47 protein-coding genes (2 of these 47 only partly in view) are annotated in these 57,671 nt (G+C 41.3%); 19 read left to right on the top strand and 28 right to left on the bottom strand.

The features are described from left to right. From FD725_RS07930 to FD725_RS07890, 9 genes are all read right to left on the bottom strand, one after another. Positions 1-307, bottom strand: the 5' end (the start) of a protein-coding gene (locus tag FD725_RS07930; protein ID WP_179047620.1) for a hypothetical protein. The gene continues 830 nt to the left of window position 1, outside the view; only the first 307 of its 1,137 coding nucleotides appear in the window; it begins with the start codon at positions 305-307; the stop codon falls past the left edge of the window. Between the two features lie 74 nt (positions 308-381). Next, positions 382-1,353 carry a hypothetical protein gene (locus tag FD725_RS07925; RefSeq protein ID WP_179047619.1) on the bottom strand — a complete coding sequence of 324 codons (972 nt, stop codon included), beginning with the start codon at positions 1,351-1,353 and terminating at the stop codon, positions 382-384. A 72-nt stretch (positions 1,354-1,425) separates the two neighbouring features. After that, entirely contained in the window at positions 1,426-2,586 is a 1,161-nt protein-coding gene (locus FD725_RS07920) for a hypothetical protein (protein WP_179047618.1), read from the bottom strand. Positions 2,587-2,626: 40 nt separating this feature from the next. Further along, the gene (locus tag FD725_RS07915; RefSeq protein WP_179047617.1) at positions 2,627-4,072 is read right to left on the bottom strand and encodes a hypothetical protein; all 1,446 of its coding nucleotides are present in this window, start codon (positions 4,070-4,072) and stop codon (positions 2,627-2,629) included. Between the two features lie 98 nt (positions 4,073-4,170). Further along, complete coding sequence (locus FD725_RS07910) at positions 4,171-4,833, bottom strand: hypothetical protein (protein ID WP_179047616.1); 663 nt, start codon at positions 4,831-4,833, stop codon at positions 4,171-4,173. Positions 4,834-4,837: 4 nt separating this feature from the next. Next, a complete protein-coding gene (locus tag FD725_RS07905; RefSeq protein ID WP_179047615.1) occupies positions 4,838-6,190 on the bottom strand; it encodes a hypothetical protein in 1,353 nt (450 codons plus the stop codon). Positions 6,191-6,212: 22 nt separating this feature from the next. Next, positions 6,213-7,379: a hypothetical protein gene (locus FD725_RS07900; protein WP_179047614.1), complete on the bottom strand. Its 1,167-nt coding sequence runs from the start codon at positions 7,377-7,379 to the stop codon at positions 6,213-6,215. Between the two features lie 88 nt (positions 7,380-7,467). Next, positions 7,468-8,406: a hypothetical protein gene (locus FD725_RS07895; protein ID WP_179047613.1), complete on the bottom strand. Its 939-nt coding sequence runs from the start codon at positions 8,404-8,406 to the stop codon at positions 7,468-7,470. Positions 8,407-8,458: 52 nt separating this feature from the next. Continuing rightward, positions 8,459-9,241 carry a hypothetical protein gene (locus FD725_RS07890; RefSeq protein WP_179047612.1) on the bottom strand — a complete coding sequence of 261 codons (783 nt, stop codon included), beginning with the start codon at positions 9,239-9,241 and terminating at the stop codon, positions 8,459-8,461. 439 nt (positions 9,242-9,680) lie between these two features. On the opposite strand from FD725_RS07890, the gene FD725_RS07885 reads away from it, so the two are divergent. After that, complete coding sequence (locus tag FD725_RS07885; protein WP_179047611.1) at positions 9,681-10,550, top strand: hypothetical protein; 870 nt, start codon at positions 9,681-9,683, stop codon at positions 10,548-10,550. Positions 10,551-10,577: 27 nt separating this feature from the next. On the opposite strand, the gene FD725_RS07880 is transcribed toward FD725_RS07885, so the two are convergent. Then, positions 10,578-12,089, bottom strand: coding sequence for an FAD-dependent oxidoreductase (locus tag FD725_RS07880; protein WP_179047610.1), 1,512 nt, complete (start codon positions 12,087-12,089; stop codon positions 10,578-10,580). Positions 12,090-12,292: 203 nt separating this feature from the next. Next, entirely contained in the window at positions 12,293-13,381 is a 1,089-nt protein-coding gene (locus FD725_RS07875) for a hypothetical protein (protein WP_179047609.1), read from the bottom strand. A gap of 193 nt (positions 13,382-13,574) precedes the next feature. Here FD725_RS07875 and FD725_RS07870 point away from each other — a divergent pair, with 193 nt between their 5' ends. The 6 genes from FD725_RS07870 (at position 13,575) to FD725_RS07845 (ending at position 19,895) form a co-directional block, all read left to right on the top strand. Continuing rightward, on the top strand, positions 13,575-14,189 hold the full coding sequence (locus FD725_RS07870) for an alpha/beta hydrolase (protein WP_179047608.1): 615 nt from the start codon (positions 13,575-13,577) through the stop codon (positions 14,187-14,189). A gap of 154 nt (positions 14,190-14,343) precedes the next feature. Then, positions 14,344-14,556: a DUF2555 domain-containing protein gene (locus tag FD725_RS07865; RefSeq protein ID WP_179047607.1), complete on the top strand. Its 213-nt coding sequence runs from the start codon at positions 14,344-14,346 to the stop codon at positions 14,554-14,556. Between the two features lie 71 nt (positions 14,557-14,627). Continuing rightward, positions 14,628-15,851 (top strand): bifunctional phosphopantothenoylcysteine decarboxylase/phosphopantothenate--cysteine ligase CoaBC, encoded by a 1,224-nt coding sequence (coaBC, locus tag FD725_RS07860; RefSeq protein WP_179047606.1) that lies wholly within the window; start codon positions 14,628-14,630, stop codon positions 15,849-15,851. Between the two features lie 141 nt (positions 15,852-15,992). Beyond that, positions 15,993-18,323 carry a type I secretion C-terminal target domain-containing protein gene (locus FD725_RS07855; RefSeq protein ID WP_179047605.1) on the top strand — a complete coding sequence of 777 codons (2,331 nt, stop codon included), beginning with the start codon at positions 15,993-15,995 and terminating at the stop codon, positions 18,321-18,323. A gap of 19 nt (positions 18,324-18,342) precedes the next feature. Continuing rightward, a complete protein-coding gene (locus FD725_RS07850; protein ID WP_179047604.1) occupies positions 18,343-18,864 on the top strand; it encodes a PEP-CTERM sorting domain-containing protein in 522 nt (173 codons plus the stop codon). A 344-nt stretch (positions 18,865-19,208) separates the two neighbouring features. Next, on the top strand, positions 19,209-19,895 hold the full coding sequence (locus FD725_RS07845) for a M15 family metallopeptidase (protein WP_179047603.1): 687 nt from the start codon (positions 19,209-19,211) through the stop codon (positions 19,893-19,895). Positions 19,896-19,916: 21 nt separating this feature from the next. Here FD725_RS07845 and FD725_RS07840 read toward each other — a convergent pair whose 3' ends face one another. Continuing rightward, positions 19,917-20,732, bottom strand: coding sequence for a hypothetical protein (locus FD725_RS07840; RefSeq protein ID WP_179047602.1), 816 nt, complete (start codon positions 20,730-20,732; stop codon positions 19,917-19,919). A gap of 281 nt (positions 20,733-21,013) precedes the next feature. Next, positions 21,014-22,495, bottom strand: coding sequence for a hypothetical protein (locus FD725_RS07835; protein ID WP_179047601.1), 1,482 nt, complete (start codon positions 22,493-22,495; stop codon positions 21,014-21,016). A 53-nt stretch (positions 22,496-22,548) separates the two neighbouring features. On the opposite strand from FD725_RS07835, the gene FD725_RS32375 reads away from it, so the two are divergent. After that, a complete protein-coding gene (locus tag FD725_RS32375) occupies positions 22,549-22,671 on the top strand; it encodes a hypothetical protein (RefSeq protein ID WP_256871872.1) in 123 nt (40 codons plus the stop codon). Here the strand turns inward: FD725_RS32375 and FD725_RS07830 are convergent. Continuing rightward, positions 22,664-24,823, bottom strand: coding sequence for a hypothetical protein (locus FD725_RS07830; RefSeq protein ID WP_179047600.1), 2,160 nt, complete (start codon positions 24,821-24,823; stop codon positions 22,664-22,666). The two genes, FD725_RS32375 and FD725_RS07830, sit on opposite strands and share 8 nt — an antisense overlap. A 1,071-nt stretch (positions 24,824-25,894) precedes the next feature. Here FD725_RS07830 and FD725_RS07825 point away from each other — a divergent pair. Then, positions 25,895-26,488 (top strand): DUF3611 family protein, encoded by a 594-nt coding sequence (locus FD725_RS07825; RefSeq protein ID WP_179051470.1) that lies wholly within the window; start codon positions 25,895-25,897, stop codon positions 26,486-26,488. A 52-nt stretch (positions 26,489-26,540) separates the two neighbouring features. On the opposite strand, the gene murD is transcribed toward FD725_RS07825, so the two are convergent. Further along, positions 26,541-27,911: a UDP-N-acetylmuramoyl-L-alanine--D-glutamate ligase gene (murD, locus tag FD725_RS07820; protein ID WP_179047599.1), complete on the bottom strand. Its 1,371-nt coding sequence runs from the start codon at positions 27,909-27,911 to the stop codon at positions 26,541-26,543. Between the two features lie 83 nt (positions 27,912-27,994). Next, positions 27,995-30,145 carry a glycine--tRNA ligase subunit beta gene (glyS, locus tag FD725_RS07815; protein WP_179047598.1) on the bottom strand — a complete coding sequence of 717 codons (2,151 nt, stop codon included), beginning with the start codon at positions 30,143-30,145 and terminating at the stop codon, positions 27,995-27,997. 977 nt (positions 30,146-31,122) lie between these two features. Here glyS and FD725_RS07810 point away from each other — a divergent pair. Together FD725_RS07810 and FD725_RS07805 are read left to right on the top strand one after the other, a co-directional pair. Continuing rightward, the gene (locus tag FD725_RS07810; protein WP_179047597.1) at positions 31,123-32,406 is read left to right on the top strand and encodes a glycosyltransferase family 4 protein; all 1,284 of its coding nucleotides are present in this window, start codon (positions 31,123-31,125) and stop codon (positions 32,404-32,406) included. A 437-nt stretch (positions 32,407-32,843) separates the two neighbouring features. After that, positions 32,844-33,512, top strand: coding sequence for a polysaccharide deacetylase family protein (locus FD725_RS07805; RefSeq protein WP_179047596.1), 669 nt, complete (start codon positions 32,844-32,846; stop codon positions 33,510-33,512). Between the two features lie 47 nt (positions 33,513-33,559). On the opposite strand, the gene FD725_RS07800 is transcribed toward FD725_RS07805, so the two are convergent. From FD725_RS07800 to FD725_RS07790, 3 genes are all read right to left on the bottom strand, one after another. After that, a complete protein-coding gene (locus FD725_RS07800; protein WP_179047595.1) occupies positions 33,560-33,901 on the bottom strand; it encodes a helix-turn-helix transcriptional regulator in 342 nt (113 codons plus the stop codon). Between the two features lie 393 nt (positions 33,902-34,294). Further along, complete coding sequence (locus FD725_RS07795) at positions 34,295-34,744, bottom strand: hypothetical protein (RefSeq protein ID WP_179047594.1); 450 nt, start codon at positions 34,742-34,744, stop codon at positions 34,295-34,297. A gap of 377 nt (positions 34,745-35,121) precedes the next feature. Then, positions 35,122-36,525 (bottom strand): proton extrusion protein PcxA, encoded by a 1,404-nt coding sequence (locus tag FD725_RS07790; protein ID WP_179047593.1) that lies wholly within the window; start codon positions 36,523-36,525, stop codon positions 35,122-35,124. A gap of 85 nt (positions 36,526-36,610) precedes the next feature. Here FD725_RS07790 and FD725_RS07785 point away from each other — a divergent pair, with 85 nt between their 5' ends. The 4 genes from FD725_RS07785 to FD725_RS07775 all read left to right on the top strand — a co-directional run bounded on the left by FD725_RS07785 (position 36,611) and on the right by FD725_RS07775 (position 41,551). Next, complete coding sequence (locus FD725_RS07785) at positions 36,611-38,809, top strand: recombinase family protein (protein ID WP_179047592.1); 2,199 nt, start codon at positions 36,611-36,613, stop codon at positions 38,807-38,809. Positions 38,810-39,044: 235 nt separating this feature from the next. After that, positions 39,045-39,431, top strand: a complete 387-nt coding sequence (locus FD725_RS32370) for an Rpn family recombination-promoting nuclease/putative transposase (RefSeq protein ID WP_256871871.1) — start codon at positions 39,045-39,047, stop codon at positions 39,429-39,431. A gap of 2 nt (positions 39,432-39,433) precedes the next feature. Beyond that, positions 39,434-39,910, top strand: a complete 477-nt coding sequence (locus tag FD725_RS32365; RefSeq protein ID WP_256871870.1) for a hypothetical protein — start codon at positions 39,434-39,436, stop codon at positions 39,908-39,910. Between the two features lie 126 nt (positions 39,911-40,036). Next, positions 40,037-41,551, top strand: a complete 1,515-nt coding sequence (locus tag FD725_RS07775) for a hypothetical protein (RefSeq protein WP_179047591.1) — start codon at positions 40,037-40,039, stop codon at positions 41,549-41,551. Between the two features lie 204 nt (positions 41,552-41,755). Here the strand turns inward: FD725_RS07775 and FD725_RS07770 are convergent, their stop codons facing one another. Both FD725_RS07770 and FD725_RS07765 read right to left on the bottom strand, forming a co-directional pair. Continuing rightward, the gene (locus FD725_RS07770) at positions 41,756-41,947 is read right to left on the bottom strand and encodes a hypothetical protein (RefSeq protein WP_179047590.1); all 192 of its coding nucleotides are present in this window, start codon (positions 41,945-41,947) and stop codon (positions 41,756-41,758) included. Positions 41,948-42,542: 595 nt separating this feature from the next. Continuing rightward, entirely contained in the window at positions 42,543-42,761 is a 219-nt protein-coding gene (locus FD725_RS07765; RefSeq protein ID WP_010995434.1) for a hypothetical protein, read from the bottom strand. 458 nt (positions 42,762-43,219) lie between these two features. Here FD725_RS07765 and uvsE point away from each other — a divergent pair, with 458 nt between their 5' ends. Together uvsE and FD725_RS07755 are read left to right on the top strand one after the other, a co-directional pair. Then, positions 43,220-44,167 carry a UV DNA damage repair endonuclease UvsE gene (uvsE, locus tag FD725_RS07760; protein WP_179047589.1) on the top strand — a complete coding sequence of 316 codons (948 nt, stop codon included), beginning with the start codon at positions 43,220-43,222 and terminating at the stop codon, positions 44,165-44,167. 141 nt (positions 44,168-44,308) lie between these two features. Beyond that, complete coding sequence (locus FD725_RS07755; protein ID WP_179047588.1) at positions 44,309-45,907, top strand: Hsp70 family protein; 1,599 nt, start codon at positions 44,309-44,311, stop codon at positions 45,905-45,907. 10 nt (positions 45,908-45,917) lie between these two features. On the opposite strand, the gene FD725_RS07750 is transcribed toward FD725_RS07755, so the two are convergent. After that, entirely contained in the window at positions 45,918-46,184 is a 267-nt protein-coding gene (locus FD725_RS07750; RefSeq protein ID WP_179047587.1) for a type II toxin-antitoxin system ParD family antitoxin, read from the bottom strand. Between the two features lie 124 nt (positions 46,185-46,308). Beyond that, a complete protein-coding gene (locus FD725_RS07745) occupies positions 46,309-47,004 on the bottom strand; it encodes a TrkA family potassium uptake protein (protein ID WP_179047586.1) in 696 nt (231 codons plus the stop codon). A 432-nt stretch (positions 47,005-47,436) separates the two neighbouring features. On the opposite strand from FD725_RS07745, the gene FD725_RS07740 reads away from it, so the two are divergent. Further along, positions 47,437-47,604, top strand: coding sequence for a hypothetical protein (locus tag FD725_RS07740; RefSeq protein WP_179047585.1), 168 nt, complete (start codon positions 47,437-47,439; stop codon positions 47,602-47,604). Between the two features lie 397 nt (positions 47,605-48,001). Here FD725_RS07740 and FD725_RS07735 read toward each other — a convergent pair whose 3' ends face one another. Then, positions 48,002-48,496: a host attachment protein gene (locus tag FD725_RS07735; RefSeq protein WP_179047584.1), complete on the bottom strand. Its 495-nt coding sequence runs from the start codon at positions 48,494-48,496 to the stop codon at positions 48,002-48,004. Positions 48,497-48,979: 483 nt separating this feature from the next. On the opposite strand from FD725_RS07735, the gene FD725_RS07730 reads away from it, so the two are divergent. Then, positions 48,980-49,240 (top strand): MoaD/ThiS family protein, encoded by a 261-nt coding sequence (locus tag FD725_RS07730; protein ID WP_179047583.1) that lies wholly within the window; start codon positions 48,980-48,982, stop codon positions 49,238-49,240. A gap of 158 nt (positions 49,241-49,398) precedes the next feature. On the opposite strand, the gene FD725_RS07725 is transcribed toward FD725_RS07730, so the two are convergent. From FD725_RS07725 to FD725_RS07710, 4 genes are all read right to left on the bottom strand, one after another. Next, positions 49,399-52,290 (bottom strand): DUF11 domain-containing protein, encoded by a 2,892-nt coding sequence (locus FD725_RS07725; protein WP_179047582.1) that lies wholly within the window; start codon positions 52,288-52,290, stop codon positions 49,399-49,401. Positions 52,291-52,302: 12 nt separating this feature from the next. Further along, positions 52,303-55,887, bottom strand: a complete 3,585-nt coding sequence (locus FD725_RS07720; protein ID WP_179047581.1) for a TonB-dependent receptor — start codon at positions 55,885-55,887, stop codon at positions 52,303-52,305. Then, positions 55,884-57,290: a hypothetical protein gene (locus tag FD725_RS07715; RefSeq protein WP_372726729.1), complete on the bottom strand. Its 1,407-nt coding sequence runs from the start codon at positions 57,288-57,290 to the stop codon at positions 55,884-55,886. The genes FD725_RS07720 and FD725_RS07715 overlap by 4 nt, the downstream gene beginning before the upstream one ends. Positions 57,291-57,610: 320 nt before the next feature. Next, a protein-coding gene (locus tag FD725_RS07710; protein WP_179047579.1) for a DUF11 domain-containing protein crosses the window boundary here: on the bottom strand, positions 57,611-57,671 show its end. It continues 482 nt past the right edge of the window; the window shows 61 of its 543 coding nt (coding positions 483-543); its start codon lies beyond the right edge, outside the window — the gene reads right to left on this strand; it ends in the stop codon at positions 57,611-57,613.

Raw genomic sequence — 57,671 nt, 5'->3', positions numbered from 1 at the left:
TGCGAGCATAGTCAATTCGCGGCATATTCACCATCGACATAAATGACAGTCGGTTTGCCCATAGCAAATCCAGTCTACCTGATGGCAAATCATCAAGCGCACGCAGCATCTCATACATATTTAGACCGTTCAAATTCAGATAAGCACTTCTCCAATCGCTAATCTTTACAGCATTTTCAAAAGCGCGACGAACTGAACTGGGAATATATTCATATTCTGGAAATTCCCATTCCACCTCTAATTTGGGATGGATAGAATTTTCCGAAAAAGTTAATGGTGCTTCAAAAAGCCACTGTTGCCTATTCATAGGACATTCGTTCAATGTAACAGGAATAAATCACTTGCTGAAATTGAGAAGAGTTCATGCAAGATACTGGAAATTCATGGTGGGTTTTTCTCTTCACCAGTAGGTCCAATTTGCATATGAATATGATTTTGATGTGCGCGGCGTAATCCAGGATTTGGATAATCAGGGTGAATGATAAATTTACTGGTTCTCCCAAGTGTCGTTTGAGCAACAGTATTACCATTACGAACAGTACTTGTGTCCGCAGCCTCGCGCGTTCCCAATGTATAAACCTCCCAGAAGATCCAGTAGGCGAGAAAGTTGTTAGTCGGATTTAGGCGATAAGTTGTCTGAGTGAAGTTGGCTGGCCAATTAGGCTGAGTCGTTCCGTCAGGCATTGTGACAGGCTGTTTCCCCCAGTCTTTTAGGACATCAATGGTATAGGGTTGACCGTCGTAATTGCCGACCACCCCAGCAAAGTCAAGAGCGCGGCCAGTATTGTGGCAATCTTTTGCATTCCCGCTACCTTGACCAATACCCATGTGATGAATCTCTGTTACTCCCCATTTTGTCCGGAGTAAATTCGCCAAACGATAGAGCAAGACAATCATCCTAACATCAAGGTTAAAAAGCAAGTTAGATTTCCTGTTGATGCGGTTAACAAAACGAACTCCGTCAATGATTGCTGGCTCAATTGCTATTTTAGTGTCTGGTTTAGGTTGAAGGATCTTACAGTTACTGCCAAACTGCAAAGGACTCCATTTTTGTTTGAGAGCAAAGCTCCCTTGGCTAAGTAGATAAACAACAATATCTCTAGCTTCTTGTCGCCTCAAATCTCTTGCTGGAGTTGATAAAGCTACTGGTATTGATAGGGATGTTAAACAAGAGTTTCCAGAAGTTTCCCATTCTTCCTCTCTCAAATCGAGATGATATTGATTGGCTCCAATTACTTCCCACTCCTTTGTTCTAGTGGAAGACCTACACCTGCTACAATTACAACCACTAATTGGATCACAGAATTGCTTAGTCAGAGGGGCTTCAAATAACCATTGGGTTTGCTTGTTCATACTCAAGTCTCTACTATGCAAAATCAGGAATTAGCCTCCAGTGCAAATAGGAGGCAGAGAATTGATCACCCTCTACTGCATCAGCTTGGCAGCAGGCATCAAGCCATGAGAACGGGAGAACACTGGATCTCTTCTGGCTCCATTGGGAGGAGGCCCCGGTTGGTAGACGTTGCGTGGTGGCGGTGTCGGACGGCTGATGCGCATACCTTCTTCGCTGGAAATCCACTCTTCCGCAGCTTCGGCAATCCGATATAGTAGCGCCTCGAAATCGGTGCGGTTCTTTTTCAAGACGAAGGGTTCCGCTAACCAGCGCAGAATTTCCCGTCCGGTGACAGCCATGCGATTCATCGTGCTGGCGTGGACTGATTCGCGGAAGTATTGCCATAACACCAATTCAATGAGTTCCCAAGCGTTATCAGCCCCAAATTGGGCGCGCACATCGGGGGCTTCCAGGACTTTAAAGGCTTCGGCTAAGGCCTGGGAAGTTTCTACGCGCAGGACGTTGATATAGCCGTAAGAAGAGTTTTTCAGGTTGTTACGTAAGTCTAATCCTGAGCGCCGGACGATCGCAATTGAACCAAAAGTAGGGTCAGTGGCTCGTTCTCGAATCACCTCGCTGATGCGTTTGTCGCGCCAGTATTTAGCTGTCTCGGCAATGAAATGAGTTAGCAAACCGTGAAACTGGGGATTGGGGCGAGCGTTGGGGCCTGGGTTGACTTTGGTGTAACCGAAAACTCGCCGATAAGCTTGTAAGCGATCGCGTTGTTGGTAGCGGAGAATATTTCGCCGATCAAAACGATATAATCCATAAGCACCTTCACCGTTAGAAATTCGTAAGGTTCCTGCCCGGAATAGTTCTTGCAGCTTGTCCATGACGCGGAACACGCCCAGAAATTCGTGGATGCAGATATAGTAAAGGTCGGCAGAGGCGAGGATGCGATCGCTCTTGACTGTATCATCGTAGTCAACCACCCCTCTCGAAATTTGGGTATCACCTAAATTATTGGGGGCATCATTTCCCAGTCCAATTAAGTCTGCTAGTCCCCCGTCAGCAGGGGTTCCCTTACCGTTTTGGCTAGTATAATATTCATTGAGTTGATCGTCAATCTTCCGATTGAGAATTTCTGCTAATTGGGGATTAGCAATTAATTCTGGCCCCAAATTTTTAATTGCTTCTTCTAGTAATTTAGCCGCTTGATCATTGCGACCGTCATAATCATTAGTTTTTACCATTGGAAACTCCCTATTCTCTTGGAATCAAAAATTGCGATCGTCACACAGCTAGATCGGCTAGATCCGCTAGAGCATTAAGTTGACTCAAAATATTATCTAAAGACCAAATTACTCGTTCGTTGGAAAGGATTTGTTTGAGTGTATATTGACTGGATGGATTCGCAGCAACTACAGTTTTCAGATTGGTAACAATAGGAGCGATCGTCCAGAATAATCGATTGGCTTGATCAGTGACAAAATCGATCCCATATGTACTATCCAAAGCGCTAGGAGCTTCGATATTAGAATAACGATCTAACCAGTCAATCAAATCGCTGACAGTAATATTAGGTAGCCAAGTCGCTAAATTCTCTGGATTGGGAATCCTATTTGGAGAACTGGCAGATGGCGAGCGATCGCCTAAAAAAACATTCACATTATTGCCTAATATGATATTAATAAATCTTCTATTGGTAGAATTTCTCTCAATATCACTAGAGTTAATATTTTGCGTTTCTGGAGAATCTCCATCTGGATATTCCACAATTGTCGGTGAATCCAATTCGGTAAACAAACTAGCACGAGAACGACGTTCGTTTTCACTTAAACCAACTGATTCTAAAGCATTGCTAAAATCTAGATTTGCTTGAGAAACTATAGGTAAGAGAACCCTAGCACGATCAACTTTCAAGCTCAAAGAATCAGAACGTCCTTGACCTTGGGCATTATAGTATCTTGCCCAAGCATCGCGTAGTGTATTGAGATAAGATTTGAACAATTGAAAGTTAGTTACTTGTTCTTCATCTTCAATCACTGTTAATCTCGAACTGTCTAAGTATGCTTGCTTCCCAAATTCGGTTGTATATTCATCAAGGGAGCGTAAATAAGATTCGACTAAATCTGCTCTTGGTTCATCAGCACGACGAAATTCTTCAACTAAAAAAGTAATGCGTCCGCGAATTAATTCTCTTAAAGCTTCAACACTTTCTTTATCTGCTTGGGGTGAGAAATATTGAATTCCTGCTAGTACCTTCAGGGCATCAGCCATATTGATATTCACCTGACGATACAAAATTGCTTGCTCTGTAGATACCTCAGCTAACAATCCCTTAGTGCTATAGTTCTCAGCACCAATCATCGGCATAGCCATAGTTGATTGACTATAACCTGTTCGAGAAAAAGCGTTATCGAGAGCATTAACAAAATTATTTGCCCCTTTACCTGGAGATTTGCCTAACGCTTGATTAATTGCGCGATCTACTACTCTTTCCCATTGATTAGATGTATTAGTCGGGCTAGATTGTACTGAGCCACTATCGTAAGCAGTTTGTTGATTCCCGGCATAACGTTTAAAACTACCTAAAAGGTCACTCAATAGTAAGCCATTTTGTTCTTCAGGACTGCCAAAGGGATTAATTGGTTTGGTGGCATAAAGTTGAGCCATCAATCCTTTTCGTAATACCTTAGCTTGACGAGAAAAGTAACGACTAAAATTGTCTACTGGCATAAGTCAATGCTTCCTCTTGTGAAAATCATCGAAGCTAGCAAAAATACTTAACAATCAATCACTGAGTCAGGATTATTGTTGTGATTTTGATAATTGATTTAGCGAAAACTCTGAGCATTACTGCTGTCAGCTAATCGACCGTAGAGAATTTCTAATTCTTTCTGAATCCGAAAGAAATGTGCGAAAGTTTCTGGCTGAAGAGGTGTTACCTTACCATCTTTACCATCTTTTTTCTCATTCCTTGTTCTGGCATCCTCAACAAATGAACTGACTGCTGTACCCCAAGCTTGAATTAATTGATTGATCTGTTCTTCTGTTATATTGAGCTGGCGATTTTCAATCAGTATTTTTGTCCATGTTTGGGGATTGGGAACGTTAGGAGGTATATTTTTTATAAAATTGAGAAACAAACTATCAGGTTGAAATTTTTCTATCTCGCTTGTGAGATCGACTTTATCGGCTTCAACTATTTGAAGTAAACGCTTGAGGTATGCAATTGCATCTGAGAATTGTTGTTCAAACTTTTTCTCTTGTTCTTGACTTTCCGTAAATTCTATTGACTTGCCAAAAGCAGATAAAAATTTCCAGTAAGAGTCTAATGGGACAATTACTTTACTTAGTTGTTCTGTATTTTCAACTACTGATTTGGCTACAAGTTCTTTGATGTCAGTCAGGCTTTTATCTTGATTTGCTTTTATCTTTCCTACTGCCTCTTTTAACTTGGCATAGTTTTTTTGATCGTGTTCAGTTAATACTGTCATATCTCTACCTCCTTCCTAAAATCCGGTAAAAATTATCAGTAATTGTTTGCGGACTAGCTAACTGTTTATCCAACGCAAACCTAGCCGCACTAATGGTAAATCTCAGGGGAATTGTCCCTACATCTTGCCCTGCTGCTAAACGCTGTCCGGCTAACTTAATCATCTCCATCTCAGGAATACCAAACTTAACTACTTGAGCTAAGGATTTATTGGCAAACTGGCGATAGGGCTGGAATACCATTGTATCTACCACCATTTCCGCCGCCGGATAGAAGGTTTTCATGAAAGCCGGGGGAATATCTTCACTAGTGAGGCGGGGATAAAGACGCTGCCAAACTCGTGTTAAATCGCCTGCCATTTTGTCGAATCCCAAGCGCCGCAGTAAAATCAGGTTGATGAATACCCGCAGATACGGGGTAGGATGGACAGAAAAAGCACTAAAGCGGACTGTGTTAGTGGGCGATCGCCCCACCACATCCATCAGGGATTCTACCGCCGCCGGGCCGCCCAAAACTAAAGCAAACATATCTGCCATCGTCTCTTTGTGCCATTGCGCCCAAACCCTAGCAACCTCCGGGGTAAATCTCCCTTCCGTTGTCAGTCTTTGGTAGACACGAGCCGGAATTTCCTCCCACAAACCCAAATCTGCTTGCAGGTTGTGGGATACTTCATGCAGCACGCTGGATAATGCCCAAACGTTATCTAGGCGATGTTGCGGTAGCACAATCAACGGAAACAGGTTGGGGTTATGGCGTAGTCGGCGCATGGGAACGCCCCGCCGGAATGTCATGGGACTGAAGCCACTATTGGCATAGCTAAAGGGTAGTAGATTGGGGGTGGGTTGAGCCGTTCCTAAACCCACATACAAGTCTTCATAACAGTTAGCCGCAATTCGATCTACGGAACGCAACCTTTCAGCAAAACCAGATAAGCGTTGAACGAACAGGTCAAAATAAAAGTCCCAAATGCCTTCTACATACAGGACGTGATTACCTACCTGCTGTTTACGCTCTAACAGCACTTGTAACCGTTCTGTACTTGGTTCTCTGCGAGCAGCCTGAGCAGCTGCTTCTACCCAACGTCCCATTTCCACAACTTTACTGCGGAATTTGTCGATAAAACGGTTGACTGCTTCAATATGTGCCTCACTGGGAGCCATGAGACTCGTGCCAAATTCATCTTTAGTGAAGGGGCGCAAGGATTTAGCATGGCGGATCAAGTTGATGGCTTGGATATTCAGCCAGTTGTCCAACAAGCGTTGTTCGCCAGAGGTTGTTGACCCCTTCAATTCTGATGCAGAGGCTGAGGTGGCTCCTTCTGGAGTTTTTTTAATAGTAGAGACAGGAGGCGTTACCATAATCAGAGCCTGACTCTAAGGGTCAGCGAGTGGGACGAGAGCAAGTAGGACATTGATGAGCCATAGTTCGGCGAGCATTTGGGGGTGGTGCAGTGCGTTGACGTAAGACGGCGTTGCGAACGATCGCTTTTTGCACTCGTTGAGGATTACTTAACACCCGATTGGTAGCACTGGCCATAGCTTTGATAGCTGTGGCACTGTTGATTGGTTGACCGGAACGAGCCACGGCTTTGAGGGTAGCGGCTGTTTGGCGTTGAATGGTGGGGATGGTGCGGAGGAGTTGTTGTCCAGCTGGCCCTTGTTGGCGCATCATCCGGGTTAGTCTGCCAGTCGCCTGTACCATTGCTGGCATTATCGGGAGTGTTGCCTTTCGTACACCGACAATCCTAATAGTTAAAGGTAGAGTTGCGGCGATCGCTGCTTCGGCTTCAGCTTCGGTGGTGGCTTCGGCGGCTTGGGCTGCCAAAAATTCTGTCAGGGCTGCTTCATGGGCAGTTTCATTACTGGCAACCTCGGCTTCGGCTTCATTTGTACCAAAGAATTCTGCTTCCATTTGCACTGCTTCCATTTCTCCTTCTCGCACCAATTGACTAGTCAGCCTGGCAGCTAAGGGGCCAGCAATCATTCCCACACCGGGAATCATACTAGCCAGTTTCCCAGCTAGAATCGGCGCAAATCGCTTCGCCAGAGGAGCAGCCGCTTTTGCCGCCGCTTTAATCCCCCGTCCTAGAGTCCGAAAGGCTTGTTTAAAGAAGTATTCCCCTTCATCTTCGTATTCTGGATGGGAGTAGGGATTGCTGTAGTGTGCTTCCTGAGTTTCCCACTCATTCTCAGGTTGGGAATAGGGATGAGAGTAGTGAGATTCTGGATTGCCTTCCCATTCGTGTTCGGGGTGGGAGTAGGGATTGCTATATAGGGATTCCGGATTGCCTTCCCACTCGTGTTCGGGGTGGGAGTAGGGATTACTATATAGAGATTCCGGATTGCTTTCCCATTCGTCCTCAAATTCAGGTTGGGAATAGGGATTGCTGTAATTAGTTGCTTCCCACTCATTTTCAGGGTGAGAGTAGGGATTGCTGTAATGAGACTCTGGATTAGTTTCCCATTCATCTTCAAATTCAGGGTGGGAGTAGGGATTGCCATAGTTCATTTCTGGGGCGGGTGCTTCAAAAAGTCTGTCTTGTGTCATGATTAAAACCTCATTTTTTTAGTAATGGGGGCTGGAAAATGTGGTTAAAGAAGGGAAGTAAGAAAAGACAAGCTGATTGCGAATCACTTTAAATCAACGCCTTGACAGGAATGGATGTTGATCTCCGGATGGCAAAATTTCGGATCAATGCCCTGCCTAAAATGCTCGGTGTCCCTAAAACCCTCTCTGTATGGGCTGCCATCAACTGAGATACGAGTTCGGGGGTAATTTGTCCGCCGCTAGCTCGAATTACTCGCAGACTGGCAATTGTGCGGCGATGGATGGCTGAACCAACTCGCAGAAATTGACGACCTTCCTGTCCCTGTCGGTGTAAACTTCTGACTAAGTGTCTATTGGCTTGCATTAGGGATGGAGTTGCTTGGCGTAACATTTTTCCCCCACTCATAATGCGGATGGTGATCGGTAAAGCCTTACTCAAAAGAACTTCCGCTTCTCCTGCGTTTTCTGTACGAGCTGCTTCAGTTGCTAGTAATTCCGTTAGAGCGATTTCATGTGCTGCTGTATGATTGGCAAGTTCTCCTTCAAACTCGTTACTACCAAAAAATTCCGCTTCCAAAGCCTCTGCTTCGCTTTCTCCTGTTCTCAACACATTGCCAAGTGGCCTCACCAAACGACTTGCGCGTTGTAACCAAGGTGGGGCTTGGCTTTGTGGTGGCGATCGCCTGACAGAGTTTTGTTGTGGGAGATTGCTTCTAACTTGTTCAATCTTGTTTCTCACTTGTTGGATCTTCTTTAAAACCTTGGGAGCGCGAGAAATCATTTTTTTTGCGCCTTTGAGAGCCAGTTTTTTCGCTCCTTTTAAGGCTAATTTTCCGGCAATCTTTGCACCAATCTTTAGTGCTAGTGGGGCAAGAAAGAAAAATTGGTCTGCTTCTAGCTCTGGATTGGTGTAGGGATGACTATATTGAGTTGCTTCTGGCATTTCCCACTCATCAACAAATCCTGGATTGATGTAAAGATGGCTGTATTGAGTTTCGTGAGCAGCTGGGGCTTCAAAAAGTGCCATAATGCAAATTCTCCTTGGGAATTGAGTCAAAAACTTATCTTCAGCAGGCAGTTCAAAAGAATCTCTTGTTTTTGCGAACACCTGGGAAACTAGGAACAGCAGCAACGGTGGTGACACGAATCAGGATGTTGCGAGTCATAGCGCGATTTACCAATGAGGCATTCGCTAAAACTCGTCTTGTTTGGGCAGCGATGATACAACCAACTAGAGCAGATGTCATCAGACAACCCCACTGTTGAGCCACTAAGAGACTGGCTATCGTCCGACGGAAGATAGTCGGGACGAGTCGGAGCAAACGACGACTCTGACGACTGTGGCGATGCAACCAGCGAACAAGGCGAGCCGTAGCTACCAACAATAGGGGCAGGACAGGACGGAGTAATTGCTGTGCTGCCATCACCCGGAATGTCATCGGGAGTGCTGTACTAATTAAGGCTACTGCTTCGCTTTCGCTGTCTGTGTGAGAAGCTTCTGCTGCTAGCACTTCCATCAAAGCCGCATCCTCAGCGATGCTTGTATGTGCCAGTTCAATCTCTGCCTCGTAAGTACCAAAAAATTCTGCTTCCTTTTGCCTCGTATAGCGATCGCCTTTCGCCAGTAATGGCTGTAAGAGTTGCGCTGTCAAGGGGTTGATGTTTGCGTGGGTTGTCGGTGTGCCATTGACTAAAACTTTGCTAGCTATGGGAGCTAAGTATTGCGCCACAGGTACAACTTGATCAACTACTTTGTCAATCCCCCTCCAAATCCTTTGCCAGTCAAATTCCGGTTCAGATTCATCGGCATCAGTCTCAAACTCTAGTGCCGTCCTACCTCTGCCATTGGCATAGATATTCATGGTTTGCTCTCCCAGTTTCCAGTGTTAGCCGACTTGCTAATTCCCAGTGGTATCAGCAGTTGCTATTTGCTATAGGACTAATCGCTGTATCTAATGAGGCTAGCACTGCCATAGAGATGCTTAATAGTCACATATTCTTGTGAAACATATTTGAGGTAGCACAAATGAGTGACACATAAATGTGTGACTACCAAAATCCCAGCACAAAGTTAAATATAGGAATTGACTAGTGACTGGGGAATAGGGACTGGGGACTGGTGACTGGGGACTGGTGACTGGGGAATAGGGACTGGTGACTGGGACTAGGAAAAATAATTTAATACCCAATACCCAATACCCAATACCCAATCCCCAATACCCAATACCCAATACCCAATCCCCAATCCCCAATCCTCAATCCCCAATCCCCAATCCCCAATCCCCAATCCCCTATTCCCTAATGAGCGCTTTATCTACACTGTCTGTCAAGTTTAGCCAAGGGCGTTGTACCTGTGTCTTAGATCCGGCTCTGGCTTTATCTGCATATGGAGTATTTTTAGTCAAGCAATTAGCAGTAGTCATGGATGTTTGGTTAGGCAGGGAGTTTTGGCATATTATTGACAACACCCACTTCTACTTGCAGCATCCAGAGTTGTTGTTACATCAAGCTACCTTTGCCAAAATCCCAGAGCAATATGCAACCGCCTTACAAGATACAATCCAAGCCTTAAAAGATTGGCAGCAAGTCCAACAACAGACAGATTTCGGGAGACTCCAACTATACCGCATTGGCGATCGCCCTGGAGAATGTATTCTTCCTCACGACATAGAACCAAAAATTATTTGGCAGTATGAGTTCTTTGCTCGTTCATTAGAAGAACATATTAGTCCAAATATTGACCTGAGCGAAACTCTCTCATCAGCTTTTCAAGACACAATTGCTTTGGCTGCTACTTTGGGTTCGTCTTTTATCTTGACTTATCAATTATCGCAACAAACTTCAATCGGAGATATTCTGTTGCCAGAAATTTGTACGGCTTTAGAAAATTGGCAAATTTCTTGTCAAGCTATGGATGCAAAAGATGAAATAGTTACTATTGAGCGTAACTATTTGCGGCAGATCATTATTCAAGCCGGTCTTGCTAAAATTCTCTGGTCTAAGTTGCAATTAACTATACTGCATCTGCTTGTGCCAACAAATTCTCCAGCCCATATTTGTCTGAATCATGCAGAAGAAAAACGAGATGATATTGAAAGTTTTGTCCCTAGGCTAAATACAAAAAAAACAAACCTTTGGGATAAAAGTCAAAGTTTTTGGTATCAGTTGTAAAAAGGAGTCTTTGAATTGGCATAGAGTCTAAGGCAACCAAAAATTAGGTAAAATAGACTGACCTAATTGTCGCACTGTTTGGTTGAGCGATCGCCCTACTTGGATATGTACTTCGTCTGCCTCCACGGGTAAAATCTTGGCAGGTGTACCCCTTCCCAAATAAGCTACTGCCAAATTAGCCGCCTCTAAACCTGTGACATAAGCTTTTTCTTGTGACCAGGAACCGTGATGGTTGACAATCCAATCTCCACTCATGAATACATTAGAAAAACTTGTCTTGGCTGGCAACATATGCTTATAGCTACCAGGGGCAAAATGAGTTACTGCTTGGGGTAATCGAATCACACTACTATCAATTACTTCAGCTTCCCGAAATCCTGGCACACAAGTTTTTAAATAACGGTGAACTTTAGCTACAATTTCTTCATCACTCCAATTGAGAAACTGGTTAGCGTGATAAAAATCCGCTTCAATTACTGTCCCTGGCTCATGTTTATATTCATCATGTAAAGCATTTAAATCAAAAAATGTCCATCCTGTCGTGGCATCAAATCCAAAACAAGCATTAGAAGGACGAGGAATATCTATCTTTCTGTCAAACCACAATCTTGTAGCTAAAACATCAATTGCCCCTAAATTATTTAAATTGCGAAACTCCTCTCGACTTTGTAAGCTAGGGCTAGTAGCAACAATTTTCTTCATCCCCGTGATACCCACAGCAAAAATCACTGCGTCGGCAGCAAATACTTCATCACCACAAACAACCCCTGTTGCCCGATTATTACTATCAACAATTAAGTCAGTAACACGATGTTTAGGTAATATTTTTGCCCCGGATTTTTCCATCTTTTCCACCCAAGGGCGAAAGATTTTTTCTCCCACCGTTCCCCGACACCAAACTACATCAAAATCAGCTTGGTGCGCCAAAATAAAAAAGTACAACATTCCCAATGTGGCAGCAGCAGAACATTGTTCACCAGGAGCAAATAAACCCACTAATAACATCGGTTCAAAAGCTTCTTTATAGAGTCGTGCGGAAATACCAAAATCTTTAAACAATTCACGAGCCGTGACAAAATCATAACGTTGCCAAGCTGCATCAGAATTGTCAAAATCAACCAGAGCATACAGCAAGGGTAAAGCGCTGAGACGATCAATTAAAGGTAAGCGTTGAAATTGAGTGTAAACAAAAGTGCCGAGTGGTGTGGGTAGTCTTGGTAAATCTTGGAAAATGGGTGATTCTACTTCCAACCCCGCAGGTGAATATTGAGCAGAACGAGTCCAAGTAGTAAACGGGTTAATTTCTAATTCGTGGATCAGGGCAAAGATATTTCTGTAAGGATACCAAAAGCCGTGAATCCCAGCTTCTACAGATTTACCAGCAGTAGTTTGCCAACCAGCCACTAATCCCCCAGGATAAGGCCCAGCTTCTAGAAGTGTCACATCATAACCTTGCTTTGCTAAATGGTAGGTTGCACCCAAACCAGCCCAACCCGCACCCACAACCACGACTCGCTTTTGCTGTGACGCTGCTGTCATTCTGCTCTCCGATAGTTATCGTTCCTCAACTAATGTACCAAGATTAGGACTGATGCAGTGTCAGAGATTCGCACACTTTTTGTCAATGGTCACTAGTGGCGTGGCAAGGCTAAAATGTTGCCAAAAAATTGTAGGCGTAGGGCAAGGTTTTAGCTATTTAATTGTCTGCTTATTTCCGCCGACCTGTAATAGTAATTTAGTCTTCAATACCGCAAAACCAATGCAATTCGCTGATGAATGGATAGTGCTTCATCGTCCACAATGGCAATGTTTCCTCCCCTAGCCAAGACAACTTCTATAATTTCATCGACGGCATCATCCATCACCTCTGTACCACCCGGTTGATCCACTAACACAAACTTACCATCTTCAGTCAAGATAGCTGGTACATGGTAGTTTTTTTCAACCAAAAGTAATTTACCTCGACCTTCATGTGCTAATCGCCACGTTTCCCCAATCGTAGAAACGACACTTTGAGTACCTATCGCATTATCCAATGCCTGCAGTGCGTCAGCTTGTTGCGCCTTCCGCACAGTCTGCATGATTAACCACACATGAGGAGTCAATTCATGAATCGTCGCTTTGTCAAAATTGCCGCTCAGGCTGCCGGCGTAGGTAGACATCGCTTGAGTATCTTGCGAAACTTCCTGGAAGAAAGATACTTGCCGAGCAACACCTCCCACAACCAATGGTAGTGACTCATTTGGATTCTGATAGAGCTTTAATGCACTATCTACCTGCTGAAAAAATCTGCGATGCCTGTCGTCTCGATAGCTAGAATCAGTGTCATAGGGAAGCGGCTCTGTCGCTCCAGGCCCTGTCATTTGCATTGGGAAGTTTTCATCATGAACTTCCTCAAGGGTTTCTCCTGTTCCAGCTAATAAGCGCGTGGATGCCTGACTTAACAACAAAACCCAATAGCGATGCGCCCGATGCGTTCCATATACCAAATCTCGTGTTGCGAAGGTCTGATCAATCACAACCCGCGCGGGTACAGGAAAAGGCAGGTAATAAAGTTTAGCAAAGTCATGGCTAATGTATAGCGCCAACCCATCCAGCGTGTGGCGGTAGTCAATTTCGCTCACGAGAGTTTCGAGCCGCTTCAATAATGGTTCCAACTCGCGGCTAGTAAATTCTGTGGCAAGCCGCTTTGTTGCCTCATCTACCAGATTTTTCACCCGAATCGGATCTTGTTTGTTATCGGGTGATGTCCGATGAGTTGGTAACAGGATGGAAAGCGCTGGAACATTGCTCAAAGACTGCAACTGCTTAAGATCCTGACGAGTAATCATGAATATCTCCTCTCAATTTTGAGTGGCAACTAAACTGCTTTAAATGTTAAAGACAGAACCACTCGTAATTCCTCTACCCAAAAAAGGAGAGCGATTTTTTTCAGTATAGATAAGCGGCAATTAAGCAAAGTAAGTTTAAAAATCAAAGCAGATTACTATAAGAAGAGTAGATTTTAGGAGTAAGCCTCTGTCTTTGCAATTTACTACGGTTCCTCCAGCAAATTCTCAAACACCCGCCGGCTTGATTGTGACTTTACATGGTTGGGGTGCTAATGCTGATGATGTGGCATCTTTAATGCCTTATTTCAATTTACCTGATTACCAGTTTGTCTTTCCTAACGCACCTTATCCTTATCCATACAGTCCTTTAGGAAGGGCGTGGTATGACTTGAGGGTAGAAAATATGTATGAGGGATTGGCAGAAAGTCGAGAACAACTGAAAAATTTTGTGCTTTCTTTAGAGAGTAGTACGGGTGTGCCTTTGTCGCGTACTGTTTTGAGTGGATTTTCTCAAGGTGGCGCGATGACTTTTGATGTCGGTTCCAAATTACCCTTAGCTGGTTTAGTAGTGATGAGTGGGTATTTACATCCGGAAGCGATCGCTCCAGATAATACTAACATCCCGCCAACTTTAATTTTGCATGGTAGGCGTGACGAAGTTGTCCCACTGCAAGCCGCAATCAAGGCACGGCAAACTGTAGAATCTCTAGGTGTGCCGGTTCAGTATCATGAATTTGATACCGGACATGAAATCAATTTGCAAATGTTAGATGTATCTCGAAACTTTATTTTGCAGGCAATTACTTAGTCCGGGTGGCAATCTTTTGACAAATTGTGGTATAAATCCTGAAAAATTTTAGAAAATTCATGCCATCTAATGAGTAATATAGATTGAGTGGTACTTCACAGCGCCACTCAACCCATGCTGGGTGAAAATGCTGCATAAGGGAGGGGCAAGCATTATGAAAACTCTAAGCATTTCCCAAAAAGAGATTGCTGTCATGACCGCAGCAGAGGTAGAGGAACTAGCTACCCGCCTGGAAATGGACAATTACAGCAATGCTTTTGAGGGCTTAAATGACTGGCATATACTGAGGGCGATCGCTTTTCAGCGTCCAGAGCTAGTAGAACCCTACATCCATCTGTTAGACTTAGAACCCTACGACGAAGCATAAGTATTTAATTATCAGGAGTTAGGGTTAATTACGAATTATTATCCCTGGCTCCTTACTCTTCAGTTTTTATCATGGCTGATTTACAACCCCAAACTAGCGATCGCAAAAGTAGGGTTATTATTGCAGTGGGTGGTGGTATCGCCGCTTACAAGGTTTGTGAGGTGGTTTCGAGTCTATTTAAATCGGGGGTGGAGGTTCGAGTCATCCTCACCCGTTCCGCCCAAGAATTTATTACGCCTCTGACTTTAGCTACCCTCTCTCGTCATCGTGCTTATACAGATGATGATTTTTGGCAACCAACTTATTCCCGTCCCTTACATATAGAATTGGGAGAATGGGCAGATTTATTAGTAATTGCTCCCCTGACAGCGAATACTTTAGCTAAACTCACTTATGGGATGGCAGATAATTTACTAACCAATACCGTGTTAGCTTCTAAGTGTCCCGTACTGTTAGCGCCGGCGATGAATACGGATATGTGGGAACAGCTAACGGTGCAACGGAATTGGCAGCAGTTATTAACAGATCAGAGATATCATGGAATTGGTACAGCATCAGGATTATTAGCGTGCGATCGCATCGGTGCTGGGAGAATGGCTGAACCTCCAGAAATTTTCACTTATATTCAATCTCTATTACACACCCAAGGCCAGCGAGATTTAGCCGGGAAGCAAGTCTTAATTAGTGCGGGGGGAACTAGAGAATATCTCGACCCAGTGCGGTTTATTGGTAATCCTGCTACGGGTAAAATGGGACTGGCTTTAGCACAAGCAGCTTTACACCGGGGGGCAAAGGTGACATTAGTACATGGTATTGCTAATTGGGATGTGCCGTTGGGAGTGCAAGCGATCCCCGTTATCAGCGCCGAGGAAATGCAGCAGGTGATGGTAGAGTATTTACCCAACGCAGATATGATTATTATGTCGGCGGCGGTGGCTGATGTTAAGCCCAGAGATTATAGTACAGAAAAATTACCCAAGCGATCGCTGCCTCAATCCTTACCTCTAGAACCAGTACCAGATATCGTTGCTCAATTAGCACAACTCAAACAACCGCACCAGTATTTAATTGGCTTTGCAGCTCAGACAGGAGATATTATTACACCTGCTCAGGAAAAATTGTATAGTAAAAAATTGGATGCGATCGTTGCTAACCCCATAGATCAACCCGATAGTGGTTTTGCTAGTGACAATAACCAAGCCATTTTTTTAGATAACAAAGGGCAACAAGTAAAAATTCCACCTTGTTCTAAATTAAAAATGGCACATTATTTATTTGATTTTCTGGCAAAGTAATTTCACATCCAAACGTTCATAAGTTGCACCGATATTATTACTTGCGGAAATATTAAACATATCTAACTAAAGAGTATTATTTTTTCATCTTCAGTTTGGTAGAAACATAGAGATTCATGCTGATGAAAAAAGGAAACTCCGATGGCGATTATTGAAAAAACCCTTGCTACGCCGGAAGAACAGCAAAATTTTACTGATGTCAGCGATAACTTATCAGTGACGGAATTTACAACCATTACAAGTGAATTAGAATTTAATCAATCTATCTCAGGGACGATTGACGAACCTGACGAACAAGACATCTACACTTTTACCGGCAGTGTAGGACAGGTATTGTACTACGATGCTCTGAAAATCGACCCATCTGATGATATCCGCGTTCGCTTGGTTGATCCTCTAGGAAATACAGTTTTCCTCAACCAAGACGCAGATAGTGATTATCCCTTATTTCCTCCTTCTGAAGATCCTGCACTGTTGACGTTAACAGAAGCAGGTACATACCAACTAATTCTGGAAAATAGCTCTTTTGACTCCCTTGACACTGGTAGTTACGAATTTCGATTAGTGGATGTAGCTAGCGCTCCTATTTTAAGCGTTAACGAAGTCGTCACCTTATCGCCTCAACAAGCTGGTGTTTATCGCATAAGTGCAGGAGAAAGTTTACGTTTTGATAGTCTCACAGATGAAGTTCCATCAACAAATGTAAGACTTTACGATCTAAATGGTCAACTTGTGTCGGCTCCTCCCACTGACATTAACTTTCCTATTTCTGTATCTGAAGATAGGATATTAGTCTTAGATGTTTCTGGTTTTACAGATACAGAATACAGCTTTCAACTAGTTCCTTTTGCTGTTCCTATCGAACTCAATACACCCATCACCGAGGAATTTACACCGGGAGAGATATTCGCTTATACCTTTACTGGTATTAAAGGACAGCGATTGTACTACGATGCTCTCAGTGAAGGATTTTCCGGTGATCTATCTGTTACTGTCAGAGATGGTGAGCAGCTTTACGTTTCCACAAGTGTAAATTCTGATTTCTTCTTTGCTTCGCCTTTTCCAGAAACGGGTACTTACTCACTAGTGGTGCAAAGTTCAGGTTTTGGTGAAGGTGAAACTGTGGATGGGTTTAGCTTCCAGCTATTAGATGTTGGAGCTAACACTTTGAGCTTTAATACACCTTATACAGGCACTCTTACAGGTGAAGCGAAATCATATAGCTTCCCAGGTACAGTAGGACAAAGATTATTATTTGATAGCCTCACTGATGGTTCATCTTCAGTTAGCTGGAAAGTTTACTTTGATGATCCTTTTATACCTGTTGCATCTGGTGACGTGAATTCTGATGTTGAATTTACATTAAACTTTCCTTTTGATGACACTTATACATTAGTTATTGATGGATTTGGCGACTACAATTTCCAAGTAGTTAATCTCGGCACAACTGAATCTTTAAATTTCGACACACCCGTTGCAGGGACAATTGATAGTCCAAATGAACAAGATGTCTACTTTTTTACTGGCAGTGTTGGACAGCGTTTATATTATGATGCTCTCAAGAACGACTTGTCAGATAATGTCCGTGTTCGCCTGTTTACTCCATCAGGGCAAACTTTCCTTAGCCAAGATGCAGACTTTGACAGTATCATAGCTCCACTCACTGAAGATGGTACTTACAGACTATTTTTAGAGATAGATGATAGTAATTTTGGTGGATCTTTTACACCGGGAGATTATCAATTTCAGCTATTGGATGCAACCACATCAACTGCTAGCTTTGATACACTCATCAGTGGGACTCTTTCTCCTGGTTTAGAAACAGATGTATATAGCTTTATTGGCACAGCAGGACAGGATTTAATTTTCGATAGCCTGACGGATGCTGCGCCTTCAGCTAGCTGGACACTTTATGCTGATGATCCGTTTATACCTGTTGCGTTTGGTGGCAATATTAGTTCTGATTTTAGAGTGACTTTGGCTGTTGATGAGACTTACGTGTTAGTTATTGATGGGTCTAGTGAAACTGAGGTTAACTACAGTTTTCAGATTACTAATATTAGTGCTAGACAGGTTATTGATGGTACTCCCGGTAGAGATACTTTAACTGGAACTGATGCGAACGAGACTATTACTGGTTTCCAAGGCATTGATGTTCTCACAGGTGGCTTGGGTAAAGATATCTTCCGCTATACCAGTATTGTCGATGGGGGCGATCGCATTACTGATTTTACCCCAGGTAGCGATCAAATTGACTTGAGTGGCGTGCTAACAAGCCTTGGTTATGGCGGCACAAATCCCATTGCTGATGGATATGTGCAGTTTGGTTCTAGAGGACAAAATAGCAGTTTCGTCAAAATTGATCCCGATGGTTTTGATGGTTCTGGAAAAGCTAGAAACTTCATCTTAGTAGAAGATATTGATGTTGCTACTTTGAGCAATTCTGATAATTTTCTTTTATCTGTTGCGTAAACTTTTTGAGGACAAATCTATGAAAAAAATCTTCCGTTCATTTACCTTGGTTAGTGCTAGTTTTGCTTTGAGTTTTGCTAGTACTGGCTTTAACTTAGCTCAAGCTGCAACTGTTAATTACACCTTTCAAACCTCCATTGATTCTGGCTCTCTATTAGGCAATACCTATTCTGGCTCTTTGAGTTATGACGACTCTAGCCTAGTTGGTTCTGGCTCAGAGTTCATCGATGTCTCTGCGGTTTCTTTTGACTTTCAAGGAGTGAACTATACAACAGCTAACAACCCAACAGTAGCTTTTATTGACGGGAATTTTTTAGGGTTAAATTTTTCTCCTGTTCCTCTGTTCTCTTTTATTGCTAATCCTGATTTTGCAGAAGCTTACTTTACCTATGATCTTGGTAACGGCAATGCTGGGACAGGTAATGTTGTTTATACTCTAGAATCAACTTCCATACCTGAGTCTACCAATGTTTTAGGATTATTAGGTTTAGGCGTTTGGGGTATGGGTTATTGGTTGAAGCGGGGAGTTAGAGCAATGTAAAATGCTGCAATAGATGAGATACAATTAACCGCAGATGTACGCAGATAGACGCGGATGATTATGCAATATTTTAGCCTAGTCACGCCAGTAGCCAGTAGCTTGGGTTAAGCGCAGCGCAACCCAACATGGATCTTAAAAACCCAACATAGATTAAGGTGTTGGGTTTCTCTATGTACCCTTCTCCTGTCGGAGACGCTACCGCGAACGGGATCTTGCTACAACCCAACCTACTTTTAATGCAGCATTTTAGCCTTGCCACGCCACTAGTTACTATTAAGTCTCAAAAATAGACTAATACTAATTAAACTATTAATCAGCCTGCCTACTGAAAATTAATCATATAGATGAGAGATTATCACAAGATAGAAATTTTAGAATGCGGTGAACCACTTGTGGAGATTCCTTTAGAAATGTTTGCCGTGGAATCTCCCCATCCTTATCAAAAATTGGGTGCGACTTATGGCAAATATTCTCCTTATCATCTACGTCAAAGTGTAGTTAACAATTTAATCACGGCACAAAATTACTTACAGTTATTAAGTCCCAGCTGGCGTATCCAAATTTTTGACGCATATCGCCCGGTAGAAGTACAGCAGTTTATGGTAGATTACAGCTTCGCTGCGGAGGTGCGAGAACGGGGGTTAATTGTAGGTAGTTTGTCTCCCCAGCAACGCCAAGAAATTTGGCAAGCCGTTTATGAAATTTGGGCTATACCTAGTCTGGATGAAAAAACTCCGCCTCCTCACAGTACAGGTGCAGCCGTCGATGTGACTTTGGTGGATGATGGTGGACAAGTTGTGAATATGGGTTCGCTGATTGATGAATTGTCAAAGCGATCACATCCCGACTATTATGTAAATCATCCACATTCAGACGCTCCACAATATCATGCTCATCGGCAATTGTTGTATGATGTGATGTCAAAAGCTGGTTTTCAACGTAACCCTAAAGAATGGTGGCATTTTTGTTTCGGTGATCAAATGTGGGCTTGGCTAAGTCATGAAACTACAGCTCGTTATGGTCGATGGTAAAATTAGCTATGTCAGCAGTTGCTAATCGTTAACACTCACGAGTTGGGGTAGATGAGCAACGGGAACATCTAAAAAGTAAGCAAGTACTTGCCGTCGCCAAGCATCATACAGTACTGGCAAATCATCGATTTCCACACCAATAGCTTTTTGACTCAGCAACCAATGATCTCTAAGATAAGGATTGCGACGACGTTGTCCTTCTTCATCTGCTTCTAGGAGTTGGGCAATTAAATCCTCTTTCTCTGCTGGCGAGGCTTGAGCAAATTTACGTTGCCACCAATCCACAATTCCCAACCGATGAACGGCTTCATCTGGCACAATTCTTTCTGCCGCAAACTTAGCTGAATCTGGGTCATTAATTTTGCTAGTACGGCTATTGAGAAACAGCGTAGCCACAATATGCAGTTCGTAGTGCAACTCAAACGCTAAAAAGCCTTGCCAATTACGAATGGGTAAATCACCCATATAATCCCAATGCTTTTGCACTTGCTTTTGAATATCGGGAATGGGGTTACGTCCAGAGATAGCTTGCGCTCTTAAACGAGTATTTTCAGCGTGTGCGCCATCATCCCCGATTTGTCTACTTAAAAATAGCTGTAGTTCCGCGTCGGGAAGCATACCGATAACTTTAGCACAGACTTGCACAATAAATAAGTCATGCGCTGCACCAGCAACCCGAAAGTGGTAGAAATTCTCTCGTTCTTCTAAAGTTGCGGGGGGTCTAGATGCAAGCGATCGCGCTTTGGGCAAGTGAGGAGCGTACTGATCAAGCAATTTATCAAAAATTTCCACTTCTAAGTCAGTAGTCCAAGCTGGACGAGTCAATATTGCCGTCATAAAATTTCCTATGAATGTGGGATATAGTATTTTTTGCCCCGTTGAGTAATCTCTTCGCCGCTAAGTTTAGGGTAAACCATAACCATTCTTTGCATTCCGGTGCTAATTATTTGTTATCGATATTCTAAACTAGAATACCAATTCAGGCGATCGCCCAACTACGGTTTATCTGTCTGCTCAATTCAGTCTATGGGAGATGGGTAATCACACTTTTGCCCAAACCATGTTGCAGGATGATCGCATTAATCCTGATAATTTTGATGTGTCAACGCCCCCCAATCTCATTGATTACTTCGATAACCCATCCAATCGATTAATTTATCAAGTACGAATTCCATCGATTTGGAAAGATATGTACAACTGAACCAGAACACGCCAATTTGAGCAACGAAGATGATAATTGTGGCGACAGTACCAAGATTTTTCGTATGCATGATATTGGCGATGATACTAAACAGAATAAATCCAGAAAATATAGATATACCAACACTCACAAGTAAGATGCTCAACTGCAATACCAAGACTGAAAAATCTCGCAATTTACTGATAATTCCAGGAGCCACTTCTTTTAAGATATTAGTGAGCGGACTTTTTTTGCCAATGGTTTCTATGCCATTGGTGATATCCGACCCTGTGATTATTAAGATAAAAAAACAACCAAGGAGTATCAGATACCAACTGTGCATAGGAAATGGGGAAACAAATGATGAAAGAGCTACTAACACAAATACCCATTCACCAACAATATAAAAATCATTAATAAAAGGTAGTAGTATTTTACCTGTTTTGTTTAATCTTTCGGCTATATTGTTATATGACTCAACTCTTTGATTCATAATATGATCAGGAGATGGCGTATTATGAGGATATATTCGCGCTCCTCTAGCTACTGCCTGTGGAAAAGTTGCAAAAAAGGAGATTAATGAGATGGTCCAGAGTAAATAATCAGGATTTGTTCTAGAAATCGTATTTATATCTGCTCTATCACCACTGATGGTAAAGGGAAATGCTGAAAATAATCCTTGTTTTTGCAATTGATCTAAATGTGACTCTAGGTTATAAGCACTGCCATAAATGAGTAGAAAGGCAAAAAATGTGATAAATAAATAGTAGAGAAGAGTCGCCCGTACAAATTTCCAATTACGGTGATAACACTTACGGATGAATACGAAAATTATAAATAGAGAGTAGATGTAATAGCAGAGAACTCTTAAATCTAATGGATTTGATTTTCTTGTCCAAGTAAATTGTTCTCTAGTTGTTGCTATTCCCTTGGAAGTTTTACACAAGGCTTTGCTGATCACTGTATTACCATCAGCACTAATAGTTCCTACGGCCTCATGTACACCTCCTGTGCTTGTCGTGTAAACAAACTTGATTTTTTGTCCATCTATGCTTCCCTTGAGAGTAACCCCATTTCCTAACATTTCAGGGGCAAATTGGAATTGTTTACCTTTCTGAGTAACTTTAAATTCATCAGTAAAATCCCCCAAAACACCAGGAGGATTTTGAGCGATACAACCTCTTGAATCAACTTTTGTCCAAGGTTTTCTAATAATCCATGTGCCTGTTAAATCTATCTGATTTGCTGTTGCTGTTGTCGCATTAGCAACTTCATATTGACCCAAAAAACTATAACAACTGGTCAAATTAAAGCTCAGAAAACTACAGAGCAAAATAGCGATCGCCCTGCGCCAAAAAACATTATTGTTAACCAATAAAAATGTATTTATAAAAGTAATAATAAAACGCAATTTCCCCATGATAACAACCAGAGATAAAGACTCAATTATTTATGTGTTAACGCCATTAACAAATGAGTAAACTATGTTTTAAAGCGATCGCACTTTGTTTGAGAGAATTGTTTTTTAAAGCGATCGCTCCCCTTGCTATAGGTGAGATGGAAGAATCAATCTTGACTGGCTTGCTAATTAGTTAGTTGGTGAACAGGTAATTTTTAGTTTGTCTTGCACTGTTCCTGTCCATACCGGATATTCGAGACTCGCTTGGTATAGTTTTACATCACTTTCCCCACTTTTGAGCTTCCATTTATTGTTACTGGAAATATCGCGTAAAGCTACTCCAGACCATTGCCAATCAACGAATCCAAGTGGAACTGGAATTGACTGAGGAAGCTTAGACCACCACATTACGTACATCCGAAAAAATTGGCTCGTCGATACTTCATTCCCCGTGGACAAAGCAACTTGAGGACTGTCTGTAATAGAAGAGAGCCACCAACTATCTTGGAATGAGACTTTCGATTCCGGATAGGGAAATTTGGCATCTAGCAAATTACTTCCTTGAAATTGACACAATTTTCTTTCCGAAACATTCTTTATTGATGCACTGACAATCTGAACCCAAATTAACTTTCCTTCTTTACTAAGAGAGGAATCATCAAATGTGACCTTTCCATCGAATGCAACTCCAACAGGGTTGCCCAAAATATTAGAAATATCTCCGAGTGTTCTTTTTTCACCGAACCGTAAACACTCCCCATTAAATCCGACCTCATCATCGCATTGTCCAATATCTACTTTGTTTGTACTATTTGTTCTTTTTATATACCCAGAAATTGGTCCTGCTATATCAAAAAATGTCTTGGCTGAGGCTCTTTCTCCATTAGTTAGTTCATATGAATAATTTACCTCTAATGACTTTCCGGGGGTGATCCAAAAAAACCTTGCCGAAGACTTTGTAAAGTCCGTAGGAATTTTTTTGCCTTCAGAATATGTCGTGGGAGAAGGTGTATAACCGCCCACAGTATTTCCAGGTACCATCCATGTTTGCTTTTGGATCGATTCTGGACTTATCGATGCTGAATAGGATACGGTAAGTTCAATCTTCTGACCTACAATAACTTTCTGGGTTTTATCCGTAACATCTTTATCTTCAAAAAATATTCTTAGAGATGCTGGTTTTGGTAAAGGCTCTTTCTCAGCAGCCTTCGCATCGCTAACACAGGCGGGAATAAGAGCCTGGGCTGGTTTTTCTTTTGAATAAGTAATGTGGTTGCTGTTACACACCACGTCTCTTGGTGTGGCGGAGGTTCCAGTTTTCTCACTTACTAGCACTTTCTTATCTAATTCTTTTGTAGCTACCAGATTAGAGTTATCATTAATTGCTGCACTTGTTTTTGGTGTAACTCGGAACTCAAATAAATTTCGTCCAAGATGGCCTTCAATAACTGTGAATCGAGCAAAAATACCGGGTTTAATTTCTGCCCAACGTGATGGTGACGAATCTTGAGAAGGCGGAAGCAGACGCGGTAGCCCGTCGCCTGTTGGCTCATAAAGCAGATCGGGTAATCTTTCGGCAGAAATTGTCTGATCTGCAAGGGTTTGGCGTGCTTGTCGCAGTTGCAGTACAAGTTTTCCTGGCGCTCCAGATTGTCTAAGCATATCATCAAAGGATGGTATTCCAGGGACTAAGCGGTATTGGTTATAGGTATTCTCAATCTGTCGCAGGTAGTCCCCTTCTAGTCCTTTTTCATACTCAGGGATAAGCTTGTGAATTAAAGCTTGATCCTGTGATGGCCATTGTTTCAAGGGAAGACCTGCCTGAATCCGCCATGAATCTGCATTGAGTGTAGCAGGGACAATCCCTTGCAGAGTACCACGGGACAGCAAAGCACCGATCGCAGGTGCTTGTTTTCCCATCAAGGGAGCAAGTTTATAGGGTAGCCCTTGCCCTGGCGCATGGATAGAAAATTGGGTGCAATAAGCTATCACATCAAGACTGTAATCCCCTGGAGGTAAAGGCTTTTGAAGGTCTTCAGCAGAAGTAATCGTTAATTTCTGTGGGTGAAAATCTTTAACTTGATCGGAAACATCTGGATAGGCTGTCTTTTGGTCTAACAGCAGTGGTGAACCAACTCCCACTGCTTCCCCAATTTCTTTAATAACAGCAGTTTTAGCTATCTCTATAGGATTTCCACCAGGTACACCAGGAATTTGAATAGGAATGTTGGGCAGATCGAAGAAACCTGCAATTTTTTGTTTGTCCTTCTGAGAAGTGCTAGTTTCATCCGCAGCTAGGGCAGTAGTACTTGGTGGTAAGGCTGCATTAACGATTTCGTCTTTGTTCAAAAAACTATAACAACTGGCTGAGTTAAAGCTCAGAACGCCACAGAGTAGGACAGAGAGAGTCCTTCGCAGAAAAACAGCATTTGTAACAAATAGAAAAGTAATAATACCAATAAAAATCAAACGGAGCGATCGCATATCGAAGCTTTAATAGACTGAATAATATCTAAAGTGACAATACAATGCTGCTCTAGATTTAGTCCAGTAATTTTACAGTTCTTATTAGATGTGCTTTATTTACCTAATATTAACCGTATCATCGCTGAGTGAATCGCAGTCAACTGCCGAACAATCACTACCGAAAACTTCTTTTCCCGATCTTCAACGAGGGTCTGACCAGTTTTTTTTCAACAATTCTCTAAAAGCCTTTTGATAAAAGACTTACAAGCTTAACTTGTCAACAAAGGTTTTTATGCTTCAGTTCTAGACTTGTAAAATGTAAACAGCAAAAAATTCTGCTATTTTTATGACTGTAGAACTCCAGACTGAAAAAAACAAGTTACAGGCAAGCACTAACATCCAGATTCATCAAGAAACAGAAACAGAAAAAATTCTCTGTTCTCATTGTCAACGCACCGCTACGAACGGAATCAAATGTAAGGGGATTTGTGTAGCTGACAATGACTATTAAGATAATTCGTAATTCGTAATGACGCTCGTTCGCTCTTAGCGTCTCCCCTTGGGAGAAGACTCGCTAACGCTACGCTAACGTAATTCGTAATTGCCACTACAAATACTATAGCGTTTCCTAATCTGCTGAGGTACTGAGTACACCGCTAATGAAATTGGGCAATCTCCGCGTTCCTCTGCGTTTTCCTCTGCATTCCTCTGTCTTGAAAAGTTTCCTACGGCGGGAAACCCGCCTACAGAACTTTTCGCTGCGTTTAAAAACATTGATTCTGTACCTCACTTAACTGGGAAACGCTATATTGCCTATTGCCTCTCTCAGCTACATAATCTATTTTGCACGACTACTTAAATAATCAGGTTCGAGATTTTTATGTCTGTGGATGGGGGTTGGAGGTGAAATCGGCACCTATGGTTGTGGTGGGGGATCAGCCAAAGGTAACAAATATGGAAGCCGAAACAGACACTCACTCCAACACAGCAAGGCATAACCTATCACTAGCACCAAGTCTTTACGGAATTGCCAATACGATTCGTCTCACAGGCTGGATTACTTTGTGGGTACAGTTAGCATTAGCTGTAGTTGCTCTTTTAACTCTACTATTTGCTCTCACGGGTAAAAGCTTTAGCAATCAACCCAGTTCGACTTTAGGCATTGGGATATTTTGGGCTATGTGTGGGATTGTAGCTCTATTATTTAGTGTCTATTGGGATTTTCGTTACACTCACATTGGTAAACAATTGGCAAATCCTAATCCAGCCTTACATCCTAGCAAGGCTGATACTATTAGAGCCGTTCAACTTGGTATAATTGTCGGTCTATTAGGAATGCTATTAACCTTAGTTGGCGCAAGTGCCACCTTGGGGGTATTCATTGCCAAATCCCTTTCTCAACCGCCAGGAGTAGCCATTACTGATCCCAACAAAATTATCCGAGCATTAGATGTATTTGTCATGGTGGCAAACATCAACGGGATTGTTGCTCATTATATAGGTACTGTAGCCTCTATGTGGCTCTACGAGCGAGTGCATCAACATTAAAAGGCGAATAATGGTTTCTTTGTTCGTGTAGAGACGTTGCAGTGCAACGTCTCTACATGATGTGCAACATTTCTTGACATAACTGGCGAAAATGATCACCTCGGACTTCAAAATTAGGATATTGGTCAAAACTAGCACAGGCAGGTGATAGTAAAACTACTGCTGCTTGATACTGTTTAGCTAGTGTAGCAGAACGACTCACAGCCTTATCCATCGTTTCGACAATTTCGTAATTAGTATAATTAATCTCTTGTAAACGCTGGGCAAAAGCATTTGCTGCTGCACCAATGAGTAAAACGGCTGCGGCTTGAGTTTGAATTTTTGCCAACCAACCACTATCATCTCCTGGTTTAGCTTCACCACCAGCAATCAAAATCGCTGGACTTTTCACAGATGCTAGTCCCACTTCGGCTGCATCGTAGTTAGTGGCTTTGCTGTCGTTAATAAAGTCAATGCCTTCCCAGGTACAGATGTGTTCTAAACGATGAGGAACGCCGGGGAATTCTCGCACAGCTTGCTCTATGGCATCAGGAGTAATATTGGCTAAACGGGCTGCGGCTACCGCCATGAGGAGGTTTTGCTGATTATGCGCTCCTACCATCCGTAAAGCTGAGGCAGAAACTATCTGTTGTGATGGTGCGTTTGGCTGTAATTTTTCCACAACCCAGCCATCTTCAATATAGAAACCTTTCTCACTCACCAGAAATTCTTGACCTTTGACACTTGTCCAATAGGCATCTGGCCAGTGACTTACACCTAGTTTAGCCAAATATGGATCATCACCATTGAATATTTGTAAATGAGATTGGCGCAGTAACTTGGCTTTGATGTCGTAGTAATTTTCTAAAGTCTTATGACGAGCTAAATGATCTGGTGTAAAAGTAGTCCAAACACCGATATTCGGGGCTAAGGTAACTGAGGATTCTATTTGATAACTACTGATTTCGCCAATCACCCAGTCGGGGAGTTTTTCGGCTAGGGCAACTTCACAAGCTGCATAACCAATGTTACCGCAAGCAGGAGCATCAAACCCGGCTGCTTGAAAAATTGCAGCGATTAAAGCCGTAGTTGTTGTTTTACCGTTAGTGCCGGTAATGGCTACCCAAGGAATTGCTGATAAGTTGCGCCAAGCCAACTCCATTTCGCCAATGGTTTCTATGCCCAGTTCTCGCGCTTTGACTAACACGCGAATATCCCAAGGAACGCCGGGACTAACAACTATTAAATTGGGTAAATCATCATCCAGTTGCAGTGAATGTGCCAATTTAACTATGATTTGCTCTTGGGCGAGTTCTTGTTGTTGCTGGAGAAGGTTTGCGGAGGTGTTACTGTCACTCAGCACTACCTCCCAACCTTCCCGTTTCAACAATCTCGCCGCAGCAACACCGGACTTTCCTAATCCAATTACAGAAGCTCTTGGCATAGACTGTAGCAGAGTTCCCTGGTTAAGCACTCATTATCGTAGCGCTTATTGGCTAAAATTACACCACTTTTTGTTGCTTTAGGCTACAGATTTTTGACGATCGCTCCAAAATCAGCTAGCACACGAGCATGATTTCGCAGCAATCCTAGCAAATGTAATCTATTTTGCTTAATTTCTGGATTTGGGTCAATGACTAACACACTATCAGCGCCATCAAAAAAGCTACTCACTGTCGGGGCAATATTTTCTAACCCGGCGACTAACAGTTGATAGTTACGTGACTGTTGGGCTGCTTGGGTTTGTGGTACTAGGTTGACTAAACCATCATAGAAAGCTGATTCGGACGACTTTTGAAATAATTCTGTCCGCACTAAATTTGTTGGTTCTAGCTGTTTAGTATCTAAATCACCTTGGGCTGCTAGGCGTGTGGAACGATTCACAGTTTCGTAGATTTTGTCTAGTGTACCATCTGTGCGGATTTGTTGTAGGTATAGGGCGCGATCGCGCACGTCTAGTAAATTCTGTAATGCTCTGTCTGTATACTCTGAGTCATTCTCTCCCAAAACTGCATTCACTAAGTCGTAGTCAATTTGTTTTTCTTCTTGGAGTAAGGTCCGGATACGTTGCAGGAAGAAATCGTTTAACGCTGTTATTAATTGCGCTTGGTCTTTGTGATATTTGGCAGCAAAATCGGTAGCTATTTGTCCTAGTAAGCTGGCTAAATTAATCTGCAAATTAGCAGCCCAAGTAATGTTAACAATAGCGTTAGCTGCACGACGCAAAGCAAAGGGATCAGAGGAACCAGTGGGGATCAAACCCAAACCAAAGATACTCACTAAAGTATCTAATCGATCTGCCAAACCCACCACTTGACCTGTGAGAGTTTGAGGTAATATATCATCTGCTCCTCGTGGCAGATAATGTTCTAAAATTGCTGTGGCAACCTCTGGAGCTTCGCCACTGGCTAGAGCATACTTTTGTCCCATAATTCCCTGTAATTCGGGGAATTCATAGACCATTTGAGTAACTAAGTCAGCTTTACATAATAAAGCAGCTCTGTGGATATTTTGACTATCTCTTTCCCCTAATTGCAATTGGCTAGTAATCTGTGCGCCAATCTTGACTATGCGATCTACTTTGGCACGCAGAGATCCCAAATCTTCTTGAAAGGTGACTGTTTCTAATTGGGGTAAATAACTTTCTAAACTCTTGGATAAATCTGTTTTATAAAAAAATTGTCCATCTGCCAATCTGGCACGGATGACTCGTTCATTTCCGACAGCGATAATTGCTGATTTGCTGGGATCTCCATTGGAAATTGTCACAAAATATGGTAGAAGTTCCTTAGTATTACCTGCTTTAAACACTGGAAAATAACGCTGGTGACTGACCATTACCGTTGTCGTCACCTCTGTGGGTAAATCTAAAAATTCTGACTCAAATTTACCGATGACGCAGGAAGGCCATTCAACTAAGTTTGTTACTTCTGCCAACAAATCGGGGTAAATTTCTGTATACCCAGATAGCTGCTCAACTGCGGCTTGGACTTCTTGTTGAATCGTGGCTGTGCGTTCTTGGGGATCAACGACTACGTAAGCATCGCGCAGTGTATCGACATAATCAGTAGCTTTGTGAATGGTCACAGGTTCTGGATGTAAAACCCGATGAGCCACAGAAATGCGATCGCTTTTCACACTCAGCGAACCATTCACCAATTCAATGGGCAAAATTGCCTCATCCAACAAAGCCACTAAAGAGCGAATGGGACGGGAGAACCTGACATCGCCATCACCCCAACGCATTAACCGCTTACCTTCTAATTGATCAATCCAAGTCGGGACAAGTTCGCTGAAAATTTCTGCTACAGGACGACCGAGAGTTTTCTTCTGGACAAACACAAATTCCCCTTTATCCGTCGGGCGCACTGTCAAAGCCGTAATTTCTACCCCTTGCTTTTTGGCAAATCCCACGGCGGCTGGAGTTGGTTGACCATCTTTAAAGGCTGCTTGGGCGGGAGGGCCTTTGATTTCTTCTTCTGTGTCTGGCTGTTGGGATGGCAGACCTTTGATTAGTACTGCCAAGCGTCGGGGAGTACCATAAACTGCTACAGATTCATAAGTGAGGCTATGAGCTGCTAAACTCTGAGGAATGAGCGATCGCCACTGCGCCATAGCATCACTAAGAAAACTTGCAGGTAGCTCTTCTGTTCCAACTTCCAATAAAAACCCAGGCATAGGACTCTATCTATTTTTAACTTTGCGTAGCTTCACTTTATCAAGAAAGGCAGAAATCAATTCAACTCGTCACAGCCAGAGTAACGCCAATTTAAACCTGGGGACTGGGGAATGGGGTAAGAGGGATACAGGGGTGCAGGGGAGAAAAACTGCTTAAATTACTCCCTCACTCAGCACTCATTGCTCGGCACTTAACACTCCCATACTAGATTTTTTTATCTCATCAGGAACTTACATAGTATTTTCTTCATCGTAGTAGATCAGTATTTAATTAAGTATTTTTTCACTTTTTATAATTATGGTAATATGCTGATAATTTAACAAAATTTACATAATTTATGTTGTGAAAATGCTATGTATTCCTAAATATAGGATGCCGATTTGATTTTTATTGACTTCACCTTTGCCGTCACATAAAAAATCAGTACGCTCTCAAAAGCTTCTTACCTACTTCCCACTCTTGATTGCCTACTCTCTGCTTACACCAATTAGCCTAGTCATCAAATCGGATTGCTACACAGACAATTTTTTGTACTGCTAGTCTCCTGGTGGAAAAAAGTCTAGGATATCTGCTAATAATTTATGCTTAAAAATGCTTAAATTAAAATAAAAATCCAACTAAAGTTTAAAGATTTGATAAACCATCAGTAAAAACCACAAAAAAACTAGACATAAAGCTACAATATAGTTTAAACCACTGAAAGCATCAATAAAAACACCCAAGGAAATCTGTTGTTTTAATAATTCAAAAGTAGAGTACATCAACACTATGTTTTGAAATTGCATACATGAAATAATCTACTTACTGTTATGTGTTACCACAATACAGCACATATAAATCAATGGTGTATGTTGTCAGCATTTTGATATAAAATCTATCACTAACTGCATAGTATTAAGTCTTCTACTGATACTTGGTTAATGTTGCAACACGCTAAATGATTTGAAAATAGCTCTACAAATTTTATGAACAGATCATGCACATCCTGATTTATTCTTATAACTATTATCCAGAGCCAATAGGCATCGCACCTCTGATGACTGAACTGGCAGAGGGTTTGGTAAAAAAAGGTCATCAAGTGCGGGTAATTACAGGAATGCCAAACTACCCCCAACGGGAAATTTACGATGGATACAAGGGTAAATGGTATGTTACAGAACAAAAAAATGGGGTAACAATCCAGCGTAGTTACCTCAGAATTAAATCTAAACCAAATCTACTTGACAGACTGCTATTAGAATTAAGTTTTATATTTACTAGCTTGCCACAAGCCTTTAACGGCAAAAAACCGGATGTAATTCTCCTAACAGTACCACCATTACTAGTGTCATTACCTGCAACCTTACTGGGGTGGTTTTACAAATGTCCTGTAGTACTCAATGTACAAGACATTCTCCCCGAAGCTGCAGTCCGTGTGGGCTTAATGACTAATAAATTAATGATTCGGTTTTGTGAAATTATAGAAAAATTTGCCTATAAAAATGCGACAAAAATTAGCGTAATTGCTGATGGTTTCCGAGAAAATCTTATCAATAAAGGAGTCAATCCCAAAAAGATTGCCTGTATTCCTAATTGGGTTAATGTAGATTTTATTCGCCCTTTAACGAAGAACAATCCCTGGCGAACTACTCATCAATTAAACGGTAAATTTGTCGTGATGTACTCCGGTAACATCGCACTTACCCAAGGTTTAGAAACAGTCATCGCAGCAGCATCATACTTGCGCCACATTCCCGATATTAGTTTTGTCATTGTTGGCGAATCCACAGCTTTAGCCAGATTGCAGAAATACTGCTTATCCTGTGGAGCCGATAATGTATTACTTTTGCCATTGCAACCACGAGAACAATTGCCACAAATGTTAGCAACGGCAGATGTAGGATTGATTGTCCAAAAAAGTAACGTGATTGCCTTTAATATGCCTTCTAAGATCCCACTAGTATTAGCTTCTGGAAGGCCAGTTGTCGCCTCGGTTCCTGCTATTGGTACAGCAGCTAAAGTGATTGGCGCAAGTGGCGGTGGTTTAATTGTCGAGCCAGAATCACCAGAAGCCTTAGCCGCAGCAGTGCTGGAGATATATAATAATCCAGCATTAGCGACCAAGTTAGGTGATAAAGGTAGACAGTTTGCAGAAGAAAATTTTTCTTTTGAACAAGCAATAGATCAATATGAAAACTTATTTTTTGAGCTATTAGGTAAAACGTTGCCAAATTTAGCTCGTGTGACAAAATTGGTAGAGAAAAAATCTGTCAAAATTTAACATCTATATTAAACGTAAGATTGTTAGTTTAATTAGGTGCTGTCTGTAATTCCATGATTTTGATATTTGTCGGGCTTTTTTAGCAACTCATAGCGTATTCTATATTAAAATGGCATAACCTAATATCAAGATATTAGGACTAGCAGTAGGTTGGGTTGAGGCTTTGGGAAACCCAACACCAATAAGTAGTCGCACAAAATTAAATTCATTTGTGAAGAGAGGGAACAGGTTACAGGTTACAGGTTACAGGAAGACGATATGTGTAATTAATTTTGTTTAGGTACTTATCCATACTGATTTTTTCTTATCCTGTTACTTGTTACCTATTACCTATCTATCCAGCCAGATTTCTAAATACATCTACTGTCTGATATTTGATATTTTTAATTGTTAAACTAGCTAGGGACGAGAGGATTTGTAAATAACACAGATAAAAAATGCAATTAGCACCTCTGTTGCCTATTATCTATCGCTTACTCCAACCAACTTTCCCTAACTGCCTTTGGCATGGCGATCGCACATCGAAAGCGATCGCGCTTACCTTTGATGATGGCCCCCATCCCCAGTACACACCTCAAGTCTTAGAAGTTCTAGACCACTACAACATTACAGCCAGCTTCTTTTGGTTAGGTGCTTGTGTCAACCGTTCACCAGAAATTGCCAAAGCTATTAGCGATCGTGGTCACTGGATAGGCTTGCATGGTTACGATCATCGCTCTTTCCCTATGCTATCAGCAACAGCCCTGAAAGAAAGTTTAGAAAAAACCCAAATAGCCATCTACAATGCTTGTAATTTACTACCAGAAAAAGTGCGTGATGTCAGACCTCCTAATGGTTTGTTTACACCTAAAATTTTAGATTTATTTCAGCAATGGCAATATCGTCCAGTCATGTGGAGTGTCGTCCCAGAAGACTGGGTTAGGCCAGGGGTAATTAAGGTAGTCCAGCGAGTACAAAAGCAAGTACAAAACGGCTCACTAATTGTTTTACACGATGGTGTTTGTGGTGGACAAGATGTAGCTGCAACAATTAAAATACTCATCCCGCAACTACTACAACAAGGCTACAAATTTGTCACTATTGATGCTTTATGGCAGCAGTTATAGGTAATACTAATTTAATTGTGTTGCCAGAGTACCTGTTACCCATTTTCTTAGGTACTTTTCGCCTCTGGTTGTGCGCTTAATTCAGCTTCAGAACTATCGGCTGAAGCTGTTTCTTCAGTCCCCAAAATATCATGTATTTCATTCAAGGAAGTGGGTTGAGGTACAGACTCAGATAAAGATTGATTTGTGTACTCAATTAAGTCTTCTACTTGACAATTCAAAGCTTTGCAAAATCTAATTATTCTTTCAATATGGTCTGTCCCAGTGCGCCCACTTTCCCAGTTTTGGATAGTGCTTTCAGTTACACCGACAAGACGCGACAGTTCCAACTGCGTTAACCCTGCTTTCTCACGCAGCAAAGCAATTCTTGGTTTTGGCTTTTGTTTCACAGCTACAGCACTTTAAAATGTGATCCTACTTATAGTCGTAGATCCTAGCACCAAAGAAAACCTACACTATCAGATCACTTAAAAAATTTAGTTTGGTTTTTTTAATCTAAAAATAACATTCTGTTAAATTAATTCTACTTATATTAAAAATAACCTACTTCTGCAAAGCCAAGGTCATGAGTCATAGGTACTGGATAATCGGCAATAGGTTACATCTATGTGTACTGCGTTCTGGTAAAAATCAGATGAGATGCTGATATCTTGGATTTTACTGTAGTGAAAGATATCATTAGACACTAACTAATACAGAATAGGGGAAATAAGACTACGCTTTTCAACAGTTAAAAAACTAAGTATATAAATCTTTTGACTATTGACTTTGGTGTAGCTGTACTAGATATGATTAGTTGCTTGCAATTGAATTTCTAAATAAGCTCGTAACCACAAGTCAGAAAATGACCAAATACAAAACTGATTAGCAGCTTCGATAAAATCTTCTTGCTGATGAGTAATAATTGCATCTAATTTATAATGCCTAAGACATACTAGCTCTACAGCAGATTCAAAATCTTTCAGGGGTGAATAGCGGGCTTGTTGCAGTAGATTTTTGTCAACAGCACAGATTTGCATTTTCTGTTGCAACCAATCAGCTATCATCTCAGGAATTTGATGTTGTCCTAAACAGTAAGCGTAAGTAGAAATTTTTTGCAAGCCAACATTTGTCAGGTGAATTTGAATTGATGGATGTGATTTTTCTAGTAATTCTCTAACATCCTCTGTCAAATCAGTGCGATTCATCACAGCGTTTAAAATTAAATCAGCATCAACTAAAATTTTCAGCACCTTTAGTTTCCCTCATAAAATGAGCAATGTAGTACGAAAAGCTAGTAAAACTACATTTGCTTGCTATGCCTATAACTGCATTTTTGTCAATCAAGTAACTTGTTTACTTGCTAGCAGAGGCAAAACAACAATATGCGAAATTAAGTCCTATTTACATACAACTTGCAAAATCGTCATTTCGGTAAAAATCTAAAACTTAGAAACCACATATTAAGCCGAGACGACGATTAATCATAATTTCCAGTTCCCAATTTTAAGCTGGTGTTTTTACTCTGAGCAGAACAAAAAAACCGACTTTTTCAGAAGTCGGATATCTCAGCGTGTCAATTTCTACAAATCAAATCTGACTGCTATACTGACTACTAAAAATGTCACCATTACTCATTCATATTTCTGTATGTTGCCACTGCGGAAGGTGATATCCGATTAAGGTAGCGGAAAATCCAATATTTAAAGATTGTGTCTAAAATTACAGGGAAAGTAGCAATAAATAAGAAAATAAAGTCTCTATTTGCTGGGAGTCCCCAGTGACGAGATATACCTTCTAGAATTACCTCCCAACCGTGGGGAGAGTGAAAGCCGACAAAGACATCAGTAAACAAAATAATAATAAATGCCTTGGCACTGTCACTCAATCCATAGACGACATTATCAAAAAATTCTTTGATAACGGCGATAGAAGATTTGCTCACCAAAAGTAACCAAATGAATGCAGCAACAGAAAAAATATCAGCAAAAACATTTTTGATAGCATTAGAACTCTCCCCACGAAACTCTTTCGCTACTTCTTGAGCTTTTGCTTGCATCTTAGTTTCGATTTCTTCAGATGAAAGTGGTGGTGCATTACTAATCAGGTTTTCAAATTTGATTCTCTCTTCAAATCGTTGCAGTCGGACTAGGGCTTCTTCTTCCATTTCCGAGTTCAGAAAGATATTATCTGGCTGAGATACTTTCAAGTTTTCTACAATTGGTCCAACTATGAGTGCTTTGGATAATTGATGTGTTAAAAGAGGTATAATTATGAGTAATAATATAAATCTAATAGATATAATTGTTCTTTTTTGAGCTTGGCGGAAGTTGTTGACAACATCTTGTTCTGCATTGGGATCTAATTCAATTTGTAGACGGCCAATAGTGCTTAAAATTGAACGAGGGAGGATACCTGTTGTGTTGGCTTTCCCACGGGGTTTTTTATTGGGTTCTGTTTTCGATTTAGCTAATTGGGGTAAGGATGTGGGGGTGTAGATACGTTCAACTAGGCTGTTCTTGTTAGAGTTACTTGGTGAAGAATTATAGGTTAATGAGTTATTTGTAGATGTGACTGAATCAGGAGAAATAATTGGTGATTGTTGAACGATGGATGGTGAAATAGATTCACTGTCAACATCTGTATATTTTGAGATAATTTCATCGATAAATCTTAATTTTTCTAGAATTATGGCAGGGCTAGGATATTCTATACCGGCTTTATGAGCAGCTTTTTGATGAGATTCGTTAGAAAACCAACGACTAAATCGAAATTCAGTCAACCGCATTCTGGCTATTTTTAATTGTTTAGCCAAGTCAGAGGCAAAATAATCCATCACGCTGCTGCTATAAATGGCTGAATTAAAGTCGATTTTGCTACTATTAAAATGCTCATCTTCTATAGCTTTAATTTTCAATGCAGCCGTATAAGCTTCTTCTAAAGAACGTTCTGGAGTTCTTAAATACCATCGGTAAGCAGACAGGAGAAAAGGATAAATTTTTTGGTCAAACAGGGAATTTCTCATCGGAGGCAATTATCCAGAATTGTTGATTAATTGGTAGCCCTTAACCTTAAATTAACGCAAGAATTATAATAACAAATCTGTTAAGGAGCATTTTGTGGTTTCTCATTCTATTTGGGTTGTTGGTAGTAGTCGTAGTGGTAAGACGACTCGCTTGGTGGAATATTTTTGTGGTTGGTTACAAGATGAGAAACAAATTCATGAATTATTTTATACTAAAAGAGCTAATCTGAAAGCAACTACTTACACGCCTACTACTTTTGATATTCAACAAGCGAAACCAGGAGTTTTAGTTCTGGCTGCTAATGATGATAATCGGCGAGAATTAGGTGATAAAATTGTTACCAATACACAAGGTAAGTATCCAGTGCGGGTGAAAACTCCACTAGGTTTTTTTCAAGATGACGTTATCTTATTTTGGCCTTTGCTGATTCAATTGTTGAATTTAAAAGCACAATTTCCGGTAAGATTACGTCCAGAAACAGAGCAAGAACTAGCCACAAAACTCTGGCGATCGCAATTAGATGCAGAAATCTTACGACGTGTAGGGGTAAATGAGAATCGTCTAGTTAGGCGAATTTTAGACTTGATGCAGCTAGCGGCTTATAGTGGTACACCTTGCGAAGGTATTGCCGAGATTTTGCAATTGGGTTTACAAGATAATCCTGTGACTTTGGAACCCGAATTTTTAGCATCTTTATTACTAGATTGGCGAAATTGGTGCTTAGAGAGAGGATTACTCACCTATGGCATTATCACCGAACTCTACACTCAGCACTTATTAACTCATGAGAGTTACCAGCAGCATTTAGCTAACCGCTATCAAGCAGTGTTGGCAGATGATGTTGATGAATATCCGGGAGTCGTACGCCATTTATTTGAGTTGTTATTAGCTCAGGGTGCAGTTGGCGCTTTCAGTTACAATCCTGATGGTAGAGTGAGGTTGGGATTGGGAGCAGATCCTGATTATCTGGCAGGATTAGCTAGAGAGTGTCGAGTCGAGAACCTAGCAGAATTTGCACCAGATTCTCTAGCAGATAGACTGGCAACACCAATGGTGGAGTCTATCACTGAACCGATGCTGTTGTCGAGTTTACCCCTAAGTGTACAATCAATTCAAACCACATCCCGCGCCCAATTATTGCGGCAAACAGCAGAAGTCATTGCCAACGCCATCCAATCAGGAGAGGTAGCAGCAGAACAAGTAGCAATTATTGCCCCTGGTTTAGATGCGATCGCTCGTTATACACTAACAGAAATCCTTACCAAGCAAAATATCCCCGTTGAATCACTCAATGATCAACGTCCCCTGATTAGTTCGCCAGTAGTCAGAGCATTACTCACCTTGCTGGCGCTAGTCTATCCCGGTTTAGGACGCTTAGTAGATCGGGATGCTGTCGCAGAAATGCTAGTAGTTTTGAGCAAACAACCACAAACCCCAGAAACCCCCTCACCACTCTCCAGTAGAATTGACCCAGTTAGGGCAGGATTAATCGCTGATTACTGCTTCGTCCCTCATCCCGAACACCCCAACTTATTACCAGTGACAACCTTTGAACGTTGGGATCGCATTGGCTATGCAGCTACAACAGCCTATAGTGAAATATTACAATGGCTAGAAAAACAGCGATCGCAACACGAACTACGTCTCATTCCCAGCCCTATTTCCCTCCTAGATAGAGCGATTCAAGACTTCTTGTGGAAAGGCAGCAACCTCCCTTACGATCAATTAGCCGCATTGCGAGAATTACTAGAAACTGCCCAGCATTATTGGGAAATTGACACAAGATTAAAACAAAGTTGGGGATTAGAAGACAAGGGGACAAGGGGACAAGAGGAGAGTACTTATATAGATTCTTTCTCCCCCTCTCCCCCTCCCATCACCGAATTTATCCAGCTTTTACGCCGGGGTACTATTACTGCTAACCCTTATCCCCTACGTCCCATTGGGACTGCGAGAAAAGCCGTCACCTTAGCAACTATCTTTCAATATCGTTCTAGTAGAAGATTTCATCGATGGCATTTTTGGTTAGATGCTGGTTCACCGTTGTGGGCAAAAGGTGGTGCAGCTACCTTATTCGGTGCGCCATTTTTCTTACAAAACAGATTGGGAAAACCTTGGACAGCAGAAGATGAAAAATTAGCCGAACAAGAAAGACTCCAGAGAATTTTAGCTGACTTGCTATCTCGTGTATCAGGCAAAATTTATCTTTGTCACAGTGATTTGGCGGTGAGTGGACAAGAACAATTAGGGCCTTTGTTACCTTTAGTTCATGCTTGTGTGCAATTGGAATAAGGAATGGGTTAATACCAACTCAAAATTCAAAATTAAGAAAGTGAGAATTGGTACAGGTTTCAAGATTTGCATTTGCATCATGTTTTTCATGAAATGGTATAAGAAGTGATTGAAGTAAATATGGATAGTCCAAGCTGATGTTGCAGCAGCTACGAAATTTAGAAAATGAATTTGAGCAGATTTGGATTCTTTGGCAGGTTTGTGCTTCGCTTATTAAAGATGGAAGGTAAAGGGTATGATAGACCATGATCGGCTGTTTAAAGAATTGCTTTCTACATTTTTTATTGAGTTTCTAGATTTATTTCTACCTCAAGTAGCTAGCCAAATAGACCGCGATTCTATTCAATTTTTACCCCAGGAAGTGTTTACTGATGTTACTTCTGGGGAAAAAAAAGAAATTGATTTGCTGGCGCAGGTGCGTTATCAAGAGCAGGAAACTTATTTTTTAATTCATGTTGAAAATCAGTCTTACACTAAGACAGCTTTTGCCAAACGGATGTTTAGGTATTTTGCCCGCTTGCATGAAAAATATGATTTACCAATTTACCCAGTTGTCATTTTTCTTTTGACGAACCCAAACGCGCTGAACCACAAAATTATCGTGTTACATTTCCCGATTTAAATGTGTTGGAATTTCAGTTTGCCGCGATTCAATTAAATCGCTTAAGTTGGCGAGATTTTATCACTCAGCCAAATCCAGTTGCCGCAGCATTGATGGCGAAGATGAATATTAAGAGGCAAGAACGTCCACAGGTAAAAGCTGAATGTTTGCGGTTGCTGACTACATTAAAATTAGATCCTGCCCGAATGCAATTGATTTCAGGGTTTGTGGATGTGTACCTGGAACTGAATGCTGCCGAGGAAGAAGCCTTTAAAGCCACAGCCGATAAAATGGGACTAACAAATGAGGAGGTATATATGGAAATGGTAACAAGTTGGGAACGAAAAGCTGCACAAAAAACCAGAGAAGAGATTGCATTAAATTTACTGCGAAGAGGAATGATTGTGGAAGACATCGCACAAATCACGGGTTTAAATATAGAACAAATACAGGAGTTACAATCGCAACTGTCTTCTAATCTCTCACAAGAAGTTCCGTAGTCCTCAGATCCGCAGATAATTACAAATATTTACGCCAGATTAGTGATTTATAGGCAACTCATCAAAGCGCGAGTATAAAAGAAACAATAAACACACAATACTCGTTAGATTAGCTGAGAACTAAACATGGCACATCGCTCGCGCAAGCCGAAGACAAAATCTTCTAGCGATAATGAACCTGATTTGCAGACTAAACCAGCCAGCCATACCAGAACTAGACGTAGGCGGAAACATCAACGTTCTTTGTCTTCAATTGTAGCGATCGCTATTTTACTCACTGGTGCTGGCTTAGTTCTCACTTTTACCTGGCTTAGTGTTCTGTTTATCTTGAATCCCGAACAAGTTATCTGGCTGAATAATTTTTTACCGGCATGGGCGCAAATTCCCCCTAGTCAAGGCGAACCCCCTCAAACTCTCTCACAAATCCAAGTCAACTTGAGTCAAAAACAACAAATCCCCGGCGACTCTCTCCCTTTAGATGATGAGGGTAAGTCATTTCTTTTACCAATCATGCGCCAGCGTCCCAACTGTGAAGCTGATTGTCGAGAAGTGGTAGAACTGAGAGTTTATCAATTAGAAAACTTAAAATATGAAGCACAACCAGAAAAATTTTATCGTTTAGCTAATAATCTACCGATAAGTGGCGTAGAGGAATCTTTGACTTTGGCTGATGATACCTCAGCACATCAAGATGTCAGCAACCTCCTACCTTTGAGCGAAGTTAAACGCTTTGAAACGAAGACATCAGCACCGGGAGTATGGTTTTATTTAAAAGGGCAGCGTCAACAAGAAAACCAAGTGCGGAACGCGATCGCCTACGGTCAAGTTATCTACTACAATCGAGAACGGACGAACCTGCAACCAATGTTGTCTTGGGCAAGCCCCAGTGGACACATACCGAAATGGCAACAGGTAACTGGTGATAGAACTCCAGAATTAATTATCGATCAAACAGTAGCTTTAGAACCACAGTTACAGGTTTATCAAGTCAAAGCTGTCAATTTATACCTTAACCCCATCCAACTAGAAGCCATCTCTCTCCAACCAACCAACTGGAAAGATCCTGGTTATGAAAATGCCTTGTTAATTGGTCGTAGTGGATTGTGGTCACCAGCTGAGGAATCGTTACAATTCATCAAACAACAGCGTCAAGGTCATCTACCACAAGCAGTGCAAGCTCAACTTGATCTGATTCACCTACACGCCCAACAAACCAAAGCCCAAGCCGAAAAAACATGGGCAAGTCCCAGTCAACAAGTCTTAGCCGAATTAATTGATGGGCGTTGGGAAAAAGCTTTACAGGTGTTTAATGCCTCACCTCAGAACGCTCAAGAAATTGCTGCTTTATTAAAAATAGATCAAGGTCGATTATGGCGGCGGATCGTAGCTGCTCTCAAAGTTAACCCTAATAGACAAGAAGTACAAGCTTGGGGAGCTTTGATTTTAACTGCCCAGCAAGGAGAAGCCAAGGCTAGTGCTTGGTTAAATGGGCAACCAAAAACCACCACAGCCACCCTAAACTACATCCAAGGTTTAATCAAACAACTCAACCCCGATATAGCGACAACTCAAGACAACCCCGAAGATTACAGTGGTAGCAACATTATTGAATCACCCGTCACTCCCAGCGAAGATGATTAATTTTGACAAAAATGGGAGGGAAATATTTTTTCCCCTCCCCATTTAAAATTTTTCTGAGAAATGTTAAATTAGTTTATACAGATTTTCACAAAATCTTTATCAAATCATTACAGCGATCGCCAAGTTTTTGAGTTAAAGATTCATCCCTTGGTTTCACAAAACTGACATAGTGTCAATAGGAAAGGCGATCGCCAACAAGCAAAGCTATTGTTCTTGAGTGGTGGTTGCTAAACGCTCATCTTTGAGATTTTGCAATTGTTGTAACAAAGAATCTATTTCTGCCTGCAAATCCATGAGTTTGGCTTGCTGGTCATTTTGGTAGTAGCACTTGCTCAGATTCCGAGCCAAGTCAGCTTGGCAGTTACGTTCCGAAACAGTAGATGTAGCAGTAGGCATCGTTAATAAAATTCCAAAACTCAACTCACACCTTTGGTAAATATTATAATAAAGCAACTTTAAGCTTTGTTAAATGATTGTATATTTTAAATCACTTACTTTAATATGTTACAGGTCGTCTCATAAGTGACGACGATGATTTGACCTATGTTCCAGACACAGACTTACTTTGATTAGTAATAATATGCTGATACATAAGCTACATTTATTCAAGTAAGCGTAAGTAACATAACACACTACACCAATGTCTAGTCCAGAGGTCGTAGGGGCGGGTTAAGTGAGATATTGGTGAATCATGTCAGAAACAGTAGAGACGTTGCATTGCAATGTCTCTACATAATTCATGTGTATCATGATTCACGTGAAATGGTATGAGAAATGCTGGTAGCCTCTGTTAACTAAAAATCTGTACCTCACTTAACTGAGAAACGCTACAAACTGATTTGCCTGTAAAATTTTTTGCTCTCCTGGCAGCAGAGGCAACGAAAAATCAAGGTTTTTCTCTCTTCTCCTGCAAGGAGAAGGGTTGAGGGTGAGGTGACAAAGGACTCGTCAAACTCACGCCATAGCCAAAAGTTCTACCTGAATCAACTGCTTAAACCTTAGATGTCGGCTTTAGAAATAGCCAAGCAACAAAGAATGTTGCTGCTGTAAATAGTTGCGTTAAATCTAAAGCTGAAAGATAGCCATCGGCGAAGGAAGCAATACTGCGGTCTGTAATGCCAAATACCCAAGAAGAGAGGCCAAACAACCAAATGCCATTCTTGAGATTACCCACGAATTCTTTAGAGTCTGACTGTTGTTGGTCTTTCATAATCTTCTGTTCTGCTGGTGAAAAATCTGGTGATTGTGGAAAACGCCTGCTATCTGAATTTTTTTGACTCCTGACGATGGATTTATACCTATATTAATAAATATTTAATTGACTTGACAGTACTACCAAAAGGTACATCTGCTTATCTTGACATTCCTGCTTTTGATTTATCGTCTTTTGTCACCTTGAAAGCTGAGATTGACGAACTTCTACATAAAGGGTGTGTTAGTTATTATGAAAAAATTTTATTTAGCTAGATGAATATTCATTTATATAAATTTTATTTATTACTCAAGATAGATGTATTGTTTATGAGGGCATCAACACAAACAAAAATATAGGAATTTTCATACCTATAGATACTTAAATGCTGGCAAAATCAAGCTTGAGATACTCCTCACACACAACGATAATTCAGTTAAATAAAGTCAAGAGGTAATGAATATATAGATAAATCAATGGCTGCAATCCAGTTAGTTCACCTGCTTAACACCGCACAGTTACAAACAAACGTTCCGCCAGAGTTAGGGCTGGTTTGCATTACATTTGATCAACAAGTCCGTTTTCGGACTATGACACGCACACGCTATTTAAAACTCTCTGTGGACGATCGCCAAACAGCCCTGAGAGAACTTTACCAGCATAACTTGCAGCGCTTGCATGATGCCTTGTCTTTTTGCCACAACAATAATATCCGCTTGTATCGCCTCTCCTCAGCCTTATTTCCCCTCAGTGATCTCGAAGACCAAATCGGGACAAACATACTAACAGAAATGAGTGCTGATTTAAGTAAGATAGGAGAGCGATCGCAATCCCTCAATATCAGAATCGTACTACACCCAGATCAATATGTAGTCCTCAGTTCTGACTCGGCCGAAGTAGTGCAAAATAGTATCAAAATTTTAGAACGACACGCCCTTACCCTTGATTTACTCGGCTTGCCTCGTTCACCTTGGTCATTGATGAATATTCATGGTGGCAAATCTCAACGCAGCCAACAATTAATTTCTGTGATCTCTGATTTGCCAGCAGCTATCAGGAATCGTCTCACACTAGAAAACGACGAATACGCCTACAGTGCCGAGGAAATTTTCACAGTCTGCCAACAGGCTAATATACCAATGGTTTTCGATGCCCATCATCATATTTGTCATGAAAATCTAGACAGCTATGATCATCCCAGTGTTGCAGCTATGTTTCATGCAGCACAAACAACTTGGGAAAAACCAGAATGGCAACTAGTCCATATTTCCAACGGCGAACAAGCATTTAACGACAGAAAACACAGTAATTTAATTACTGATATGCCCAGTGTTTACTATCAAGCACCGTGGATAGAAGTTGAAGCCAAACAAAAAGAAGTAGCGATCGCCCATTTGCGCTCATGGTGGCTTATGGGACAATAGTTTCACGAAAAACATAATCTGTGCCTCTGCTTGAGATAATTGAGACTAAGCCAAAGCGCTGTTAAGTCGCTGAATCTTAAGAGCTAGAACGCTGATGATAAGAGGCTTATTTCATTTTTAATTTTGAATTTTGAATTGCTTATGGCGATCGCAATCGATTTCGGTACTAGTAACACAGTTATTACCCGTTGGAACCCAGTCACCCAACAACCCCAAACTCTCAATCTTCCTGGTTTATCAATTCAACAAAGCCTCAACCCTCCACTAATTCCCAGTTTGGTTTATGTGGAAGATGCCAACCAAGGTAAGGTGATTGTAGGGCAACAAGTGCGCGATCGCGGTCTTGATCTTAAAGGTGATACCCGCTTCTTCCGTAGCTTCAAACGAGGGATTGGGGCAGGTATCCAAGGTTTTCTTCCAGAAATAGATGGAAAACTGATGAGTTTTGAGCAAATTGGCCAATGGTTTCTCACGCGAGTCATTGAACAATTAGCACCGCTAGAAGGTGGCTTGGACTCACTCATCTTAACCGTACCTGTTGATAGCTTTGAAAATTATCGCTACTGGTTGGGTAAAGTTTGTCAAGCACTCCCCGTTGAACAAGTGCGGATGTTAGATGAACCTACAGCCGCAGCTTTAGGATACGGTTTAGCTGAAGAAGAAATTCTCTTAGTAATTGACTTTGGTGGTGGAACATTAGATTTATCTCTTGTGCAGTTAAATAAAAGTACTCAAGCAAACAGTAAACCTGTAGGATTCTTGCTGAAATGGGGCAGTAAATCACTGGCGGAAGATTCCAAACAAAAAGTTAAAACTGCCCGTGTATTGGCAAAAGCTGGGCAGAATTTAGGCGGTACAGATATTGATAATTGGTTAGTAGATTACTTTACCAAAACCCAAGGACTAGCGATCAGTCCTATCATCACCAGACTTGCAGAACGGATAAAAATTCAACTCTCTACTCAAACCCAAGCCAGTGAAGTGTATTTTGATGATGAAAATTTTGACAGCTATGAACTAGAGTTAACCCGTGATCATTTAGAACAAATCCTCAAAGAACATGGATTTTTTGAGCAACTAGATGAGTCGATGTCTAATTTACTGCAACAAGCACGCCGCCAAGGGATAGAAATTGCTGATATTAACGCCGTTTTATTAGTAGGTGGAACTGTGCAACTACCCGCAGTGCAAACATGGGTAAAACAATATTTTACACCAGAGAAAATTCGCTCTGATCGCCCATTTGAAGCGATCGCTCAAGGTGCATTGCAACTATCTCAAGGGGTGGAAATCAAAGACTTTCTTTACCATAGCTACGGTGTGCGCTATTGGGATCGACGCAACCAACGCCATAGTTGGCATCCCATTATTCGGGAAGGACAACCATATCCCATGAATCAGCCAGTAGAATTAGTTCTGGGTGCTTCTTTAGAGAATCAACCCAGCATTGAGTTAATTTTAGGGGAATTAGGCGCACAAACAGGCGGCACAGAAGTTTATTTTGATGGCGATCGCTTAATTACACGCCGCCTGGAAACTGGAGTCACCAGCGTTAAACCCTTAAATGATACAGCAGGTGCGAGAACTATAGCCCAACTCACACCACCAGGATATCCAGGAAGCGATCGTATTAAAATCTTATTTCAAGTCGATGAGCAACGCTTTTTACGCATCACCGTTGAAGATTTGTTAACCAATGATACTTTGTTGGAGAATCAACTCGTAGCCCAGTTGAGTTAAAAGTATTCCATTATCCTTGAGTCTCACGGGCCTTGCGTAATTTCTCCTCCAGTCTTGTCATCACCACTTCACCATCTACTACGTCTCCACGTTCGATAGAAGCCAATCCAGCCGCTATTTTTTTCTTAATATCTTCTTCCCATTCGTGATAACCCTTCTCCCATTCCTCCAGCAGTTTTAACGCTTTAACAATGACATCTTCAGCATTTTCATACCTACCTGTAGCAATTCTGGTTTGTATAAATTGCTCATATTCAGCTTGAAGTTGGATATTCATGTTCTTTATCCCTAGTTAATTAAGACGTTACCCAGGCACATCTTATTGTGACACTTGGGAGTGCGGAAGGTGAGATGTAGGGGAATCTAAGACTGCACCCTACACACTAGTTTTGGTCAATTAGCTAAATTGGTAAACGATTAATATCCTTATTACAACCGATAACTACCATTGCTGTACCACGTTCTAAACGTTTGGTGGGTTCAGGATTAATTTGAAATTTACCATCATGGCTGACAGCTAACAAATTCAGACCATAACGGTTGCGTAATTGTAGTTCAGCGATCGTTTTGCCATGAAATTCATCAGGTACGATTAACTCAACAATACTATTATCTGGGTCGAGGTCAAATCTATCTAAAATAGATGGTTTAGTCAGTGTTCGTGCTAGCGCACAACCGGCTTCATATTCAGGAAAAACAACATGATCTGCCCCTACTCGCTTCAATAACTTTTGATGAACTTCACTAGAAGCTTTAGCGACCACATGAGGTACACCACCTTCTTTCACATTCAAAGTAGTAATAATGCTTTCTTGGACATAATTACCAATGGCAATAATTACCGTATCAAATTCAAAGATTCCTGCTTCCTTGAGTGCAGCAGCTTCGGTTGAGTCTAATTGCAAAGCATGACCAACTATTTCTTCTGTTAACGCTACTGATACTCGTTTTTCATCAATATCAGTTCCGAGGACTTGGTAGCCTAACTTATGTAAGGTATAACAGACTGAACGACCAAAACGACCTAAACCAATGACAGCAAATTGCTGATTATCTTTTCGTAAACTGCGAAAAAAACCTAATGATGACAAATTCACAGTCAAAATCCTTATATTTATTCTTCGTATTTAAAGCAAAAAAGCTTTAGACTGAGTTAGTTAAAAGTTTTATTTTTTGCTATTAATTAAAATTTTATCAGTAGTCATTGGTCATTAGTCATTGGTCAGGTGACTAAAAATATGTACCTCACTTAACTGAGAAACGCTCTAGTTATTGGGGGAAAAGTGACATTAATATTGATGATTGTAGGTGCAGCAGTTTTTATGACGCGAGAAATTCTCTCTTTCGGAGGATAATCTTGTGTCATAGACAACAGAAACTTGCTGTTGATCCTGGAATAGCGTTGAGGAGATGTGAGGAATGTCACTAGGCGATCGCTAATATTTTGTCATATTCTAGCTGCGAAATTTGCCGTTGAGCAATTGATGATATAAACTAAATGCTCAGTTTATAGTAAAAGTTGATTTACCATGACAACCACACAGATTCTTTCCCCCAAGCAAGATCAAAAATCTCCCAAGAAAAGACAACAATCTTTTCATTCTGTGGATATTGGCACTCCCAGAGTCCCACTCCGCAAACCACAAAAAATCAAACAAGCACCTGAACTACTCTGCGACTGGGAAGACGCAAGTTAGGAGATTTTGCGATAGTAACTAACTCATCTTTAAATCGCTGGGGCTGCGGAAATTGCTAACAATAATAGCAATAGCACAATCAGCATACTGATTTTCACTATTAAGTAGTTACTAAAATCATCTATAGGAAAATCGTGAGTCATTTTACACCCCCCTGCATCGCCTTTTTAGGTTGCTACAAGACATTGAATTATATTATGTAACTAAAGATCAACTTTTAGTTGCATCGCCACTGCCTTGTATTTTGATTATCTCGCAAAAATGAATACACAAGAGTACGAGTTAAGTTTAGGTAATATTTTTTAGCGTACTTTTAAAAAAGTATAAAAACCTTACTACTACTATGAAGTACACTAGCTTAATTTCCTATCCCAAACTTAACGGAGAAATCTTATATCTAACCAGAAATGCGTTTGCTGGCTGGTAAGAGTTGTTTATGAGCTAGATACTCATGTAATTCATGCGGTTTTAGATGACAGAGATTTTTAGCCAACTCATTAACATGAATATTTTTAGGTAATACAGACGCAAGCGATTCTCTCATTAATCCTAAGATTTGTGACTCAGCAATCAATAACAATTGTTGCACTCGCTTAACTTGAGTTAAGTTAATAATCTTGTTACTAACTGTGTGAGCAAAGCGGCGCTCAAATTCAAGCATATGATTATCTCTATGGTCATCATAACTATGAGCTTGACCTGCCACACCACGATTGCGTCCTGTCTTTGTACTCGCCCACAATTCTTGTCCAGAAAGTTCTTTTGCCGAATTTAACAAAACTTCATGCTCAGTTAAATTGGGGCTTGATTGATATTCAGGTAATGCAGATGGTTCTAAAGTTAAAAAACGTGCTTTCTTACCATCAATCACAGCAATGAGGAATATACTCATATTCGCACCCTAAAAATTCTGGTGCTTCAATCTTAGCAACTATTAAGAATAGGTAATATGGTAATCCGATTTGATTTCTAAATCACTCGTAGAGGTAAGGGACTGGGGACTGGGTACTGGGTACTGGGAAGAAAGAATAAAGGTGTACTGAGTTTTGTATGTGTAAGCGCAGGCTACGCCAACAGAAATCAAATATGATTCCTATAGGCAAAAAATTAATTATGGGTAGGCGGGAAAGCTACTGAGTTGCATGAGTTTCCCGCGTTACTGAAAAAAATTAAATTGTGGTTGCATTTTCCGCAAAAATTAAATAAATTTTAAGAAATCGTATATGTCCATAGATAGAGTCAATATTTAAAGGTCAGCATCTAACTTGCTGCTTTAAAGTTTCCACATCCATCATGATCCGCAATTGTGAAAAATTTTCTGTAAATCTGCGTTTTTAAAAAATCCTCGCACTGTACAATCGAGGACAAAACCTATATGCCTAATTCTGCAATTACCATTACCATCAAATTATTTGCTGCCTATCAAGAAGCCTATGGAGTTCCAGAACTGGTCATGGAATTACCCAATGGTACACCTGTTAGTGCAGTATGCGATCGCCTAATTAGTGAACACCCAGAACTATCTAAATGGCGTGATATCACCCGCTTTGGGATTAACTTAATTTTTGTCGAACCCGACACCCTTTTAAAAGATGGCGATGAAGTTGTCTTAATTCCCCCGGTGAGTGGGGGTTAGTAAGAAACAGATGGGGAGATGGGGGGATGAGGAGATGGGGGAAAGAATCTATATAAGTATTTTCTCCTTGTCCCCTTGTCCCCTTGTCTCCTTGTCTCATTTTGAATTTTGTAGGCGTGAGCCTTCCCGAAGGGTATTTTGAATTTTGAATTAATTGTTCACTTCACCTTGACGCGAAAGCGTACAAATCCATAAGAACTGGTTGGTGTACCGCTACTGCTGGCGGGGGGGATGTTGGGGAAAACAGTAGCGCGAGTAATTTCTACGGCGATCGCTCCATTTGTGTTACTGTTGGGACAAAAACTGGGTGTGGTGGGAGAATTGGCTGGGTAAAAAGTAGCGCGATCGCTATCTGCTGCATTACTAAAATAAACTGTAGGATTAGTAGCACCAACAGCTAAAGCAATTCCCTGATCTGCACCACTGACACCATCATTAGGACTTAAACCATTAAAAGCTGTAGATATAAAAGTAGTATTTGCTGGTATTAAGTCGCAGAGTTTTACATTATTCGCATTACTTTGACCACTAGAAAGAAAGTAAATTGTGTATTCTAAATCATCTCCAGGTTTGACATTACCAGCATTGATCATGCCCCGCAAATAATTAGCAGGCCACTTAGGATCATCATCATCAACATCACGAGGAGCCGCTACATAATTAGCAGCAGTAATAGCTACAGCACTACTACCATTAACATTATTAGTTAAATCTTGATTATTAATCCGAGTAATTCGTTTCACCAACACTAATTTTGGCGGATTAGGCACAACAGTAGAAACTGTCAATAATGTAGGGTCATCATCATTTGTTTTACTAGGATCATTACCTATATTTGTGCCATCATCAGCAGTTTGAGCAAAAGAATTCCCCACAGTTGGCGGATTACTACTAGCTCCTGCCGAATCTGCATCTGTGTAAACTGTACCAACTGTTCCCGCACTATCAGCAGTGGTAAAATTCGCATTGGCTTGATTGCTAATTGGATTACCACCATTAGCGTTATTAATTTTTGCTGTAATTTTCATAGTAATTGTGTCACCTACTCGCAAGGTTCCAGAATTAGTCAAAGCACCAGAGCCACTATAACTAGGATTAAGTGTAATGTTATTACCTGAAGTCGCACTTGTAATTGCCGCACTCACAAAAGTTAACTGTGACGGCAAAGTGTCATTAATAATAAAATTAATTGCGTTAGTATTGCCGTCGGGAGTTAGGTTGGAATAGGTAATAGTATATTCAACAGAATCGCCAACATTTACTGTACCTGCACCATCGTTATCTATCGAAAAGCGAACAGATTTAGTTCCTTTAACATTTGCTTGCTTATCTGTAGTAATGACTAAAGGTGTGATAACTGCTTGGCTGGGAAAATAAGTCCAAGTATCTATACCTTTATAATCGCCATAGTCTTGACTAAATTCATGCTTACCTGAAGCACTGTTGATTCCTCGTGCTGCATTTCGAGGATTAGTTGCTCCTGTACCGTCTAACTTCACTTCTACGGTAGTTGTACCATTCTTAGTGCTGTAATTAGAGTCATTGTAATAGATTGTTGATGCTCCAATATTGTTGTTATTTAAGTCTTTGAGAGGAGGAAAAGCTGCTGGTGGGTTTTCCATCGTGATTCTAAACCCTGAAGGATTATTTTCCGCATCCAACAGCGGAAAATGATATTCACCTACTCTTGTAGTAATTTGGGCGCTGTATGCAGCATTATTAGGTAAGGGTTGTAAATTTACTCCAGCAGCATCTTTCCCATCCCAAGACACTACATTAAAACCAGATAGCATGGGATTTTGTAATACCCGATCTAAACTAGGGTCAAAAATCCCATCATTGTTAGTATCGATAATAATTTGATAACTACCGCTAGAACCAACATTAAAACTAAACTTACCTCCCACACCAATATAAGTTTGATTCCCACTACCGCCAGTTCCACCAGTGAAAATAAAATTGCTGGGTATTGGTGGGGTTATTGGGGTTAAGGGAATTCCTAAAGCATTCAATGTTGCTGTCGCTGGACGATTAAAGAAAACTAAATGGGTGATATCGGTAGTTGTATCAGCAATATCGGGACGTTGAACTCGTACATTACCAGAAAAATCTAATGTACTCAGAGAATTTGCTGGAGAGTTAGCAGAGCGATAGAGTGTGGAGTTATTATTCTGGTCAATAAATCCTCTGCTATTAGCAAAGAACAAAAAACCAAATGGGTCAACTCCATTCATATCTGTTTGATAGCGATATCCATCTTTCGTTTGAATGTAGAGTTTAGACTTCAAAGACCTACCATTATTACCCAAATTCAGGGCTATATAGTTAGTAAATAGTCTTCCAGGTTGAGCGACACCATTTTTTGCCACTGTCACATCCCAAGCTGCTATTCCTCCCCTTTGCTCTTCATTTGTAGCAAATTGTGAAGTAGCAGATATAGGCGGCGGATTTACATCACCTCTAGGGTTAGTCAGGGGCCTAGCAGAACGAAATTCTACTTCATAAATACCAGTTTCTGTAGCCACAAAACTACAAGGATTGTAACCACCAGCAGCTAAGGGAGCAGGACCTAACTTCTCTTTATCTATTGTATCAATGTGACCAAAATCGCCGTTGACGACATTGGCGACCTTGAGGACATTACAATTACCATTTTGACCATTAAAAGGACTGCGGTAAATTATATCTGGATCAACGAGATTATTATTGGCATTAAAGACGCTAGAACCTAAATATACGGTTTCCCCAGTTTCCACATAAACCTTGAGTTTATTCTGCCTCACAATCCCCGCAGTTGTATAAGCATTGGGGTCTAGCCATTCTAAATAAGGTCTATCACCACCATCAGCAACTAACTGTTTACTACCTTCTGCCCAACTGGGTTTTATATCTTGTGCGAGGATGTAAAATAAGCAAGCAAAGCTACTTAAGTATATTTTTTTACGGTTGTTTGATAGAGACTTTAGCATAGTTTTTTTTGTTAGGTTGCCCACAGTTTCATCGAGATTTACTGTAGCGATCGCTTTTAAATAGTTAAATAAATATTTCATTGCCACCTCTCCCTACGGTTGACGTGGTACAGGTTTTTGCAATCCAAACCCATCAAATAATTCGTTGAGTTTCAATGTCAAACCCAAATAAGGCCCTCCAGCCGAACGTGTTCCAGAAAAATCTCGATCATCGACTCGACCAAATACATAACCAGCAGCTAGGCGGAGATTAGGACTGAGGTAATAACCAGCTTCCACAAGGAAACCTGTCTCTGTGTAAGTCGATTGATTAATCAAACGAGCTTCACCTACTAAATCCCAGCTATATCCCAAGCGATAGGTAGCTCGTAATTGTCCCAGATTTACAGTACTAGTACCCACTAAATCATTAGCTAAATAAGATGTACTATTACGCAGAGCATATTTACCGTAAAATTCCCATTGCCAGTTAGGCGCATAGATAGCTTCTAAAGCAAAGGTATGATCTTGGGAACCTGTACCACTTCCTAACAGGATGGTATCGGGAATGGTCGAGGGATTTTGCCGATATTCATAACGCAATAAAGCATTAAATTTATCGTTGTTGGGGTCACGGAAAGCTAAACCCAATTTTAAGTTAGCTGTATCGCCTAAACCAGTCAGTTTTTGATTGGAAGAATTGGCTTGTTGATATCGGACTAAGGCTGTGAGTGCTGGGGAAATTTTACCCAAAGCTGCGGCTGATATAACTGTATTGGAACCACCAGACGAAGTGCGATGTTCGTAACGCGCACTGGCTTGAAACTCAGGATTATCTGAGTATTCCAACCCCACACTATAGCTATCACCTCCACTAAATCCAATCGAGGAAGCACTTTGACCAGGAGCAAATGGTTGAGCAAATTGTTGACCTGTACCTGTGCGTTGGAAGAAGCTACCAAAGACGTGTTCATAAGCCAGATTTAGCCGCAAACCAGATGCAATCATCCAGCGATTATTTAGACCTATAGCTCCTTGGGTCGTCAGTTCGTTAGCACCACTGAGAATAGAGTAACGACCAGTCAAAGTTGTATCAGAGCCAAGTTTGTGTTCACCGTTGACGCTTAAGCTCGTAATAGAATTACCAGCCAACTGACCAGCAGTGTAGTATTGTTGAGCAAGATTGATATTTACACCAGGAACGACAGCCCAATTTAGCCCTAAAATTGTCCGGTCTGGGTAGACTGTATCTTTTTGGGAAGATAAGGTGAGTTCGTTTTGGGCTTGGAAGGTGAGATTATCTGTTAGGGGATATGTGAACCGAGAGCGTAATTGATCTGATGTACTCTCTAAAGGGTTGGTGGCAATTCTGTCTTCTCGGTGGCGATGAATCCAATCAACATTGACAGTGGCTTTACCTATGCGTTGTTGAATTCCCGCCGATAGGGTGGAGAGGGAATTATCGACTTGACTACCGGGTATTGCTTGCGAACGGGGAGAAAATAGCTCTTCAAAGGTATCTAAGGGTTGGGGTGCAATGCCAAAATTGTCTTCATGGTCGTATTGCACTCGGACATTTGTGGTTGTAGAAACTTTTCCTGTGAGTTGCGCCCCATAGCGAGTTTGACCAGGAACAAAACTAATAGTAGCGTTATTAGCAAAGCCTGTATCCGCATATCTGTAATAAGCCCGACCTTGTAGACCTTTAAAAATCTGAGCTTGGGCTTCTAAACGATAAGCTTCGCCACTTACTCGCCCCATAATATCGGAATCGTTGGTGGAATGGGCATATTCTGCTATTATCTGATTCTCAGAACCTAGAGAAATCATGGCATCTGCGCCATAGAGTTCAAAACCACGTAATCCTTGGTTTTCTCTCAAGTAGGTTGCACCTAACCAACTTTCTTGATTTAGCAAGCGAGAAAAGTTGTATTGTAAGCGTCCTGCATAGATGTTGCTGTCGGTGTTGTTGCTATCGTATTGATAGCTGACGATAATCCGCCGGACTAAAACTTGTCCATTTTGATCAACATCAGTACGCAGAATTGGTTCACGGAAGATTAAAGTACCGCGATCGTAATCGATTTCATAGTCTGGGCCACGGTTTAGCTGTTGGCGTTGCAGGACTGTACCCGGACGATTCAGTTCTTCTAATTCAATAAAAACATTTTCACTACCAGGAACTACTAACCGCCGAGACAGGAAGTAAAAACCGCTAGTCCCATCAGGGGCGATCGCATCTCGTTGAAAAGCCTCTAAATTATTACCATAGAAGCCTGTAATTTGCAGATTCCCTAAGTTGTAGTTGGCTTTAAAGCCGTGGAGTTGCCGACTAATGGCGGTAAACTGCTGGGAAGAACGGGAAAATTCTTCTGTATTGTAGTCACCCCACATCGCATAATCAGGCGCAGCACCAGGAATACCAGTAGAACGCTCAAATCGCAGATATAAGCTGTCAATAGAAGGTGTAACTACATATGATGTGGAACTATCACCATAAACAGGGTAGTTTTGTTCACTAAATTGATATGAGCGAAACAGGCGATTATCACAGTTACAATCTTCATTCAGGCTGCGAGAACTGTTATATGCGCCAGTAAATAGCCAGTCACCGAATGTACCTGTGGCAAAAATGGCTGAGTTAAAGTCAAACTGGGTGCTAGTATCTTTGTCTGGGCGGAGAAAGTCTCGAAAACTACCGTAATAGTTTGTCCCTCTCGCACCTAAACGCAAATCTACCACCCCAGAGACTAAGCTAGGACGTAATGATGTCTCAAATTGCAGTTGGGTAAAGGCTTCTAAATCATCAGCTAAGGCGCGAATTCGCACAGTTTGTGCTTTCAAATCCGATCGCAAAATTGCTGTAAACTGTCCCCCTTTGGCTTCTACCTGAAACCCTGGTTGTTCAGGCTTCAAGTCAGTTCCCACTAATTCCCCCGCCGTGGGGATAATTGTGACAACAGCATCTTGATTAGAGCGATTACCACCTTCATCCAAAAGTTGACCGTTGATAGTAGCTGTGGAACGTGCATCAGCAGGGATACGCGCTTCTACAGTTTCTAGCGTCAGTTTTTGCGGTTTTCCTCTGACAACAACGCGCACACTCACTGGTGGTTCTGTCCCACCGATGATCTGTGCAGTCAAAGTATTCTCACCAGCCTTGAGCGAGATACCATACCATGTCTGCGTTACTAGGTTAGTGTTAGCATCAGTTTCAGTTTTTCCCACCAAGGCAGAATCTACCAAAACTCCATTTACCCGCAGTTCCACTTGACTACCAGCCGGAAATTGTACTGTCGCCTCAGTTGCAGGGATATCGATAACACTGTTAGCCGTGGGGGTCAAAATTTTTATGGTTGTGGAGACAGAAGAAGTTGTTTCCCTGCGTTCATCGCCCTTATCTGTTGCTACTGGTGTTTCCGTTGGCGGTAATTCGGCAACTCTACTCAACCCTCTGGGTAATGTCATCTCATCTGCTAGCGAAAAAGGTGGGATGGGAGTCGCAGATGGAGTTGTTGCAAGGAGTTGGTCAGTTGATAGATTATGGTCTGGGAAAGAAGCAGCCTCTCTCCTTGTAGGCGTGATATTTGAGGAGTTTTCTTTCACCTCAGCATGAACGCTAGCTGGATATAAAACGCAGATTAATGTTCCAGCGATCGCTCTGATCAATCTCAGATTTAGAATGTTTAAGGTTCTCATGGCTTAACTACCTCCTCTGAGATGGGAGTGACTGCAAAATTCATCCGTACCAACCCCCCAGGTTCTAGGCGCACTAGGCGAGATTGGCTATTGCGTTCGCGGAATTTCTTATTGGGAGCTAGTTTGTAACCAGGGACGCTAGTCAGGTCTAATACTCCTGCGTGGCTTCCTGGTAAGACATTGGCTAGGGAGAACAAACCTTTGGGATCAGTGGTGATGCGGTTCCCGTCTTCTAAGAAAATGACTGCATTGGGTATTCCTGGTTCACCTGTTTGCTGTTCACCATCAAAGTTTTTGTCAATAAACACGCGACCGATAATTGTGCCACAGTCAGAAACTATACCTTGACCAATTCTTAGTTGGTGGGTTGCTGGGCCGTCTTTGGTACTAAATCGATTATCAGAGCGTTCCGCATTAACGATCGCACTATTGCGACCAGTTCCCCGCAGAGAATCAGGGGTAAGTTGAGCTGCATAAACTAGTGTCAGCACTTGCCCGACAGGAAGATTCACACCTGTAGGGAAGGTAATTGTGTTGCCGTTATTCGCTGGTGTAATCGCTACTGCTTGACCGTTTATTTCCCCTCGTACAGACTTAGGAATCAAGTTAAAGCCCAAGGGAAGATTATCAGTGATAACCACATTATTTAAGGCAACATCTGATAAATTTTTTACCGACAAGCGATAGATAACTGTATCTCCAGGTTCAGCCGCCGCGCGATCGCCTGTTTTGACAATCTGCACCTGATTTGCTTGACACATATTCGTAGTAAATTCAAATGCTAGTAAATCCAGTCCCACTACTTCTGCATTCGGGACTAAAACTACAGTACCCTCTATTCTAGTTTCCCCTTTCGTACTGATTGGTTGACCATCTAAAGAAGTAGCCAGATAACGCACGAGATTATTATCTGTGCTATTGAGAATCTCAATCTTAATCCGTCGTTGTTGATAAACAGAATTCGCCGGAGGATTGACTACAAAAATGTATATTTTACCCGGATTAGTTTGACCTCTATTTGGGTCAAGGAGAAAATTATAAACACCAGCCGGATTATTTGTAATGAAATATGGGTTACTATTCTCAGTATTAGGACTTTTACCACCGGGAATATTATTGTTAGGAATATCAGGTAATTCCGTCCGTGTTAAAGAAACTAATCCCCCTAATTCTGTGCCAGTTGGATCATTCGGATTAGGTTCATACACACCAACAGAAAACCCTGTATAGTCTGGTAACAGCGCACCAGCACAACCTAAAATCCTACCTAGTGGGTCAACCAAAGGATTAGGATTGAGATTAATTTGACTACTGGTTCCCTGATATTGATTGTCGCTAGTAGAATCTTTATAAGTATAGTTAGCTTGATTTACAATATTGACAGCTTGTGCTGTTGCTGGCATGGATACAGTAGTTTGTAAAAAACTGCCCAAGAGAACAGTTGCTGTTAGCTGTTTATACCAGTTATTACCAAAATTAATTTGTTTTTGTTTACGAGGAAGAGTCACAGAAATTATCTCCTCGGAAATACCCTGATTTATGTAAAAGCAGCATTTATGTAAAAGTGATAAGTAATGAGCAGTTAAATGAATTAAAAATAATTCCTCTATTGAGGAACACACTTGTTATGAAAATGAATAAAGGCTGACTACTAGGTAAATTTTTCCCAAAAACAGCACAAAACTAGTCAACCAATCATAGAAAAAACTCTCTTCTCTAGCTGCTAACGAATCTGAGTTTGATATGTCGCCTTAACTATCGTCTTCGCTGCTAGTGATGGAAGT

This window comes from Nostoc sp. TCL26-01 (assembly GCF_013393945.1).
In the GTDB taxonomy this organism is placed as follows: domain Bacteria; phylum Cyanobacteriota; class Cyanobacteriia; order Cyanobacteriales; family Nostocaceae; genus Trichormus.
This window is presented reverse-complemented; position numbering and strand designations above follow the sequence as displayed.

Coding starts and splice junctions, on each gene's coding strand:
- FD725_RS07735 (WP_179047584.1), bottom strand. CDS start 48,496: ATGAGTATATTCCTCATTGCTGTGATTGATGGTAAGAAAGCACGTTTT.
- FD725_RS07825 (WP_179051470.1), top strand. CDS start 25,895: ATGGAAGCCGAAACAGACACTCACTCCAACACAGCAAGGCATAACCTA.
- FD725_RS07725 (WP_179047582.1), bottom strand. CDS start 52,290: ATGAAATATTTATTTAACTATTTAAAAGCGATCGCTACAGTAAATCTC.
- FD725_RS07865 (WP_179047607.1), top strand. CDS start 14,344: ATGAAAACTCTAAGCATTTCCCAAAAAGAGATTGCTGTCATGACCGCA.
- FD725_RS07740 (WP_179047585.1), top strand. CDS start 47,437: ATGACAACCACACAGATTCTTTCCCCCAAGCAAGATCAAAAATCTCCC.
- FD725_RS32370 (WP_256871871.1), top strand. CDS start 39,045: ATGATAGACCATGATCGGCTGTTTAAAGAATTGCTTTCTACATTTTTT.
- FD725_RS07890 (WP_179047612.1), bottom strand. CDS start 9,241: ATGAATATCTATGCCAATGGCAGAGGTAGGACGGCACTAGAGTTTGAG.
- FD725_RS07895 (WP_179047613.1), bottom strand. CDS start 8,406: ATGGCACTTTTTGAAGCCCCAGCTGCTCACGAAACTCAATACAGCCAT.
- FD725_RS07755 (WP_179047588.1), top strand. CDS start 44,309: ATGGCGATCGCAATCGATTTCGGTACTAGTAACACAGTTATTACCCGT.
- FD725_RS07900 (WP_179047614.1), bottom strand. CDS start 7,379: ATGACACAAGACAGACTTTTTGAAGCACCCGCCCCAGAAATGAACTAT.
- FD725_RS07925 (WP_179047619.1), bottom strand. CDS start 1,353: ATGAACAAGCAAACCCAATGGTTATTTGAAGCCCCTCTGACTAAGCAA.
- FD725_RS07915 (WP_179047617.1), bottom strand. CDS start 4,072: ATGCCAGTAGACAATTTTAGTCGTTACTTTTCTCGTCAAGCTAAGGTA.
- FD725_RS07855 (WP_179047605.1), top strand. CDS start 15,993: ATGGCGATTATTGAAAAAACCCTTGCTACGCCGGAAGAACAGCAAAAT.
- FD725_RS07910 (WP_179047616.1), bottom strand. CDS start 4,833: ATGACAGTATTAACTGAACACGATCAAAAAAACTATGCCAAGTTAAAA.
- FD725_RS07920 (WP_179047618.1), bottom strand. CDS start 2,586: ATGGTAAAAACTAATGATTATGACGGTCGCAATGATCAAGCGGCTAAA.
- FD725_RS07885 (WP_179047611.1), top strand. CDS start 9,681: ATGAGCGCTTTATCTACACTGTCTGTCAAGTTTAGCCAAGGGCGTTGT.
- FD725_RS07765 (WP_010995434.1), bottom strand. CDS start 42,761: ATGAAAGACCAACAACAGTCAGACTCTAAAGAATTCGTGGGTAATCTC.
- FD725_RS07750 (WP_179047587.1), bottom strand. CDS start 46,184: ATGAATATCCAACTTCAAGCTGAATATGAGCAATTTATACAAACCAGA.
- glyS (WP_179047598.1), bottom strand. CDS start 30,145: ATGCCTGGGTTTTTATTGGAAGTTGGAACAGAAGAGCTACCTGCAAGT.
- FD725_RS07810 (WP_179047597.1), top strand. CDS start 31,123: ATGCACATCCTGATTTATTCTTATAACTATTATCCAGAGCCAATAGGC.
- FD725_RS07730 (WP_179047583.1), top strand. CDS start 48,980: ATGCCTAATTCTGCAATTACCATTACCATCAAATTATTTGCTGCCTAT.
- murD (WP_179047599.1), bottom strand. CDS start 27,911: ATGCCAAGAGCTTCTGTAATTGGATTAGGAAAGTCCGGTGTTGCTGCG.
- FD725_RS07845 (WP_179047603.1), top strand. CDS start 19,209: ATGAGAGATTATCACAAGATAGAAATTTTAGAATGCGGTGAACCACTT.
- FD725_RS32375 (WP_256871872.1), top strand. CDS start 22,549: ATGAGTAAACTATGTTTTAAAGCGATCGCACTTTGTTTGAGAGAATTG.
- FD725_RS07715 (WP_372726729.1), bottom strand. CDS start 57,290: ATGCCAGCAACAGCACAAGCTGTCAATATTGTAAATCAAGCTAACTAT.
- coaBC (WP_179047606.1), top strand. CDS start 14,628: ATGGCTGATTTACAACCCCAAACTAGCGATCGCAAAAGTAGGGTTATT.
- FD725_RS07720 (WP_179047581.1), bottom strand. CDS start 55,887: ATGAGAACCTTAAACATTCTAAATCTGAGATTGATCAGAGCGATCGCT.
- FD725_RS07875 (WP_179047609.1), bottom strand. CDS start 13,381: ATGATTACTCGTCAGGATCTTAAGCAGTTGCAGTCTTTGAGCAATGTT.
- FD725_RS07775 (WP_179047591.1), top strand. CDS start 40,037: ATGGCACATCGCTCGCGCAAGCCGAAGACAAAATCTTCTAGCGATAAT.
- FD725_RS07905 (WP_179047615.1), bottom strand. CDS start 6,190: ATGGTAACGCCTCCTGTCTCTACTATTAAAAAAACTCCAGAAGGAGCC.
- FD725_RS07835 (WP_179047601.1), bottom strand. CDS start 22,495: ATGGGGAAATTGCGTTTTATTATTACTTTTATAAATACATTTTTATTG.
- FD725_RS07770 (WP_179047590.1), bottom strand. CDS start 41,947: ATGCCTACTGCTACATCTACTGTTTCGGAACGTAACTGCCAAGCTGAC.
- FD725_RS07850 (WP_179047604.1), top strand. CDS start 18,343: ATGAAAAAAATCTTCCGTTCATTTACCTTGGTTAGTGCTAGTTTTGCT.
- FD725_RS07805 (WP_179047596.1), top strand. CDS start 32,844: ATGCAATTAGCACCTCTGTTGCCTATTATCTATCGCTTACTCCAACCA.
- FD725_RS07840 (WP_179047602.1), bottom strand. CDS start 20,732: ATGACGGCAATATTGACTCGTCCAGCTTGGACTACTGACTTAGAAGTG.
- FD725_RS07880 (WP_179047610.1), bottom strand. CDS start 12,089: ATGACAGCAGCGTCACAGCAAAAGCGAGTCGTGGTTGTGGGTGCGGGT.
- uvsE (WP_179047589.1), top strand. CDS start 43,220: ATGGCTGCAATCCAGTTAGTTCACCTGCTTAACACCGCACAGTTACAA.